The organism is Saprospiraceae bacterium, from assembly GCA_016713025.1.
Taxonomy (GTDB): domain Bacteria; phylum Bacteroidota; class Bacteroidia; order Chitinophagales; family Saprospiraceae; genus OLB9.
On record JADJPZ010000004.1, the window covers coordinates 2,018,501 to 2,076,171 of the forward strand.

Annotated in this window: 53 protein-coding genes, 3 tRNA genes, 1 other RNA gene and 1 pseudogene (2 of these 58 running past the window's edge); 20 read left to right on the forward strand and 38 right to left on the reverse strand. The window is 37.3% G+C overall.

From position 1 onward, the window contains the following. Positions 1–808, reverse strand: the 5' portion of a protein-coding gene (locus tag IPK35_14865; GenBank protein ID MBK8054503.1) for a 4Fe-4S dicluster domain-containing protein. The gene continues 557 nt to the left of window position 1, outside the view; only the first 808 of its 1,365 coding nucleotides appear in the window; it begins with the start codon at positions 806–808; its stop codon lies beyond the left edge, outside the window. 80 nt (positions 809–888) lie between these two features. Here IPK35_14865 and IPK35_14870 point away from each other — a divergent pair, with 80 nt between their 5' ends. Both IPK35_14870 and IPK35_14875 read left to right on the forward strand, forming a co-directional pair. Next, positions 889–1,383 carry a phosphoribosyltransferase gene (locus IPK35_14870; GenBank protein ID MBK8054504.1) on the forward strand — a complete coding sequence of 165 codons (495 nt, stop codon included), beginning with the start codon at positions 889–891 and terminating at the stop codon, positions 1,381–1,383. Positions 1,384–1,492: 109 nt separating this feature from the next. Continuing rightward, positions 1,493–1,939, forward strand: coding sequence for a hypothetical protein (locus IPK35_14875; protein ID MBK8054505.1), 447 nt, complete (start codon positions 1,493–1,495; stop codon positions 1,937–1,939). Positions 1,940–2,439: 500 nt separating this feature from the next. Here the strand turns inward: IPK35_14875 and IPK35_14880 are convergent, their stop codons facing one another. From IPK35_14880 to IPK35_14915, 8 genes are all read right to left on the reverse strand, one after another. Beyond that, positions 2,440–3,102, reverse strand: coding sequence for an SGNH/GDSL hydrolase family protein (locus IPK35_14880; protein ID MBK8054506.1), 663 nt, complete (start codon positions 3,100–3,102; stop codon positions 2,440–2,442). 157 nt (positions 3,103–3,259) lie between these two features. Further along, a complete protein-coding gene (locus tag IPK35_14885; GenBank protein ID MBK8054507.1) occupies positions 3,260–4,876 on the reverse strand; it encodes a sodium/solute symporter in 1,617 nt (538 codons plus the stop codon). Positions 4,877–4,897: 21 nt separating this feature from the next. After that, entirely contained in the window at positions 4,898–5,590 is a 693-nt protein-coding gene (locus IPK35_14890; GenBank protein ID MBK8054508.1) for a class I SAM-dependent methyltransferase, read from the reverse strand. Between the two features lie 25 nt (positions 5,591–5,615). Beyond that, positions 5,616–7,004 carry a D-alanyl-D-alanine carboxypeptidase/D-alanyl-D-alanine-endopeptidase gene (gene dacB / locus IPK35_14895; protein ID MBK8054509.1) on the reverse strand — a complete coding sequence of 463 codons (1,389 nt, stop codon included), beginning with the start codon at positions 7,002–7,004 and terminating at the stop codon, positions 5,616–5,618. A gap of 215 nt (positions 7,005–7,219) precedes the next feature. Further along, complete coding sequence (locus IPK35_14900; GenBank protein ID MBK8054510.1) at positions 7,220–7,426, reverse strand: hypothetical protein; 207 nt, start codon at positions 7,424–7,426, stop codon at positions 7,220–7,222. Further along, entirely contained in the window at positions 7,423–8,841 is a 1,419-nt protein-coding gene (locus IPK35_14905; protein MBK8054511.1) for a glycoside hydrolase family 92 protein, read from the reverse strand. The genes IPK35_14900 and IPK35_14905 overlap by 4 nt, the downstream gene beginning before the upstream one ends. A gap of 17 nt (positions 8,842–8,858) precedes the next feature. Then, on the reverse strand, positions 8,859–10,160 hold the full coding sequence (locus tag IPK35_14910; protein MBK8054512.1) for a GH92 family glycosyl hydrolase: 1,302 nt from the start codon (positions 10,158–10,160) through the stop codon (positions 8,859–8,861). 921 nt (positions 10,161–11,081) lie between these two features. Next, the gene (locus IPK35_14915) at positions 11,082–11,348 is read right to left on the reverse strand and encodes a hypothetical protein (protein MBK8054513.1); all 267 of its coding nucleotides are present in this window, start codon (positions 11,346–11,348) and stop codon (positions 11,082–11,084) included. 288 nt (positions 11,349–11,636) lie between these two features. Here IPK35_14915 and IPK35_14920 point away from each other — a divergent pair, with 288 nt between their 5' ends. Then, positions 11,637–12,230: a hypothetical protein gene (locus tag IPK35_14920; protein ID MBK8054514.1), complete on the forward strand. Its 594-nt coding sequence runs from the start codon at positions 11,637–11,639 to the stop codon at positions 12,228–12,230. A gap of 81 nt (positions 12,231–12,311) precedes the next feature. Here the strand turns inward: IPK35_14920 and IPK35_14925 are convergent, their stop codons facing one another. Both IPK35_14925 and IPK35_14930 read right to left on the reverse strand, forming a co-directional pair. After that, on the reverse strand, positions 12,312–13,556 hold the full coding sequence (locus IPK35_14925) for a DUF1501 domain-containing protein (protein MBK8054515.1): 1,245 nt from the start codon (positions 13,554–13,556) through the stop codon (positions 12,312–12,314). Between the two features lies 1 nt (position 13,557). Next, on the reverse strand, positions 13,558–15,360 hold the full coding sequence (locus tag IPK35_14930) for a DUF1800 domain-containing protein (GenBank protein MBK8054516.1): 1,803 nt from the start codon (positions 15,358–15,360) through the stop codon (positions 13,558–13,560). A 341-nt stretch (positions 15,361–15,701) separates the two neighbouring features. Here IPK35_14930 and IPK35_14935 point away from each other — a divergent pair, with 341 nt between their 5' ends. Then, positions 15,702–16,226 carry a GNAT family N-acetyltransferase gene (locus IPK35_14935; protein MBK8054517.1) on the forward strand — a complete coding sequence of 175 codons (525 nt, stop codon included), beginning with the start codon at positions 15,702–15,704 and terminating at the stop codon, positions 16,224–16,226. A gap of 268 nt (positions 16,227–16,494) precedes the next feature. Here IPK35_14935 and IPK35_14940 read toward each other — a convergent pair whose 3' ends face one another. From IPK35_14940 to IPK35_14980, 9 genes are all read right to left on the reverse strand, one after another. After that, a complete protein-coding gene (locus IPK35_14940) occupies positions 16,495–16,746 on the reverse strand; it encodes a GIY-YIG nuclease family protein (protein ID MBK8054518.1) in 252 nt (83 codons plus the stop codon). A gap of 50 nt (positions 16,747–16,796) precedes the next feature. After that, positions 16,797–16,871, reverse strand: a tRNA-Pro gene (locus tag IPK35_14945). Positions 16,872–16,919: 48 nt separating this feature from the next. Beyond that, positions 16,920–17,006, reverse strand: a tRNA-Ser gene (locus IPK35_14950). A 126-nt stretch (positions 17,007–17,132) separates the two neighbouring features. Then, positions 17,133–17,210 (reverse strand) — tRNA-Val (locus tag IPK35_14955). A gap of 60 nt (positions 17,211–17,270) precedes the next feature. Further along, a complete protein-coding gene (locus IPK35_14960) occupies positions 17,271–17,768 on the reverse strand; it encodes a thioredoxin family protein (GenBank protein MBK8054519.1) in 498 nt (165 codons plus the stop codon). A gap of 168 nt (positions 17,769–17,936) precedes the next feature. Continuing rightward, positions 17,937–19,343: a chromosomal replication initiator protein DnaA gene (gene dnaA, locus IPK35_14965; protein MBK8054520.1), complete on the reverse strand. Its 1,407-nt coding sequence runs from the start codon at positions 19,341–19,343 to the stop codon at positions 17,937–17,939. A gap of 306 nt (positions 19,344–19,649) precedes the next feature. Continuing rightward, entirely contained in the window at positions 19,650–20,579 is a 930-nt protein-coding gene (locus tag IPK35_14970; protein ID MBK8054521.1) for a metallophosphatase, read from the reverse strand. Beyond that, positions 20,576–21,319 carry a 5'-nucleotidase C-terminal domain-containing protein gene (locus IPK35_14975; GenBank protein MBK8054522.1) on the reverse strand — a complete coding sequence of 248 codons (744 nt, stop codon included), beginning with the start codon at positions 21,317–21,319 and terminating at the stop codon, positions 20,576–20,578. Before IPK35_14975 ends, IPK35_14970 begins: the two co-directional genes overlap by 4 nt. Before the next feature lie 23 nt (positions 21,320–21,342). Continuing rightward, on the reverse strand, positions 21,343–21,762 hold the full coding sequence (locus IPK35_14980; protein MBK8054523.1) for a hypothetical protein: 420 nt from the start codon (positions 21,760–21,762) through the stop codon (positions 21,343–21,345). 241 nt (positions 21,763–22,003) lie between these two features. On the opposite strand from IPK35_14980, the gene IPK35_14985 reads away from it, so the two are divergent. The 4 genes from IPK35_14985 to IPK35_15000 are packed head-to-tail and all read left to right on the forward strand — an operon-like array spanning position 22,004 to position 24,291. Beyond that, positions 22,004–22,351, forward strand: coding sequence for an iron-sulfur cluster assembly accessory protein (locus IPK35_14985; GenBank protein ID MBK8054524.1), 348 nt, complete (start codon positions 22,004–22,006; stop codon positions 22,349–22,351). Between the two features lie 21 nt (positions 22,352–22,372). Further along, positions 22,373–23,398, forward strand: coding sequence for a Holliday junction branch migration DNA helicase RuvB (ruvB, locus tag IPK35_14990; GenBank protein MBK8054525.1), 1,026 nt, complete (start codon positions 22,373–22,375; stop codon positions 23,396–23,398). A gap of 16 nt (positions 23,399–23,414) precedes the next feature. Continuing rightward, complete coding sequence (locus IPK35_14995) at positions 23,415–23,786, forward strand: hypothetical protein (protein ID MBK8054526.1); 372 nt, start codon at positions 23,415–23,417, stop codon at positions 23,784–23,786. 1 nt (position 23,787) lies between these two features. Beyond that, on the forward strand, positions 23,788–24,291 hold the full coding sequence (locus IPK35_15000) for a metallophosphoesterase family protein (protein MBK8054527.1): 504 nt from the start codon (positions 23,788–23,790) through the stop codon (positions 24,289–24,291). 183 nt (positions 24,292–24,474) lie between these two features. Here the strand turns inward: IPK35_15000 and IPK35_15005 are convergent, their stop codons facing one another. From IPK35_15005 to IPK35_15025, 5 genes are all read right to left on the reverse strand, one after another. After that, the gene (locus IPK35_15005; protein ID MBK8054528.1) at positions 24,475–25,896 is read right to left on the reverse strand and encodes a sugar transferase; all 1,422 of its coding nucleotides are present in this window, start codon (positions 25,894–25,896) and stop codon (positions 24,475–24,477) included. Positions 25,897–25,901: 5 nt separating this feature from the next. Next, entirely contained in the window at positions 25,902–26,759 is an 858-nt protein-coding gene (locus IPK35_15010) for a hypothetical protein (protein MBK8054529.1), read from the reverse strand. Further along, positions 26,752–27,717, reverse strand: coding sequence for a Gfo/Idh/MocA family oxidoreductase (locus IPK35_15015; GenBank protein ID MBK8054530.1), 966 nt, complete (start codon positions 27,715–27,717; stop codon positions 26,752–26,754). Before IPK35_15015 ends, IPK35_15010 begins: the two co-directional genes overlap by 8 nt. A gap of 10 nt (positions 27,718–27,727) precedes the next feature. Then, the gene (locus tag IPK35_15020; protein MBK8054531.1) at positions 27,728–28,024 is read right to left on the reverse strand and encodes a hypothetical protein; all 297 of its coding nucleotides are present in this window, start codon (positions 28,022–28,024) and stop codon (positions 27,728–27,730) included. 301 nt (positions 28,025–28,325) lie between these two features. Further along, the gene (locus IPK35_15025) at positions 28,326–28,529 is read right to left on the reverse strand and encodes a hypothetical protein (GenBank protein MBK8054532.1); all 204 of its coding nucleotides are present in this window, start codon (positions 28,527–28,529) and stop codon (positions 28,326–28,328) included. Between the two features lie 89 nt (positions 28,530–28,618). On the opposite strand from IPK35_15025, the gene IPK35_15030 reads away from it, so the two are divergent. Then, on the forward strand, positions 28,619–29,482 hold the full coding sequence (locus IPK35_15030) for a hydroxymethylglutaryl-CoA lyase (GenBank protein MBK8054533.1): 864 nt from the start codon (positions 28,619–28,621) through the stop codon (positions 29,480–29,482). 8 nt (positions 29,483–29,490) lie between these two features. On the opposite strand, the gene IPK35_15035 is transcribed toward IPK35_15030, so the two are convergent. The 6 genes from IPK35_15035 to IPK35_15060 all read right to left on the reverse strand — a co-directional run bounded on the left by IPK35_15035 (position 29,491) and on the right by IPK35_15060 (position 33,160). Further along, positions 29,491–30,375, reverse strand: coding sequence for a hypothetical protein (locus IPK35_15035; GenBank protein ID MBK8054534.1), 885 nt, complete (start codon positions 30,373–30,375; stop codon positions 29,491–29,493). A gap of 33 nt (positions 30,376–30,408) precedes the next feature. Continuing rightward, entirely contained in the window at positions 30,409–30,963 is a 555-nt protein-coding gene (locus IPK35_15040; protein ID MBK8054535.1) for a YceI family protein, read from the reverse strand. A gap of 78 nt (positions 30,964–31,041) precedes the next feature. Beyond that, entirely contained in the window at positions 31,042–31,446 is a 405-nt protein-coding gene (locus IPK35_15045; GenBank protein ID MBK8054536.1) for a hypothetical protein, read from the reverse strand. Between the two features lie 26 nt (positions 31,447–31,472). Then, positions 31,473–31,793, reverse strand: a complete 321-nt coding sequence (locus tag IPK35_15050) for a hypothetical protein (GenBank protein ID MBK8054537.1) — start codon at positions 31,791–31,793, stop codon at positions 31,473–31,475. A gap of 72 nt (positions 31,794–31,865) precedes the next feature. After that, positions 31,866–32,573, reverse strand: coding sequence for a hypothetical protein (locus tag IPK35_15055; protein ID MBK8054538.1), 708 nt, complete (start codon positions 32,571–32,573; stop codon positions 31,866–31,868). A 242-nt stretch (positions 32,574–32,815) separates the two neighbouring features. After that, positions 32,816–33,160 (reverse strand): cytochrome c, encoded by a 345-nt coding sequence (locus tag IPK35_15060; protein ID MBK8054539.1) that lies wholly within the window; start codon positions 33,158–33,160, stop codon positions 32,816–32,818. Between the two features lie 258 nt (positions 33,161–33,418). On the opposite strand from IPK35_15060, the gene IPK35_15065 reads away from it, so the two are divergent. The 8 genes and pseudogenes from IPK35_15065 (at position 33,419) to IPK35_15100 (ending at position 38,410) form a co-directional block, all read left to right on the forward strand. Then, positions 33,419–34,012 carry a DUF697 domain-containing protein gene (locus tag IPK35_15065; protein ID MBK8054540.1) on the forward strand — a complete coding sequence of 198 codons (594 nt, stop codon included), beginning with the start codon at positions 33,419–33,421 and terminating at the stop codon, positions 34,010–34,012. A 39-nt stretch (positions 34,013–34,051) separates the two neighbouring features. Next, a complete protein-coding gene (locus IPK35_15070) occupies positions 34,052–34,567 on the forward strand; it encodes a hypothetical protein (GenBank protein MBK8054541.1) in 516 nt (171 codons plus the stop codon). A 53-nt stretch (positions 34,568–34,620) separates the two neighbouring features. Continuing rightward, positions 34,621–34,716: signal recognition particle sRNA small type (gene ffs, locus IPK35_15075), an RNA gene on the forward strand. Positions 34,717–34,750: 34 nt separating this feature from the next. Beyond that, positions 34,751–35,407 (forward strand): fructose-6-phosphate aldolase, encoded by a 657-nt coding sequence (fsa, locus tag IPK35_15080; protein MBK8054542.1) that lies wholly within the window; start codon positions 34,751–34,753, stop codon positions 35,405–35,407. A gap of 98 nt (positions 35,408–35,505) precedes the next feature. Next, positions 35,506–36,893 (forward strand): annotated as a pseudogene (locus tag IPK35_15085) (PQQ-dependent sugar dehydrogenase). A gap of 416 nt (positions 36,894–37,309) precedes the next feature. Continuing rightward, a complete protein-coding gene (locus IPK35_15090) occupies positions 37,310–37,522 on the forward strand; it encodes a hypothetical protein (GenBank protein MBK8054543.1) in 213 nt (70 codons plus the stop codon). 72 nt (positions 37,523–37,594) lie between these two features. Further along, complete coding sequence (locus tag IPK35_15095; protein MBK8054544.1) at positions 37,595–37,885, forward strand: hypothetical protein; 291 nt, start codon at positions 37,595–37,597, stop codon at positions 37,883–37,885. 117 nt (positions 37,886–38,002) lie between these two features. Continuing rightward, a complete protein-coding gene (locus IPK35_15100) occupies positions 38,003–38,410 on the forward strand; it encodes a hypothetical protein (GenBank protein MBK8054545.1) in 408 nt (135 codons plus the stop codon). 98 nt (positions 38,411–38,508) lie between these two features. On the opposite strand, the gene IPK35_15105 is transcribed toward IPK35_15100, so the two are convergent. Continuing rightward, a complete protein-coding gene (locus tag IPK35_15105) occupies positions 38,509–39,720 on the reverse strand; it encodes an IS256 family transposase (protein MBK8054546.1) in 1,212 nt (403 codons plus the stop codon). 166 nt (positions 39,721–39,886) lie between these two features. Next, positions 39,887–40,840, reverse strand: a complete 954-nt coding sequence (locus IPK35_15110) for a D-2-hydroxyacid dehydrogenase (GenBank protein MBK8054547.1) — start codon at positions 40,838–40,840, stop codon at positions 39,887–39,889. Positions 40,841–41,119: 279 nt separating this feature from the next. On the opposite strand from IPK35_15110, the gene IPK35_15115 reads away from it, so the two are divergent. Continuing rightward, on the forward strand, positions 41,120–42,784 hold the full coding sequence (locus IPK35_15115; GenBank protein ID MBK8054548.1) for an aryl-sulfate sulfotransferase: 1,665 nt from the start codon (positions 41,120–41,122) through the stop codon (positions 42,782–42,784). A 3-nt stretch (positions 42,785–42,787) separates the two neighbouring features. Then, complete coding sequence (locus IPK35_15120) at positions 42,788–44,434, forward strand: aryl-sulfate sulfotransferase (GenBank protein MBK8054549.1); 1,647 nt, start codon at positions 42,788–42,790, stop codon at positions 44,432–44,434. An 838-nt stretch (positions 44,435–45,272) separates the two neighbouring features. Here the strand turns inward: IPK35_15120 and IPK35_15125 are convergent. The 4 genes from IPK35_15125 to IPK35_15140 all read right to left on the reverse strand — a co-directional run bounded on the left by IPK35_15125 (position 45,273) and on the right by IPK35_15140 (position 53,078). After that, the gene (locus tag IPK35_15125; protein ID MBK8054550.1) at positions 45,273–46,226 is read right to left on the reverse strand and encodes a hypothetical protein; all 954 of its coding nucleotides are present in this window, start codon (positions 46,224–46,226) and stop codon (positions 45,273–45,275) included. A gap of 26 nt (positions 46,227–46,252) precedes the next feature. Further along, positions 46,253–47,896: a SusD/RagB family nutrient-binding outer membrane lipoprotein gene (locus tag IPK35_15130; GenBank protein ID MBK8054551.1), complete on the reverse strand. Its 1,644-nt coding sequence runs from the start codon at positions 47,894–47,896 to the stop codon at positions 46,253–46,255. A gap of 21 nt (positions 47,897–47,917) precedes the next feature. Further along, positions 47,918–51,157, reverse strand: coding sequence for a SusC/RagA family TonB-linked outer membrane protein (locus IPK35_15135; GenBank protein MBK8054552.1), 3,240 nt, complete (start codon positions 51,155–51,157; stop codon positions 47,918–47,920). A gap of 718 nt (positions 51,158–51,875) precedes the next feature. Continuing rightward, positions 51,876–53,078, reverse strand: a complete 1,203-nt coding sequence (locus IPK35_15140) for a helix-turn-helix domain-containing protein (GenBank protein MBK8054553.1) — start codon at positions 53,076–53,078, stop codon at positions 51,876–51,878. 252 nt (positions 53,079–53,330) lie between these two features. Between IPK35_15140 and IPK35_15145 the strand changes: the two genes are divergently transcribed. Continuing rightward, a complete protein-coding gene (locus IPK35_15145; GenBank protein MBK8054554.1) occupies positions 53,331–56,786 on the forward strand; it encodes a T9SS type A sorting domain-containing protein in 3,456 nt (1,151 codons plus the stop codon). A 337-nt stretch (positions 56,787–57,123) separates the two neighbouring features. Here the strand turns inward: IPK35_15145 and IPK35_15150 are convergent, their stop codons facing one another. Further along, positions 57,124–57,671, reverse strand: the final stretch of a protein-coding gene (locus IPK35_15150) for a DEAD/DEAH box helicase (protein ID MBK8054555.1). It continues 1,384 nt past the right edge of the window; the window shows 548 of its 1,932 coding nt (coding positions 1,385–1,932); its start codon lies off the right edge, out of view; it ends in the stop codon at positions 57,124–57,126.

Consider the following 57,671-nt stretch of genomic DNA (forward strand, 5'->3'; position numbering starts at 1 on the left):
TAGATTTTACTTCATTCATGATCTCCGGCATATTTTGCATCTTACCTCTTGAATTCAAATTACTGATGTATACGTTGGGGAATGCAAGAAATATATGAAGGTGCTTGGAATATGGTAAATAAACTATAAAACCCAGTACTACCATAAGATGAAGCCACCACCCCGCTCTTTCGACCATCTGAAGAAGTACTGTATCCAGTGATCCAAATAAAAATGGTCCCAACCATGAACTTATGGCCAGATTTCCTGTAGATGGATAGTGTATACTGTCCCTCATTTGCAAGACAGAGTCAGCACCATTCATTGTAAAAATACCTGATACCAATAGCAATTCGCCGATAAGTATGAGATTGGCATCCAATTTCGGCCAGCCATTTAATTCAGATTTGACCAAACGAGGAACTTTGAGCAAATTACGTCTATATAAAAATACTACGGTGGCTATCAATGCAAGAAACGATAAAACCTCAATACAACTGATGATAAAAGTATACAATCCCCCCAGAATGGGTGCAAAAAACCTGTGAACTCCGAAAACTCCGTCGATCATAATTTCAAATAATTCTATCTGAGTAAACAAAAAGGCTACGTAAATAAATAAATGAAATATCGCAGGTATCCAGTTTTTAAACATTTTTTTTTGGCCAAAAGCCACTAATAATACATTGGACCATCTGTCAGATGCCCTTCCCGACAATGGAGCAGATTTGCCCAATAAAATATTCTGATATATTCTTTTGTATCCTTTGAAAGCAAGATATCCCGCTGAGCCTGCGAGTACAATAAAAAGTAGTTGTTGCATATTCATTCAAAAGTATTAATAAAGCCGCAAGTTACAAATTAATTCTTTTTCACTACATTTGCCATCTTAAATAATTCTATATTATTATGGTAGTTCTGGACCAGTATCGTATAAAACACAAAATAGCACGTCTTTCTTATGAAATTCTTGAAAATAATGAAAATGAAGAAATGATCGTAATGGCAGGGATTAATAATAATGGTTACAGATTTGCCGAATTGATATGTGCTTCTCTAACAACTATCACATCCAAAAAAATCATATTAACAAGGATTAAGATCAACCCAGCCAAACCATTATCTACTCCTGTTGAAATCGATCCATTGATACCTGAAGAAGTAAATAAAACCGTAATTATTGTAGATGACGTAGCCAATTCGGGGAGAACTATCTTTTATGCTTTTAAGGTGTTTTTGGACCATCTTTTGGCAAAAATTGAAGTTGCTGTGCTCGTAGACAGAAAACACAAACTATTTCCCGTTAAGGTGGATTATGTTGGGCTTTCATTAGCAACTACTGTTCATGAAAACATTAAAGCCAATCTGTGCGATGAAGAAAACATGACTGTAGTTTTGTCCTGAGTTGAAAATTTTAACGTAATATAAACAACTTTCAGGAAACAAAATCAACTTAAAAATCGTATTAGAAATCGTATTAGAAACATACTCTTAGTTTAATATTTTCTTAGTAATGAAAAAAGGTAGTTTTTTTGTTTTATTTTTATTGTTATTTTCTCTTTCTGTCCGTGGTGCACATGCAGGTAAAGATACTGTTACTTGGGCCATACTCAACAATGTGGAATATAAGGAGTCGCCTCATGACACTTATGGCACTGTATACCTTCCAACATTTCCAAAAGAAATAAAAAAACTTCATGGCAAAACTGTGATCATCAAAGGATATCTTGTTCCTGTTGACAAAACCACATGGGCGTTGAGTAAAAACACTTATGCAGCTTGTTTTTTTTGTGGGAAAGCAGGTCCTGAAACTGTATTGGGCTTGGTCTGGAAAGGGGAACCGGGAAAACTCAAAATGGATGCTAATGCGACATTGACCGGAAAGTTTGTTCTCAACGGCACCAATGTAGATGACTGGATGTATAGTTTAGTAGATGTAGAAATCCTAACCATAAAGTAATTTGGGTGTAGTCCATTTTTTCAATAAATCGCTGTAAAATTCATTTTTCCGTCCTTTGGTTGTTGTAAAACAAAAGGAATTTTTATTCCTCTAAATTTACCCATCCTAAATGTGTCCACAAGCCGACGTTTGTGGTTCCTTCATTATTGAGTGAATCCGTTCACTCAATTTGCTATGCAACCATTCAGTCATCCTTAAAATGGAAGGACTTTTGGTCTATTATGTAATGGCACCTTGTATAAAAAATGTTTAAGCCTGTTTAAACAATGGCTTTTTTACTGTACTTAATTTAATTTTACCCACCCTTACCCTCCCTTGAAATGAAGGGAACAAATTCACACTTTGAATATGAGAAGTATTGCGTAAATAAATAAAACCTAAAAATAATTTGACCCTAATTCTAATCTATCTGATTATTTATTTTTTCACGTTTTTTATGGTACTTACTTAATTTAACTTATTATCTAACCAGAGCACTGATCTCAACATTTTGTCCGCTCTTATCTAAACAATTGAACAATTTTTTCTGCCCATCTTTTATATTCTTTTCCTGAAGGATGTAATTTATCTTTGGCCAGTAAGCTGATATCACCGGAAGCTTCTCTGGTTCCTTCCGTGATACTGATAAATACTACTCCGGCTTCTTTAGTGATTTTCTCCTTGACAGCATTATACCGATCTATTTCAGTTGCAATTTTACTTCGATCTTTTCCTTCTGCAAAAGGCGTCACACCCCAATCCGGAATGCTTAGCACTAGAACTCTTTCCTTTTTACCGCCGGCAAACTTTACAGCACTATCGAGCAGCTTTTTGTATTGAATTCCATACTCATCAACATTCCGACCTCTGTATTGATTATTGACACCTATCAATAATGTTACCAAATCATATTTTTTCAGAAGTTGATAATTTTCGATGCCATTGATCAATTCGTCGGTAGTCCATCCAGTTTTGGCCACTATTTCAGGGGCATTGATTTTTATACCTTTTTGGCGCAATAGCTTTACAGCTTGGTATGGAAAATTATCAAAAACAGGCACACCTTCTCCAATGGTATACGAATCACCCAATGCCAGAAAAGTGAGGTTCTTTTGTCCTGAGAGTGAATAATTCAGGAATATCCCGGCAATAGCACCGACGATAATGATTTTTAATAAATTCATAAACCCGATATTTTTGGGTGTATCCCATTTTTGCACTAAAATTGTCTAAACTGCCCGCTACCTTCATTCCTAAACGTAACTTGGCAGGCTCTAAAGAGCTTGGCAAGCTACGTTTGAGAAAAGCCACCCAATCCAACTACGTATTAACCGTCTATCTCTACCAGAATACAATATAGATAGATGCCACTGCCAGAATAACAATTAATGAAATTATATTAAACCTAGTACTTGTTTTGAATAAGTCAGTATCAAAATATATGGCTTTAGGGTCATTATTTTTATTTTCATACAATGATATAGCCACCATGATCGCAGAAATCAACAGAAAACATAAGCCCATTCTGTCCATAAATGGAATAGCAGGAGTCAAATATTTAAATGCAAATGAAAGTGGAATGGCAATGATCACACCTGCAAAAGCTGCATTGGTCGATGTTTTTTTCCAAAATAATCCCAAAATAAAGATGGCTAAGACTCCTGGACTGATAAACCCGGTAAATTCCTGTATAAACTGGAAAGCTTGTTGCAAATTGCCTAATGATGGGGCGATGATCACTCCGATGATGAGGAAAATCAATCCTGAAATTTTACCAACATTTACCAAATGGTGCTCTTCTTTCACTGTGAGCTGACTGCTATTATTTTCAAGAGGGGTAAGGATTTGTTTTCTTTCTACATCTCTTTTCATGAATAAAGGGCGATATATATCCAAGGTAAAAATTGTACTCGCAGAATTAACAATAGCCGCAACAGAAGACCCGATTGCCGCTATTAATGCAGCGATAGCAATACCTTTAAATCCCCAACCAACATAATTGGTAATAACCCAGGGATATGCTTCATCCGGTTTTGAGATATCTGCACTAAGCACATATGCAGCAATACCTGGTATAACTACTATCATTGGTAAAATGACTTTTACCAATGCAGCAGCTGCAGTACCAGTCTGAGATTCATCCAGACTCTTGCTGGCCAAGGCTTTCTGGATGATATACTGATTGGTGCCCCAATAGTACAGATTGGCAATCCACATGCCTCCTATGAGTACACTGATACCTGGCAAATTCATATACTCCGGATTGGATTTATCAAGTATCATATCAAATTTTTCAGGTGCTTTTTCGATCAAAGCCGCCATCCCGGAAAAAACCCCACCTCCTGCTGCTTGTAAAACCATATATGTCGCTACAAGACCACCCAATATTAAAGCAAGAACCTGTATAACATCAGTCAGTGCTACTGCTCTGAGACCTCCGGTGACAGCATAAGTACCTGAATAAATTGCCAGGCCTATGATAGCATATAGAAGCGGAATGCCCATTATAGATTGCAACGCCAATGATCCAAGATACAATACTGAAGTAATATTGACAAATACAAATAACAATACCCAAAAGAAGGCCAACCCTGTTCTTACTCTTCCATCAAATCTTTTTTCAAGGAATTGTGGCATGGTATATATTTCTTTCTTGATAAATATGGGCAGGAAATATTTTGCAACTATGATCAACGTTATTGCAGCCATTAATTCATAGGAGGCGATAGCCAATCCTACTACGTAACCTGACCCTGACATACCTATAAACTGCTCCGCAGAAATATTGGCGGCTATGAGTGAACCTCCTACAGCCCACCATGGTAATGAGTTGGATGCCAGAAAATAATCTGAAGATGTTTCCTTTTTGCTCGTCACCGAAATATAAATACCGAATGCCAGCAAGCCTACTATCCAAGCGATAATGATGCTAATGTCTAATGTTGAGAGATTGGTCATAACTATTAAAATAAATGGTAATTAAACTTTTTGAACTTTTAAAATGTATTGGTAATCCAGAGATGTATCATCAGTTTTTATAATTTTATATCCTGCATCTATAAACATATCTTCGAGCTTATCGAGATAAACCCTTTCTGTTTTCGGAGGAGCGTTGATGGGTAATCTCTTCATTTTATAATCAATCACCATGATGATCCCATCCATTTTAAGCCCTTTTTTTAAAGTCATAAGATACTTTGGAATATCTTCAATATAAGCTATTGTATTGATAATCAAAATTATGTCTGCCTCTTCCGCATGCAAATTAGGGTTGTCAGCTGAGGCCAATCTGGTTTCGATTCTTTTTCTTTTGTCTTCGGGTAATTTTACTTTTGATGAATCTATATATAGCAATAGTTCCGGTTCGATTTCTACAGCAATGACCTTTTTAGCCTTGTATGCCAATTTCAAAGAAAAATATCCTGTTCCTGCTCCAATATCAGCTATAGTTTTATCTGAAATATCCCCCAGCCTGTCGATGACCATCCCGGGTTTCTGCCATATGGCCCGTCCTACATTTACACTATTTTCTTCGTTATCTGTATCATTGTCATCTATGGGCCTTGATTCACTGACTTCAGATGGCTTAAAATTAAAATTATTGTCTTTACAACCCAAAGAAAGGATTGCAAAAAAAACAATATATAGTTTTATTTTTGAAAGGTAAAACATCCTTTTTGTCAAAATTTGCCCCAAGTTAACAAAATTTGTAAATAGCCTCCAAAATTTTTTCTAATTCTCCCCTCCTCGGTTGTTTACCATGAGCATCATGAGTATTCAAAATGATAGAAAACGCTATAAATCTACCCGATTCAGTTTCACAATATCCTGTATAAGACAGTACATTATTCATTGAACCTGATTTTGCCCATATCTTCCCTTTTGCTTCAGAGTTGACCAGCAAGCGTTTTACCGTTCCACGTTCGCCGACCGAAGGGATGATTTCTTTTACAAGAGCTCTATCTTTACTCTTCAAAAATTGAACTAAAAATCTACTCAGAAGATCTGCACTCACCTGATTTTTTGTGGACAATCCACTTCCATCATCCAGCGTAAAAGAAGATTCATCAAAACCAAAAGAAAAAAGTTGCTTCTTTATAGCTGCAATACCCGCCGAATCAGATCCATCATGGAATTCCTTAAGACCAAGGGTGCGTAAAATACTCTCAGCATATAGATTTATGCTCGATTCATTAGTGTATTTCACCAGGGTTTTCAGATCAGGGGACCTATAGTTGCTGATCTCTTTCCGGGTATATTTGTATTGATCAGGTTGCAAAAGTGTAAATACTGTGTCACTTCCCATATTGTTTTTCTCCAGTTCTTTCTTCAGGCTGAAGGTAAAAAAGTGGGTGGGATCAGGCATAGAACCTCGGATTTTATACAAGGATTTTCCCTTAGGCAAAGTACCCGTGACCTTTTTTATATTGGTATAAGGGCCACCAAAGATGTACGCATTGTCACCTGTATATGCTTTACCGATTCTGACATCATTTTCAAAAGCCAGGTCAGGAATGTGGGGTTCATAATATGCAATTTTGGTTAAAGCACCGACAGGGCCGTCACATTCATACCATAAATTATAGGAGTTTTCATGAATATTCAATGCCCATGCCCCTGCTGCGTAATAATTGCCCAAATCAGACCAATGCCACGAAGGAGAAACGGGTTGGCATGCAAAAGATGAAGCATCTGCGATAATTTTACCTTCTATACATAAAATGCCGGCTTTTTTAATATCCTGAACTATATTTGATAACAATAATGATGTGGACAATACTCCAGGTATTCTCTCAGAGCCCAGTGATGGATCGCCGGAACCTTCGATATATACATTCCCTTCCAATATTCCATTGTCATGCAAGATGCCATCATAGGAAACCCTAGTTTCATACTGAAAATCATTACCCAGAATATCTAATGATGACAGGGTTGTAATTAATTTTAGCGAAGATGCCGGTATCATCATCATATCCTTGTAGACATCAGCAAGAATTTCACCTGATTCAGCATCCCTGACAGATATCCCCAACTTAACATCCTTATATATTGAATGATTTACTATTGAATCTATCTTAAATTGCAAATTATTTTGCGCAAGTCCATACAGGCTCGTAATCAAATAACATAAAAGTAAGCAAGTCCTCATTTTTCCTTTAACGATAATCGATTCCTCTAAATTTACCCACGCCAACCCTCCCTTAAAATGGAGGGAGTGCACTCGTTCTTTGATTTTTATTACCTTCATCATTATTGTCAGAAATTTTTCCACCTGTTTATTCAATCGGTTTTTTATGGTACTTATTTTATAATTATTTCATCAGCAAATAACCATGCAGGTGCTCCAAGTCCCTTATGCCCGGGAGGACAATGCCCAATATTATGCCCTATTACTTTGACAAACCTGGTGCTTACCTTTGTTTCAGGTAATTCAAACATTTGCAGCATAATCCCGTCTTTATAAGGAGAAATATTATTAACCACTTCTCCTATTTTGGTATAACTCACACCATCGTCTGAAGCAAAAAACTCAGTTTTGGTAGGATAAAAAACCCATGCATTGTTGTCCTGTATAAAACCGGCACCAAATACAGAAACTTCCTTTTTGACCTGAGATCTATGATGGCTTCAAGATTGTTTTTTTCAAAACCTAACCATCCATTGATCCTAAAATCGGCTGCACATCGTATACCATCAATGAGATTTGAAGCTCCGCCTGAAGAATACTGATTTTGTGGTAAATATTTTAAGGAAATATCTTTGTTATCAGGCATTTTTACAAACTCTGATGTAATCACATTGCTTTTCAATCCATCGGCCAAAGCATAAAAATCAACAGAGCAGGTAACATTGATTTCAAAAGGTGCGGTGTACTGAACATATTCGCCATCAGTTTTTCCATCTCCTATTCTATAAAAAATTTTTGCATTTGGTTGGGCAATAAGTTCGATGACCTTTGTCCCTCTAAATGATTTGGATGCTTCTTTGACAGAAGGAGAAGGTATTATCAAATGATCAGCTATAGTGCTCACAGGTTCATTTCCAGGGCCATTGCCCCAGTTTTTGTTAGGTGTGGAAGCTAAATAAAAAGTCAGATTCCCACCATTCATTATCTGTTGATGTTTGATGTAAGACTTATCATATCGTCTTCCATTCAACATTGCAGAACTGATATAATAATTTTGATCTGAAATATTTTTAGCATTGATGATGAATTTTTTCCCATTCTCAAGATTGATTGTGACCTTCTCAAACCATGGGGTTCCTATAATGTAGTCGTCAGTCCCTGGTGTCACAGGATAGAATCCCATAGCACTCATAATCAGCCATGCAGACATCTGCCCGCAATCTTCATTTCCCGACAGACCATCAGGCTTTGTCGTGTACATTTCTTGCATGATCTGATGTACTCTTTGTTGAGTTTTCCAAGATTGGCCCACAAAAGGATACAAATAAGCCATATGATGACTGGGTTCATTTCCGTGAGCATACTGCCCTATCAGGCCAGTGATGTCACTTTGATGGCGACCTGAAATGGCAGAATTTACTGAAAACAATTCATCCAGTTTTTTTGCCACATTCTGTTTTCCTCCATGTAGTTGTATAAACCCTGTGATGTCCTGAACTGCCGAAAAACTGTACTGCCATGAATTGGCTTCAGTATAATTGAAGTTCACTTCAAATGGATCAAACGGATTAAACCAGCCACCATTTGATCTGGCACGCATAAAACCGGTAGAAAAATCAAATAGATTTTTATAATTCTGCCCTCTCTTTAAAAAATATTCATAGTCTTTCTCCTTACCCAACGATTTGGCAAACATCGCAATCGCCCAGTCATCATAAGCATATTCCAGAGTTTTGGAAGCACTCTCCACTTCATCTTCAAGTGACACAAACCCTTTTTTATCAAGTGCTGCCAATCCTGTATGATCTGGTCTTATGGCACTTTTTTCATGGCTTCCAATGCCTTTTGTGGATCAAATCCCTTGATTCCCTTTACATATCCATCCACCATCGGGGGTATGGCATGATACCCAATCATACAATTGGTTTCATTTCCGTGAAGTTCCCATACCGGCAAAAGGCCACCATGTTCATATTGTACTAAAAAAGTTTGCATATAATCGAGGTATCTTTTCCTGTCAATAATGGACATCAAAGGAAACCAGGCCCGATAAACATCCCACAATGAGAAGATAGTATAATTATCAAATCCTTTGGCCTGATGAATTCCCAGGTCTCTGCCTCTGTATTTCCCATCAACATCCATAAAAATATTAGGATTGATCATGGCATGATATAGTGCAGTATAAAATATGACCTTTTTGTCTTCAGAGCCTCCATCCACCTGAATTCGGGACAGTTCTTTATGCCATGCCTTATCCGCATCCATTTTCACCCTTTCAAAATCCCAATGCGGTAACTCAGTTTTTAAATTTAGTGATGCACCTTCAAAACTTACGGCAGAAATGCCCACTTTTACCAAAATTTTTTCGTCATCAGAAGTTAAAAAATGAAATACTGCTTTGATGTTTTTTTCATTTTCCTTTTGAGTAACATCGGATACTTCCTGATCATTTACTGCTATTTTATAGCTGGAAAATGGTTTCGAAAATTCAGCAACAAAATATATATACTGATCTTGTGCCCATGAACTTGACCTTCTCAATCCTTGTATTCTGGTATTACTTACTACTTTAATACTTGATTCAAGTACTTCATCTCTGTGTTGGAGGTCAAATAGTATCTTTGCTTTGTCACTTTTTGGAAAAGTGTATCTATGTAATCCTACCCTCTTTGTGGCAGTCAATTCCGCTTTGATGTTATAGTCCTCCAGCATAACAGAATAAAATCCCGGACTGGATTTTTCACTTGTATGTGAAAATGAAGAACCATATCCGGGTTTTGACTTGAACCCATTATTCCATACTGGTTCGCCGCTGCCGGGCATCACCAGAATATCACAAAGATCCGGTACACCTGTTCCATTCAGGTGCGTGTGCGAAAAACCGTATATATAGTTATCGTCATAATGGTATCCTCCGCATCCATCCCATCCTTCAATTCTGGTATCAGGACTCAGTTGAACCATGCCATAAGGAACAGTTGCTCCGGGGTAAGTATGCCCATGACCACCAGTGCCTATAAAGGTATTTACATATTGTGCAGGCTTTTTCTGACTAAAGCTTTTCCCAAAATTTAACAAAATGAATACAATCAATGCGGATCTAAATATCATATGCTTTGTGGTTTGAAGGGTAAAAATAGACATTTGATTCAAAACAACCAGATAAATTTTAAGAGAATGGGTATCAAAGAGTACTTTGTATTTTTTTACGTGTTTGTCCCCGATTAAAAAGTTTTATAGTAATCCCAAAATGAAGCATAGAAGCCATAACCTTCATGGTTTAATAAAGAAAACAACCTTTCTTTGGGTTCGTCCCATTTTTGCGCTGAAATTGTTTAAACTGCCCGCTACACTCATTCCCTATAAAGGACGTCCCACCCTTAAACTCCTAACTTTTAGGATACTTCACTAAATCAAGAAATTAAAAATCAATGTCGTTTAGATAAAGTATTTTTACTTGTTTTTACCTATCCTAAATCCTTCCCTTAGAAGCTTCCTTTTGCACATAAGTATGAAAGTTCCGGCATGATAAATATTTGAAAATTTTTATGAGAAAAGTGCCACTTTTTAATTGTATTTACCCATCCCCGACCCTTCCCTAAAAATGGAAGGGTTACTCGCAACGCTTGGCATTTGAACGTAATTCATGAAAAATAGTATTTATTTTATAAAGAAGGGTTCAGAATCAAACTCCACCTAAGATATGTGCAAACGGTAGCCCTTTGAAGGGAAGGACTTCATAATATAGCCTTAACTAAACGACATTGTATTTTAATAACTTCATTTTCCAAAATGATTATTTATATGAAAAACACTATGACCAAGTTTTACTTCCACTAAAAAATATTTACATTTTATTTGATAGATTGGTTTCCTGCTATTATAAAACCCTCCTGACTTTTCAAAATCAGGTATTGTTAACTTGATGTTCATTCATACCAAACAGAAAATTGATTGCGAAAATTTACAATCATAATTATTTAATTTACAATATATTATGATTCAAATTTTTTACAGAATATTTTCTGTTCACTACATATTTTCTGATGTTGATTTTAACTCGTTTAATGCAAGAGGCCACAACCTCATAAACATGTCATAATAGTCGTCAGTTACATCCATCTCGATTTCAAATATAGTATAATTTTCTTCTGTTCGTGTCAAAGTATAATTTTCATATGATGGAGCCCAACTTTTAATTTCTTCGCTTTCAGTATCATCTACTCCATTGTATATATAGCCAAGATGCCTGATTGAAATAAACCTGGGAAAATCAGACTCTGCTATTTCCGAAACCATACCATCAAGTTTGCCATCTTTATTATAAGCAAGAAATCTGATTTTGTCACCTTTATTCTAGCCACCTTCAAAATGGGATGTAGATGTAAATACTTTAGTCCATGAATTGTAATGTTCGCGGGATACAACAGCTCTCCAGACTGTCTCAGGCGCAGCATTGATATCCATACTTTGTTTTATCTTTTTCATCAGAACACTTTGATTAAATTTTAAAATATTGAACAAATGTAATTAAATTAATCTTATCTTTGTAATAGAACATATATAGCTAATTCAATAGAATTGATCATGAAGGATTCAATATTTATATTTTTTATATTATTATTTGTCCTATTTTCATGTCGCAAACAATCAGAAGAAGTTGTAGCTGATGTCTGCTTTACCGGAAGTGGGAATTCTATTCTAAAATGTATTCCAACAGATTCAATTTATCTGGAAGGGAAAATTAATGGTAAATCCTGGAAAGCCAAAAAGTTCAGATCAGATGTTGGAACAGGTTATAAAAATTATTTTTTTGTTGGTTTCGATGCAGTATTGCCTTATGATAGTTGCAAGTCGTATGCCTATCTTAGTCTAGGATCAGATGTTTGGGGTAATTTAGGATTTAAAAATGTCTATGATACAATTTTTTTTAGAAATTCAGGACATTATAGTATTCCACACCCTGGTTTTGGGATTGTAGATACAAATGGACTTATAAGCCATAGGTTAATTTTTGAAGATACTCTTTCAAAGTCAAACTATATAACCCTTAGTGGGGTAAATCAAGACTCATCCATTCTTGAAGGAAGTTTTGCTTTGGAGTATATGCATATCAATGGCAGCTTTAAATCAGAATTTAAATACATCAGTGGAAAATTCAGATTAAATAAATGCAGGTGACTAAAAGCCCATGATTATCCTGTGAAAATATGATTTTGTTGGTTGGAAATGGCGTCAATCAGGCTAAAGCGATTATTTTACTTATGTTATAAAGGAAAGATTGCCTCCATGCCAGTCAGGGAATAAAATGTCTGGTATAGATACTTTCATATGTTTTTCAGCAACTTCATTGAACACTGATCTGAAGTCTATGGTCACCGGAAGGTCTCTGCCATCTTCAAGATTTTCAGCAGATAAATCTGACATCTTATGATAAACCTTTCCCCCTGCAATGTTTTTTCCAATCACAAAACTACAGGAAGCCCTTCCATGATCTGTTCCATTGGTACCGTTTTGTTTTACCGTGCGTCCAAACTCCGTCATCGTCATGATCACCACATCATCTTGATAAGTACCTAAATCATTCCACAAAGCCATCACAGATTTGCTGAGATCATTGGCATTTCTGGCAAAAATACCTGAATCAGTCCCCTGATTAAAATGTGTATCCCAACCGTTGCTTTCTGCAAATGCTACTTCCAGGCCTACATCAGATTTGATCAGGTGAGCTATCTGCTTCAAGGAGGTTCCCAACGGCGAAACCGGATATTTTGAGCCTGAAGAAGGTGAATAGTTTTTAAAATTGAGCTTTTCCACCATTTTTATAGCTTCAAAGGACTCTTTGGACGTTTGTTTTTGAAGTTCATCGGTCGTAAGGTCATATAACTCTTCAAAACTCTCTGCTGATTGTTTCAAACTGATTTTCCCCGCGCCTCCTTTTAGTTTGAAATCATTAAAATCCCGAACAGCAAGACATGGAAAGTCGCCATAAAACGATTTAGGCAGGCTAGATGTTAAACTTACTCCACTAAAGGTGTTATGGCTTAATTTTTTTTGATTGAGGAGTCTATTGAGCCAACCATCGCGAGTGCCCTTGTGAAATGGTGTTCCATTTTCCATATAATCCTGGGCATCAAAATGGCTGCGGGTCTTATTTGGCGAGCCCATTCCGTGTATGACAGCCAGATTTTTTGACCGAAATACTGATTCAAAATCTCTGAATCCCGGATGCAACCCAAATGTATTGTCCAGATCTATTAAGGGTTTTCCATTTCCGGCTTCCATAAAAATGCCGGGACGAGCATTTTTTAAGTGTATGTCATTAAAAGGAGTCACAGCCATCAGACCATCCATAGCACCACGTTGGAAGATACATATCAGTATCTTATTTTTTGATATTCTTTTTTGATCAAGGACGGCCGCTCTTACAAAATCCGGTATACCCGCAATACCTAAACCCAAAATGGCTACACCACCTTTTTTTAAAAATAATCTTCTGTTTTCCATTTTATTTTCTTTGAAATTCCGGTGACCCAATAAGCATTCCCAACACATGTGTAATTTTTGAATTCTCAGTAATTTCAGCCATATTTTTATGACTTACTTCATCCATTCCTTCATCAGATTTTTCCTGATCAGTACCGGCAGCCTTGTTTACTTTTTCAGAAAAAGACGGATCACTGACCAATGGTGTCAATCTTTCTACGGTAGATTGTATATTTCTTTCCGGCAACAATCGTTTTCCAATCTTAAATATGGCATCCTCAACTGATTCCGGTTCCTGATTTTGGAGTAATTTTTCAGGATCATATGAAATTCCTCTTATCTTACCATTTGCCAGATCCAATCCAAAGTTCATTCGGTTGAGCAATGATCCGGTATTGATCCAGTATTTGCCCTGATCGGGAAAACCGGTGGGTGCTTGATAATTATAGAGTTTTTGCCCCATCTTTGTTATCCAATTTGATATGGGTGCCGGGTTATGAATTTCAACTTGTAAAATTCTCATCGCACTGATTGTATACTCAAAAGGTGATTTTATTTTTTGGTGTATTGCATTTTTATTCCAGAAAGACTCGTGATACACCAATTTCGACAGAACTTCTCTTATATTTCCACCTGAATGTATAAAGACTTCAGAAAGATGTTTAATCAATGTTTCATCCGGCCGATCATTTGTAAATCTTGTAGCTAATTTTTGACATATAAACCGTGCAGTAGAAGGGTGTTTTGCCAAATTATCAAGTAATTGTAGTCCCTCATCATAACCTCCCTGATCATAAGATACTCCCAACACTATTTTTTGTCCTTTTTCATGCCTGTTGGGTACAAAAAGGAAATCTCCATGATGTACAAAACCTTGAGATACAAGCCTGTCCTCTCCTATTCTGTCTAAAAACTTAACCAATTTATTATTTGCTTCATCACCCATAGGATAAATGGTCCATCCAGTGAGAATCTTGGCAGCATTCCTGACATCATCCTGAGTGTATCCACCATCAACACCTAAAGTGTGCAGTTCCATGATTTCACGAGCATAGTTTTCATTCAATCCACTGGATTTTTTATTCATTTTTCTCTTGGCAAAACCATCTTCATTTTCTGCCATACTTAAAAAATTGTCCAGATATGTCAGCATGGCAGGTGACTGCGCGGTACTAATTAGCATATCCTTAAAATACCCAACTACATGAGGTCTTATAGCATCTCTTTCATAGGAAAGCACAAATCGTGATGTCTGATTTTTGCCCATAAAAACATTAAAATGATTGAACCAAAAATCAGTAAGGATTTCATGTATTTGATTTTGGCTATACACTGCCCTTACAATCTTCTGATGGATGGTTTGATTTTCAAGTTCTTTTGCGCTACTTACCCCATGCTTTAGTTTAAGCTCCCGGTAAATCTCTCGCAATTTTTCTTTATTTTCATCCGTTACATCTTCCTTTGAAACCAGTCCTTCATCTATCGCCCTTTTTCTCAATTGAGCCCCTAACGAATATGTATTGACAAGTTCCTTATTTGACATTTTTAATCCAGGGAAAGAACTTAGTCTTTTGTCCAAATCAGGATCTGCTATATTACCATCCAATTGTGTAAAAAACCAATTTTCAAGCCCCATTTTAATAGCAGCATCTATATCCTTATCACGCACCCCAAAAGTAAACTTGCTTAAAAGATGTTCTGCAGCCTGCCGTTCAGTCAATCCTGAAGCTGCATATGGAAACTTTTTAACAACTTGTTTCTGTGCAAAACATCCATAGTTGAAGAAAATGAACACAAAGATCAAAGGATTCAGTAAGTATCTCATTTTAAATTTTTTAGGCTGTGTTATTTTTAATATATGATTAATAGTAATAATTCTGATATTTAGATACAAATAGAGGAGATTTCCTCCATACTTCATGAAACCTGTCTAAGAAAATAAGTTTTTAGCATGTGGTTTCGGCTCCACTCCGTTGCGCTCAACCACCGTCTTCGAATTGAAACAGGTAACTGAGCGCACTTACCTACATTTTTCTTATCATATATATATTTTAACAGAGCCATTTTTTATATCAATATTGAACTTTATCCAATTGGACATATCTTATGGTAGAAAGTTTAACCCGCAATAAATTTTATTAACTTTGTACAGAAAAATGGATAATAATGCTGGTATTTCCAATACTCATAAAAAAAAGGCTCAAATTCCGACAATTAACGGTAGACGATTTTGAAGCATTGGTAGATTTGGCCAATAATAGAAATATAAGTCAACAAATAGTCAATATCCCATATCCTTTTCAAGAATTCAACGCTGTGCATAGATTGAGCTATGTAGTTGAAGGTTTTAAAACTAGGCAAAGGTTTGTCTTTGCTATTGTTTGCCGAGACAATGACAAATTCATTGGTGAAATAAGCATAAATATCAGAAATAATACTGATGAGGCAGAAATAGGATATTGGATAGGTGAACCCTATTGGAATAATGGATATGGGTCAGAAGCCATCTCCGGAATTTCAAAATTCGCATTTGAAATCCTGAAACTAAAAACATTGTTCGCCACTGTAAACAAAGATAATTTACCATCCATCAAAGCATTGACCAATAATGACTTCAAACATATAAAAACAAGTGGTATGACCGATGTTTATATAAGGTATCTCGGTCTGTCATCTGGAAAAAAGATATAGAGTTTCCCACATATAGACAAAATCTTATTATATATTTTTTAAACAGACCAACGTAAAGGCAATGTATTAACGCCGAAACCACTTGGAACAACAGTAGGATTCGAATTATTCAAAACATTTCAAATAACCTAAATTAAAAAAGGGAGTCAAATTGACTCCCTTTAAATGTCGGGGCGGCAGGATTCGAACCTGCGACCCTCCCGCCTAACGGGATGCGCTAACCGGATTAATCCAAAAATATTTTTTATCAAAATAACAATCCTTTGACTTAGTTGATAATTAATCCTTCATCTTTTAAATATTTCTTGATATTTCGTTTCTTGATGTACAATTCTTTTTTTATTGCTTCGCTTTTTTCTTGATAGTTTTCAAAATGCACAACCTTCCAGTCTTTTGCTTTTGAAGTAAATCCCCCATGTTCACAAAGATGACGACTCAATCTTTCATCTAATGGCATAGATGTATAGCCTACGTAATATTTAGCAAGAGTAGCAGAATACAGTATATAAACTATGAACATTTGAAATGACTTTAATTAAAAAGGGAGCCAAAATTGACTCCCTTTAAATGTCGGGGCGGCAGGATTCGAACCTGCGGCCCTCTGCTCCCAAAGCAGATACGCTAACCGGACTGCGCTACGCCCCGTATTTATCCTTTAAACAATAATATTTTTGATTATTGCATACTCGAAAGCGGTGGAGGGGGGATTCGAACCCCCGGTACCGTTTCCAGTACGACAGTTTAGCAAACTGTTGGTTTAAGCCACTCACCCACCCCACCTGATATATCCTAAACTGCTTTAAGAGCTATCAAAACTTACTTTTCTTCAAAAGCGATGCAAAGATAAGACTATGTGATTTAAAACAAAATAAATTCAGATATATTTCTTTAAATCTATCTTTAGTTTGGTGAGACATACTGGACTCGAACCAGTGACCCCTACCCTGTCAAGGTAGTGCTCTAAACCAACTGAGCTAATATCTCAATAATAAAATATAAATCAGAACCGAAACTACTAAACCAATCGTCTATCCTAAGGCTTTCTTATAAAGTTTGTAATTCAGCCATTAGTTCTTCAGGTTTTTTATACCCCGGAGAAATTGTTATAGGTTCTAATTTTTCATTAAGGTATACCAATGTAGGATAAGACAATCTGCCTTGTAATAATTCTATTCCAAGACCGTTTATGCCATTTCTGCCCATTGGTTCCCAATTATATGCTTTTCCTTTGTAGCTGACGGGCTCCTTTTGCTCCGCATTAAATTTCACTACATGGAAGTTTTTATTCAAATATTCAATAAGTGCAGGATCAGTAAAAGTCTTTTTATCCATCACTTTGCACCACCCACACCAATCCGTATATACATCGACCAAAAATTTTTTATTATTTCCACCTGTAGTTCCAATCTCACTTGCTTGTTCAACAGTAAGCCAGTTGAGTTTTCCTTCGAGTGTCGCATCTGACTGTGAAGTGGTTTCACCTTTGTTTTTACAACCAACTGCTGCGAAAGAAATTAAAACTATAAAATGTATAAATTTCATTTTAAAAATTTCAGGCCGCAAAGATATAATATATTTGCAAAACTAACTATGCGAATGAATAATTTTTTAATATTCAAAATTCAATTTAGGATGAAATGGATATGAGTTTACCCTTATAGATGGATGAATAGTATACCACTTCAACCACTATTATATAAATTTCAACAATTATACGCTCACCAGATTTGTCTTAACTTTTTTAACCAATTGGTATACTTTATCTTTGAATAAAGTGTCTGTGTCCATCAAATCCTGTATCGTTTTTAATGAATGTATCACTGTACTATGATCCCTCCCACCAAATGAATCTCCAATTACTTTTAGTGAGTTATTGGTATAGTTTTTTGCCAGATACATAGATAGTTGTCTTGCCATTACCACTTCCCTTAACCTAGTCTTTGAACCTAATTTGTCAACAGATATATCAAAATGTTTTGCTACCAGAATTTTAATATTCTCAACAGAAATCTCCTGATCTACATGTGAAACAAACTGTCTGATAACTTCTTTAACTAATTTTATGTCAATAGATCTTCGGTTTAGAGATGATTGTGCCAACAAAGATATAACCACTCCTTCTATTTCCCTGATATTGTTTTTGATATGAGTACAGATATACTCTTTAATTTCATCTGAAAGTACCAGATTTTCATTTTCTATCTTCTTATTGAGAATCTTTATTCTGGTTTCAAAGTCTGGTGTTCTTAGATCTGCCACCAAACCCCACTTAAATCTGGATATCAGGCGGGCTTCTACATCCTGCAAATCTTTGGGAGGTCTGTCAGAACTTAGTATTATTTGTTTTCCTGCCTGGTGCAATTGATTAAATATGTTAAAAAATATTTCCTGAGTTTTGGGCCTGTTTGCCAAAAACTGTATATCATCAATGATTAAGATATCTATCATTTGATAGAAATTCATAAAATCATTAACACTATTGGATTTTATAGCCTGAATGACTTGATTTGTAAATTTTTCAGTAGTCACATACATCACTTGTTTATCAGCGTGATCACTCAATATTTTGTTGCCTATAGCTTGGATAAGATGAGTTTTCCCTAATCCTACATCACCATAAACAATCAGGGGATTGAAAGCAGTACCACCTGGTTTTTTTGCTATAGCAACACCTGCAGATACAGGAAACCTGTTACATTCTCCTTGTACAAACTGATCAAAAGTATAGTTGGGGTTTAAATGTGCATCAATCCGGACTTTTTTAATACCAGGTATAACAAAAGGATTAGGAATGGAAGTACTAACCGTTTCTTCATCATTAATTTTTCTTGGCAGACTATTACCTACACCAATTTTTTTATGGTTATCTACCATGATTTGATACTCTAATCTGCCATTATGCCCAATTTCCTGCCTTATTGCCTTTTTTAACAAACTCACATAATGCTCTTCAAGCCATTCGTAGAAAAATTTATTTGGGACTTGGATAGTTAAGACTTCATTTTCAAACTTAACTGGTTTTATTGGCTCAAACCAAGTTTTATAGGGTTGATTATCAATGCTCTTTCTTACAATATTGAGACACTCTTTCCAGATTATTGTATGATCCTTTACCATTTATAATAAAAATAAAAACTATTTAAAAAAATATCACTCAGTTACCAGCAAATCGGTAAAACCTATATCAACAATCACCATCCAATCACACATAGAGGATCATTTTATTTTGGGAGATGCGCAAAAGTGAGCAATTTTTTCAATATAAAAAATTAGTTAGACCTATTTTTTCAAGTATTTTTTCATACACCCATTCTGTTCATAATCAATAAGATATATTACATTATATTAACTTCACTAATGTTTGTAAATCAGATTATTAAATCTTAAATATTACCATAATTGATATCTCATTGAAAAAATGTTTTATTGAGACTGACCGACAAAAAGGTTTTTACAAGTTACGCAAGTACCTTTTTTATTCTTTTCAAAAAAGACATCAATTCTACCCAATTGAATTCCTGCCCATCCGGCCTGATTCACTAATACCGGCATCCCTCTTTTGTTTTTGTATCTGTCAGGTTCTTTCATAAATGTATGCGTATGACCACCAATAATCAGATCAATATAAGAAGTATTTTGAGCCAACAGTATATCAGAAATCTTATTTTCCTGATATTTGTACCCCAGATGTGAAAGGCAGATGATATAATCACATTTTTTTTCCAATTTAAGGAATTCACCCCATTTTTCGGCACTTTCTACAGGATCATTATATACAACTCCTTTGCAAAGACTTGAAGGAACCAGTCCAAACAACTCAATGCCCAGACCAAATACCCCTATCTTAAGTCCATCCTTTTTAAATATTTTATAAGGTATTGTTTTCTGATCTAGAACTGTGTCTGAAAAGTTATAGTTTGAATTGATAAAAGGAAAACTGGCATGTGGGAGTTGTTTCACTAAACCATCCATACCTCCATCAAAATCATGATTTCCAATAGTGGCGGCATCATATTGCATTTCTGACATTAGCTTGATCTCGAGTTCACCACCAAAAAAATTAAAGTATGGTGTGCCCTGAAATATATCACCGGCATCAAGCAACAAAACATTATTGCTTTCCTTGCGGATCTGGTTGATAAGCGTAGATCTCTTTGCAACGCCTCCCAAGCCCTGATTCCTGCTACCATCCATCGGAAAAGGTTCGATGCGGCTATGAACATCATTTGTGTGTAATATGGTCAACTTTGATATATTAGGTTCATCAACAAATGCATTTAAAGGAAAATTGCCTAATGATAGAATAATACCCGAACCAATACTTGACTTTATAAAACTTCTTCTGTTGATCATAATTCTACTATTCTTTTTTCATTATTGGGTTTTATTGTCATTCCTTTTTTGTGATTTGCCTTGAGATTTTTCATAATTAAATCGCGGATGAACATTCCCGTATTGGTGATTTCTGCATCTTTAAACATATCCATATTGTCACCACCATTGGCAATGTAATCAGGTACAGCAACTGTATATGATTTTGTTAAATCAATAGGTTGGTCATTTATTTTAATATTTTTGGCTTTACCATAGGCAATTTCAAAATAAATCCCCTTGCTCACAGGCCAGCCACCTGATTCTGCCAATTTATCACACATCAACTGAATTTTATCACCTTTCATAACCACTATATAAATAATATTATCAAATGGCATCAACTCATATACTTTACCTACTGTCACATGTCCTTTTGCCAGAAAAGGTATTCTGATTCCCCCATAATTCTGAATGGCGAAATGGATTAGACCGTTGTAATAATTTTGTGTCTCGGCCAACAAAATATCTGTAAACCAATTGGTCAATGTGGAAGATGGTTTTCCCTTTACTAATTCTTCTTCATTGATACTGATGATTTCATTCATTGTCTTATCTAGCTGAATTTTATAGGGTTCAATTAAGGCAGCTGCCTCAACATCAACAGGGAAAGAAGCTTTTTCAATTCTGTATGTCCTGGTAGAAATATCAGCCAAATGAAATTGCCTGGAACAGGATATAAAAGTCAAAATGAAAACAACAAAAAAATATTTATTCTTCATGATAGGAAATTAAAATTTGATGATCATTTGGGTAGTAAAACATCAACTTCACTTTTTACAGCTTGCTTAGCATAATTAATCGGATCAATTTTCATTGATGTGGAACTCTTTTTTAAATCATTGAAAAAATCAGCCGGTGTATGACCTTCACTCCTCGAAATGATATCCTGTGTTTGATCTTTTGCAATTTTAACAATACTCCAAAGGTTTTCGCTGATATAGATTTGTTGAGTCACATTGTGCTCATACTCTTGCTGTACAGCTATAAGCATGGCGTTGCGCAATTCGGGTACTCCCATATCAGCATGGTAAAGTCTGTAATATAAATGATCCAGTGATATACGTTCACAAAACATTGCAATTCTTTCGTATGCCTGCAATTTGAGATATAGGGATTCTTTGTTACTTTCTCTGCGGTGTTTTTGTACTTCCAGTTGAAGCATGTGAGACAAATAAGTCTTCAAAAGAAAATAGACCGTAATAAATACAATTACAGAAGGCAGAGTGTATTTGAATATTTCTAAAAAGTCGGTTGACATTAATACAATTACAATTATATTTGAACTCCCAAAGATATTATTTTATTCTGAACTATTTGTTTTAAAAAAGTGTTTACTTCCAAATTTGAAATTTAAATTAGAATTAATTCCAACTGAATATTATTTTGTTTAAAACATAAAAAGTATGGAGAGTACAATTGTAAAAAAGCCTGTACATTTGACAGAAGGTGCTGTAAACCAATTAAAAAGGATATATAGTGAGCAAAATTTAGGAGGCGAACACGGATTACGTATTGGAGTAAAAGGTGGTGGTTGTTCAGGATTTAGTTATGTTCTGGGATTTGATGTGCAAAAAGAAAAGGACGATGTATATGAAATAGATGGTATGAAAGTTTTTATGGAAAAAGCACATTCGATATATCTGCTGGGTATGGAAATAGATTGGGTGGATGGTTTGAACAACCGAGGATTTACTTTTAAAAACCCGAATGCGACCGACACATGTGGTTGCGGGACATCATTTTCAGCTTAACAGGCATATGGAACAGTGCTCATGAACCAAAATCTAGATCCTTCTCAAGCCCACTTCAAGCCTGAAGACAAGCAGGCCGAAAAAGCACTCCGACCCAAGGATCTCTTTGATTTCAACGGTCAGCCGAAAATTGTAGAAAACCTTAGCATATTCATCAAAGCGGCCAAACTGCGAAGTGAAGCTCTTGATCATGTATTATTGCACGGGCCACCGGGTCTCGGCAAAACGACATTATCCTATATTATTGCCAATGAGCTGGAAACCAATATGAAACTTACTTCAGGCCCAGTGCTTGAAAAACCAGGAGATCTGGCTGGCCTACTGACAGGCCTTGAGGAAGGAGACGTACTGTTTATTGATGAAATCCATAGACTCAACAATGTTGTGGAGGAATATTTGTATTCGGCTATGGAAGATTATCGCATAGATATTATGATAGATAGTGGCCCGAATGCAAGAAGTATTCAGATAAATCTTAATCCATTTACTCTGGTAGGTGCGACCACCAGAATGGGTTTACTCACGGCACCTATGCGGGCAAGATTCGGTATATCATTTTTACTTGACTACTATGATGTGGCAACATTGGAAAAGATATTGTACCGAAGTGCTGATATCCTCGGTGTCAAAATAGACAAGGAAGGTGCTCATGAGATAGCAAGGAGAAGCAGAGGAACACCAAGGATAGCAAATGCTTTGTTACGAAGAATCCGGGATTTCGCTCAAATAAAAGGAAGTGGTGCCGTTGATAAAGAAATTGCGAGATTTGGGCTCAGTGCACTGAATGTTGATGAAAGTGGACTTGATGAAATGGACAATAGAATATTGAGTACTATCATTGAAAAATTCAAGGGTGGTCCAGTAGGCATCTCTACTATTGCAACTGCTGTTGGCGAAGAAGCCGGAACTATAGAAGAAGTTCATGAACCTTTCCTGATCATGGAAGGCTACATTCATAGGACACCAAGAGGAAGGGAAGCTACAGCTAAAGCATATAAACATGTAGGTAAAGTTCCGCCGTCTCTCACAGGAACATTTAATTTCTAAGAATAATAGGTTTTGTATGCAAGGATTAAGGCAAATTGTGATTTTTATTTTATTTTTGTATAATATACTAAGTAGTGAAAACACATTTAGTCAAGAAATAAGGAATACTCCGGACACTGTGACGGTGTACACATACAAACTGAAAGGGAAAACTGCTACAGGCCAACTGACAAGTAAGATAAAAGAGCCTTTTCTGGCTATATCCAGAGATCTGATCAAAAATTACCCTTTAAGCTCTAAGGTCATTCTGTATGATTGTAGCTGGGAAGGTACTTACAAAATAATGGATATTATGGGCGGAGGACATATAAAATCTGTTGACATTTATTATACAGGTAAAAAGAAAACCACCAAAAAAAAGTGCCTTTGTACATTAGCTTTTGAATGAAATGAAAAAAATCACACTCCTTTCTGACAATCACTCTTACTTTGATACAGAACTCATCCCTCATATAGATGATGCCGATGAAATCTGGCATGCCGGAGATATCGGAGATTTGGATTCCATTCAGGAATTCAAAAATAAGGCAACATTCAGAGCTGTTTATGGCAATATTGATGATGCATCAGTGAAAGAAATATATCCTCTTAATTCCATATTTGAGTGTGAAGGTCTGAAAGTATTTATGACACACATAGGAGGCTATCCTTCTACGTATACTAAAAGAGTGAGTGATATCATCCTAAGTGAAAAACCCAATCTCTACATTTGTGGTCATTCGCATATTTGTAAAGTCATGCCTGATAAAAAAAATAATCTCATTCATATGAACCCTGGCGCTTATGGTCATCATGGATTTCATAAAATCAGGACTTTTCTGAAATTTGAAATCAATAACGCTAAGATTCAAAACCTACGAGTTATTGAATTGGGTCTTAGAGGACATATTTGAACATGAAATCAATATATTAATTTTTGTCCTTATCCAAGATTTATATTTCTATTTTAAAATGCCTTAAAACTGGCAAGGTATTTGCAATTTCAATAATCAACCTGTAATTGTTAAACCAACTAAGCGAGGAGGATATTATATCTATCAGAATATATCTTCCTCTTTTTTTTGACCTTACTGATATTACTTTCCTTTTCCTTTTAGTAAAACAAAAACGGTGTAAAAAAGGATCTTTATGTCCAAAGATAGTGACATATTTTCAATGTATAAGATATCAAACTTAAGTCTTTGTAACATTTGATCAATACTGGATGCATAGCCATACTTTACCTGCCCCCATGATGTGATACCGGGTCGTACCTTTAACAAATGGCGGTAATGTGGTGCATGTTTTGATATTTTTTCGATATAATATTTTCTTTCAGGCCTAGGACCTACGATAGACATATCTCCCTTGATCACATTGATGAACTGAGGTATCTCATCCAATCGCCATTTGCGCATGGCCCTACCCCAGACTGTCACCCGAGGGTCATCATCACTTGACAATTGTGGTCCGTTTACTTCTGCACCATCATACATTGATCTGAATTTTATGATGTTAAAAGGTGTTCCATTCAGTCCTATTCTTTCCTGCAAATAAAAAATTGATCCCGGCGATGACAATTTGACTTTAATGATCGTATAAATGATCAAAGGAAATAAGATAACCAATGCCAATATACTTATAAAATAGTCTATCATCCGTTTCACCACCTTTTGCCAGTTTGGCATCAATTCCTGATCAATTTCTATAAGTACAGCACCATAAATGTGATTCATCTGTACTGTTCCTATCATAATATCATAGGTATCAGGAATTACTTTTATCAGGATATTGTCAGAAAAATCAAATAGCTCGTCCAATATGAGTTTAAGTTTGCTATGTTCTGAAGTTTCAATTGCAATAATGACTTCTTCAATATGATTTTCTACTAGTATCTCTTTTAGCTGACTTTTGTTTCCAAGCTTGGGTAGGTATTTTTCAAGATAATTGGTACTCTCTCCATTACTATCAATAAATCCCATAAAATTATGCCCCAGACTGTAAGGCCTTGAAGTGATCTCTACATAGAGATCAACACCATTTTTATCTCCGCCTATGATGAGGGTGTTGTATTTAACTTTTCCAGATTTGAGACGTTTACTTGCTTTTGTCAGAATGAGCATTCGGACTATCGCAGTTATAGAGAAATGGATAAAAAACAATGCTAAAAACAAATAGGAATGTGAGATGTAAGACAGTACGTAGTCATCCATCAAAACTACAAAAAACAAAATCAAACTTCCCAGGAATGAAGTAAAAAATGTAGTTTTTAATGTCTCTAATCTGGAGTACCTGTATATATCCCTGTATTTATCAAAAATAGAATAGATAGTAATCCATATCATAGGAATCAGTAACAGTCCATACCAAAGATTGGTGTCTGAGATGATTAAATCAAATGAAATATCAGGTGTCTCGATAGATTTCCTAAATACGAAGAATAAAAACCAGGCTAACAAAGCAGAAATGTAGTCCCCCAATCGATAAATGATTAATTCTGTTTTCCTGTTTTCCCTCATTGCAATCAAAAATGAATATGTTTGATATTATCGAGATATACTTTTGATTCGGGATTGTTGCCTGTTTTACGGATGGACATAACAACTCCATACTCTGAGTAATCATTAGCTGATGTCTGATCTGTCAACTCTACATAGATTTTATTCCAATTATCATTTGCAGGTATAAATAGATGATAAGTAATCTTGGGTAAACCTGAATTTATCTTCAGCAATCCGACAGCAATTTCTCCCTGACCTTTATAGTCAAGTTCAAGGTAACTTTTACCTTTTGCATTTTCACCTTTTCTGATAAGATTAGTGCAGGCCATTTCAAATATATTATCAGTTGGTGTTAAGGTTACCATCCCTGACCTGCTTCCTGTTGTAGCAGTCGATGAAGTAATCGCCCACTCAGGTTTTGTCTTTCCATCAAGGTCTGTAGTAAAACAGTGGTTGGTTTCAAAACTCTCATTGACCGGAAACTTTGCGGTTTCGACATAACTGAAATCCAACGGAATATTGATAATCTGTCCAATCTCGCCCTTCACAATTTTATTGATTGACTTGTAAAAAGGGTAAAATGCCGGTTGGTCAAGCATGCCGTTGTTTCTGATACCTGCAAGGATAGTGATTTCCGTCTCTTTTCCTGTAAAAATCATAGGAACCTTTGCAGGAAGTGGAAAGATACCAACAATCTGTCCGTCAGCAAATGCCCAAATTTCTCTTATTTTGTGGGTGTCATCTCCGTGACTAAATGGTAGTTTCACTTTAGTATCTGATAGGCTGATATAGAAAACCCCAGGTTTTTCATTGTCTACCAAGGTACATGAACCTATCATCATGACCAAAATTAATAAAATATAAAATCGAAGTCTAATCATGAACAACTTTGATTTTTGCTTCTATTTGTTGAGCAAGGTGAAGAGCTCTAAAACCATCTTCAATGGTTACTGATAATGGTTTATCATTTACGACAGCCTCATAAAAATCATTTAACTCATCTTCGATAGCATTATTCTGCATTATTGTTGGGCTCTCCAAGGTAATATTTTTTATTCCCTGATTAGTGGTGATAGTCATCGTCGCATCATCAGCATCGCTTTCCTGATCTTTGATTCTGAGTATCTGTGCATCTTTCTGAAGAAAGTCAAGGCTGATATAAGCATCTGATTGAAACAATCTGATTTTACGCATATTTTTCATGCTGATACGGCTTGCTGTAAGATTGGCTACCGAGCCATCTTTGAATTCAATACGTGCATTACATATATCAGGTGTCGGACTCACTATACATATTCCATTGGCTCTGACGTCTGTGATCTCAGATTTTATAAGGCTCAGGACTATATCTATATCATGTATCATAAGGTCGAGGACAACGGACACATCTGTACCACGTGGGTTGAAAATAGCAAGTCGATGTGCTTCAATAAACCCTGGTTTGAGCTCAATTCCTTTCAAAGACCTGATGGCCGGATTGTATCTTTCGACATGTCCTACCTGCACCTTGACATCAGACGTCTTTGCCAATTGTACCAGTTCACGTGCTTGTTGCAGTGACTCTGTGAGAGGTTTTTCTATAAATACATGTTTACCTTTTTGTATCGCCTTTTTTGCAATATCATAATGAAATGAAGTAGGACTGACGATATCTACACAATCTGACGATAAAATCAAATCCTCTATTGTCTCAAAACTTCGGATTCCAAAATTCTTTTCAACTTCCAATCTGGCGTTAATATCGGGATCATAAAATCCTGAAATTTTAAATTTAGTTTTCAATAAACACTTCAAATGTATTTTACCTAAATGCCCAACACCAGCAAGTCCAATTTTCAATGTATACGAGTTATAATTTTTTTAAAATAAATCCCATAAGAGTAATTAATAATACCAATACAATGGCAATACTAACAGATTTTCTAATATGTCCAATAAATGATAGTATTTCTTTGGAAAAGTCAGGATACTTAGGCAGGATTTCAGCATTTAGTTTTTTAGCATTAAAGATATGGGAAGAATCAAATTCTACCCTGTTTTGTACAAGCACTTTGTACATTTTTAACACTTTCACCCTAAAGTAAATATTTAAAAACAGCAGAGCTATAAAAATGCCTATAATCAAAAAAATCAATATATCAGCCATAAAAGCATACATTCGCTAACGCGCAAAGTTAAAAAATAAAACGCCCGTATATAGCATTTTTAAAAAAATAGACACAAAATAATTTAAAGTCAAAATAATTAGGTCCCAAAAAAAGCTGAATTAAACTCTATTGAAAATCTAAAATGAAATATAGTGAACAGAAAATAATTTGCAAAAAATTAAAATCATAATTTATTGTAAATCAACCATTATGATTTTAATTTTACCTTTCAACTTTCAGTTTAGTATAATTAAAAATAGGTAAAAAAACCGAAAAAATTCTTAATGCTACTAAAATTCACTAATCCTCTGTTGAAGTACGCGCCATGTATAATATGATCATACCTCCAAATAACATCGCCAATTGAATAATCACAGTGATAAGTCCGTGATTGTAAATAAAACCCATGAAAGTAAATTTTAATCCTACCATTGACATGATTACTGACAAGGTGCCCATTGCAAAGAGAACGAACCCTAAAACTGACCAGAAAGGTTTATTCATGATAAAAGTTTGAAAATTAGATGTATAGTAAATCAAAATTGCGATATATTTGTTTAGCAAATGTACAATTGATTAAATAATAAAGGAAAATGAGTACTGATATGCCGGTAAAAATCATAGAGTGTCCTCGGGATGCTATGCAAGGCATTGCTCACTTTATAGATACTGATACCAAAGCCGCATACATCAACCAATTGCTCAAAGTGGGATATGATACTATAGATTTCGGAAGTTTTGTATCGCCAAAAGCTATACCACAAATGAGGGATACTGCTGAAGTGCTTTCAAAATTGGAACTGCACGAAAACTCACCACAACTTTTGGCTATCATCGCCAATGCCAGAGGTGCAACAGATGCTGTTCAGTTTGATGAAATCACTTACTTGGGCTACCCTTTTTCAATTTCAGAAACCTTCCAACTTCGCAATACAAATGCAACCATTGAAGAATCATTGGTACGTGTAGAGGAAATCCAAACTATTGCAGCAAAATATAATAAGAAGACAGTCATCTATCTTTCCATGGGTTTTGGAAATCCTTATGGTGATATCTGGAGTGTGGAGATATGCCAGCAATGGGTTGACAAACTTGCAGATATGGATGTACGTATCATGGCACTTTCTGATACCATAGGCATAGCTACACCAGAAAGCATTTCCTATCTTTTCAAACATCTCATTCCTCCCTACCCTGATGTGGAGTTCGGTGCACACCTGCATACACAGCCTCATAATTGGTTACCAAAAATTGATGCAGCTTATCAGAGTGGTTGCCGAAGGTTTGATACGGCAATAAAGGGATACGGTGGGTGCCCAATGGCCAAAGACGATCTTACAGGAAATATGGCAACTGAAAATCTGATTCAATATTTTGAAGACAGAAATGCACCTCTTGACCTGAACAAAAAAGAATTTAAAAAAGCGTTGAAGATGTCGTCCTCAGTTTTTATCTAAAACCAAAATTACTCTGATTTCTTTCTTTTCAGAGTAAAAACTCTGGAAATATTGAAGCCAAAATGGATACCACCATCACTCCAGCTGTTGGCTGTTTCAGCTATAAAACCTTTCTCAATCATAGACGTACTATTGGAACAGTGTAGCTGAAAAACATGACCACCTGTCTCTATATCAAATCCAATGGATAAAGAATTTTTGATATCACTTGCCACCTGGTCAGGCAAAAGATAGATATATTCTGCATTAAGTGCTACTCTTTTACTCAACTTAATTCTACCTCCTGCACCCAAAGCATACACATCATTTTTTTCTGTATTGGTTTTAAAAAGATTACGGTGTACCATGGTAGGGCTCAATTGAAATGTAAAAGACTCAGAAAACTTTCTCCCCAATATAAGTTGCGTAGTATAGTACAGTCTGCTGGAAAAATAATTTTCTCTTTCTGGATCAGCCCATTTGAGTGTCTGAATGGATGAAGTCAGTAATAACGCTGCTGTGATGGGCATATTTTTTTCACCCGTACTTTGACGCAAAAATTTGTATTTGACAAATCCATCATAAGCCTTCTCAAAACTGCTTCTACCTACTCCTACTGTGATCAAATCAGATAGACCATACTCAAATCCTAATCTGATAGATGAATTGTCCAGTCCGAATAACTCATAAAAGCCACCATTAAGCGTTCCGAATCTGTGGCTTATTTTAAAATCAAGTACACCGCCGGCTGTATTTTCCAATGAGTGAAGATTAATCACTCTGTTGGTTTTAAAACTGGCGTTGACATAGTCGGTGGTTTTGTCTTCACCCAAAAGTGATAACATATCTTCCTGACTGTAAAGACTTAAAAAACTACATATTGAAAAGATCGCAGTGAATAAGTTGGCTTTCATAAAAAATGTTATTTTATTATTTTTGGGTCATGGTTATTGCTTCAATAAGTCCAGAGTAGCATCTACCATTACTTTAACCGATTTTGCAATCTGGCCTTTGACCAATGCCGGGATAACAATCCCATAGTCTACTACAAGTATACTGAATTGGGCATCGGCATCAATTTTACCGTTGACTACAGTAATGACAGCATCAGTTGTCATTTTTTTGGTCACTCCATGTATGGTGAGGTCTCCAGAGACTTTTACTGTTGTTTTTCCATTTTTTGCAGGATCTATTTTTGAGTAATTATCGATCTGCCCTTTGAAAGTAGCTTTTGGAAATTTATTGCTCTCCATATAATTTTCATTGAAGTGCTCCTGCATCAAAGCCTTTTCAAATTGAAATCCTTTTATGAGCACTGCAAACTCTAATTTACCTGATGCAATATCCAAAACACAGTTGGATGATTTGTTTTGTGCTTCAATTTTTTCTATCGGAGTATCAGAATGAAATGATATTACTCCGGTTTTGGTAAAGTATTTTTGTGCATCTGACTGGTTCAATAAAGCCATGCTTAAAACAAAGATGAATATTACATTTTTCATATTATATATTATTTATGATTTTTTTTTAAAAGACGAATGACTTACTAGAAAAGTTAAAAATTGCCGGTTAAATAAATGCTAATTTACTAAGGAGCATCGCACCAAAACAACATCCATCAACTTTCCTGTACAAAATCCTTTGATTCTCACTTTTTGCCCAACAGCGATATTTTTAATTGCTGCTGCTGATTCAAATTCACAAATGATGGCTGACATTTCGCTTCCTGCCTCCAAAGTAAGGCTGGAACCGGAATCTGTGCTGTCAAAGGCTTTTATTACACCTTCGACCTCAATGATTTTGTCCAGATATTTCTTATTGGCACTGGTTTCATCATTATCAAATGCTGATAGCAAATCCTTTGGAGCAATAACAAAGTCGGCTGTAGTACCTAAGGTTTCTTTATGTCCTTTGTTGTACTGCATATAAGCATAACCACCCCCCAATATCGCTAAAATAATGATGTATGGAAGAAATTTTTTCATTTTGCAAAGTTAAAGGTTTAAAAAAATCAATTGTTAGGACTACCCGCTTTTACCCAGGATTCAATTTTGCTGATTTTACAGTCATCAAGTTTAGGCTGACCTTTGGGCATAGGCGAAAAACCAGAATGTTTTACTGAACCAACCAATGAATTGTTTTTTGCATACGTTTCTACGGCTACATATCCATCCAGATTAATCCCACCTCCGATATTTGACCCCTTAAAATGACAACTCACACAATGATTTACAATAATAGGGTTCACGTCAGAAGCAAAACTTACATTGGTAGTGTTGCAATTTGCAGAACCATACAGATCTTCTTCAGAATCATAGTAACATGCTGACAAACAGACCCCTATTACTAATATTAAAACCGACCATTTTCTCATGTTCTTTCTTATCTTTATTTTTTAAGAATATCAATTATTCAGCCCTCCGGCATCAATCCAGCTTTTCACTTTACTTATATTGCAATCGCTCATTTTAGATCCTCCCGGTGGCATGGTTTTAAAACTATTGGCCCAGGAAATAGAACCAAGAAGTTTCCCACCTGATATTGATGATTTCACACCCTGATATGTATCAAGCGACACACCACCTGATGCATTGCCACTTTTGTGACATGATGTACAGGATGAAAGTATAGGTTTAATATTGTTGGTATAACTCATATTGGTAATCGAACAGTTATTTGCGGTCTCCATACACTTTTCATTTTTTGCTCCCTGATTTATCCAGTCAGATATTACTTTCAGCTGGACCGAACTCAAGGGCGTCGCCGGAGGTGGAGGCATGACATCTTTGGGGTCTTTATCTACCATAACTTCATAAAGTTTACTTCCTGAAGCATTACCAGGTTTAATTTTTCCTGTCTTAATAACATTATTATAATTATCCAGTATAATTCCATCCTTTTTGCTCGCTGCATTATGACAACCTGAATAAGCACAGTTTGCAGTGAGGATAGGTAATACATCCTTTTCAAAATATATTACTGAAGGGTTGCACGTTGATGTGGTATCAGAAGGTTGAACCATAGGATCATGCTGACATGAAAATAAGCCAATGAACAAAAACAAAAATGGAAATTTTGTCTTTAATCTATTTTGATACCATCCACTTTTCATCACATCAATTTTTTAGTCAAATACAAATTATCAAAAAAAATCAAAATTAACCACTTTTAGAAACTCTATGATCATCTAATAAAACAGCCCTTATTTTATTTTTTCAAAATGAATAAAAATGACATTTAGCAGATGAAATAATCAATAATGAGTTTTTTGAGATCGACCGATCTTTCACAATAATTATACTCGACAATATATTAATATCTTTCTGCTAAATGTCATTCTAAACGCGTACTAAATTAGTTTTCCAACAAACCGTCAGCTTTCCACTTTGCAATTAGCGCCAATTCAGCTGCAGGTAATTTTGCTCCGTTACGAGGCATAAACCCGGTAGCTGTTGCTTCTCTGTTGATTCTTTCAATAATTACATCAATTTTGCCTTTTGCTGAGGTAAAATCATCCCATTTATTAGGATTGGCTCCACCAGCAAGGTGACAAGGTGTACATTTAGCCAGCAAAATGGGTTTAATGTCCTTATTGTAGGTTGTCTTTACTACAACCGGAGTAGGCTCATCTTCCTTCGAACATGATGCCAGAAATAGTACAGCTACTATAGCTGTCAAAAATAAAAATTTTGTTTTCATGATTGTTGATTTAAATGGTGAATTATTAAATTAAAGAACGTAAAGAAACAAATATTTGTTGCAACAAAGATAATTTTTTATATTTATATTATCTTGTGACTTATGTCACCACCGCACAAAATAGTATAGATTTTCTGATATTCTGTCTGCCCATCGAGCACATACATCGACAAAAACTTAAAACGGTGAACTATTTGCATCATTTTCTTTGTTTACTTGTATATCATCATTTGTTTATCAGCATCAAAAAAACTTAACATGTCAGAATATCAAAAAAGTAACAGAACCGATCATGCAGATTCTATCATCAAAAATCACATGATCTGGTCTATGGGAGCAGGGTTTATTCCTGTCCCGATAGCAGATTTATTTGCTGTGAGTGCTATCCAGCTGGATATGATCCGGCAAATGTGCAAACTGTATGAGGTCGATTTCAAACAAACTGAAGGGAAGGCTTTAATTACGGCTCTGACAGGGTCTGGTCTTGCAAGATTAGGAGCCAGGGCAGTCAAATTCATACCCGGTGTCGGATCCATCCTTGGTGGAGTTACGATGGCTGCACTTTCAGGAGCGTCCACCTTTGCTTTGGGAGAAGTCTTTAAAAAACATTTTGAAACAGGAGGGACTTTTCTTGATTTCGATCCACAGCGATTAAAAAATTATTACAATGAGAAGTTTGAAAAAGGTAAGGAAGTAGCTGAAGAGCTGCGCAAAAAACAGGAAAATGTCAGCAAATCAGCTGATGCATCTGAGGCAGTAGATAAGTTGAAAGAGCTCGCAGATATGAAAGCAGCAGGCATCCTTACAGATGATGAGTTTGAAACCATGAAGAAGAAAATTATTCAGGGGTGATAGTCGGAAGATAGGAGGAAGGAACGTGGAGGAAGGAACGTGGAGGAAGGAACGTGGAGGAAGGAACGTGGAGGAAGGAACGTGGAGGAAGGAACGTGGAGGAAGGAACGTGGAGGAAGGAACGTGGAGGAAGGAACGTGGAGGAAGGAACGTGGAGGAAGGAACGTGGAGGAAGGAACGTGGAGGAAGGAACGTGGAGGAAGGAACGTGGAGGAAGGAACGTGGAGGAAGGAACGTGGAGGAAGGAACGTGGAGGAAGGAACGTGGAGGAAGGAACGTGGAGGAAGGAACGTGGAGGAAGGAACGTGGAGGAAGGAACGTGGAGGAAGGAACGTGGAGGAAGGAACGTGGAGGAAGGAACGTGGAGGAAGGAACGTGGAGGAAGGAACGTGGAGGAAGGAACGTGGAGGAAGGAACGTGGAGGAAGGAACGTGGAGGAAGGAACGTGGAGGAAGGAACGTGGAGGAAGGAACGTGGAGGAAGGAACTTGGAGAAGGGAGAAGGGAGAAGGGAGAAGGTCTTGTGTCACTTTTAGAATCTCAAATAATTTATTAAAAATTTAAATCGTTTAAAATTTATTTTCTGGCAATTTAAACCTACCTTTGCGGCGTGAGGGGCATACGGTCTGCTCCTTCCGAACTCCCCCAGGGTAGAAATGCAGCAAGGGTAGGAAGTTGAGCGACGCGGTGTGTTTCCTCACATTTTATTTTACATACATCCATTCTACAAAACAATTCCATGAAGTTTTTTATTGATACAGCCAATCTTGACCAGATCAAAGAAGCCAGAGACCTTGGTATTCTTGATGGGGTGACGACCAATCCTTCATTGATGGCGAAAGAAGGTATCTCAGGTGAAAAAAACATCATCAACCATTATAAAAAGATTTGTAAAATAGTGGAAGGAGATGTCAGTGCTGAAGTGATCGCCACTGATTTCAAAGGTATGATCTCTGAAGGCGAAAAACTGGCAGGTCTGGCAGAAAACATCGTTGTGAAAATACCGATGATCAAAGACGGCATTAAAGCCATATCCTATTTCTCTGAAAAAGGAATCAATACCAATTGCACACTTGTGTTTTCGGCGGGTCAGGCGATTCTCGCTGCGAAGGCCGGAGCTACTTATCTTTCTCCTTTCGTAGGCAGAGTGGATGATATTTCCTGGGATGGTATCAAACTTATCGAAGAAATAGTATCAATATATTCTATCCAAGGCTACTCTACTGAAGTGTTAGCAGCATCCATCCGCACACCACTGCACATCGTACAGGCAGCAAAAGCGGGTGCTGATGTGGTAACATGTCCATTAAGCAGTATTTTGGGTTTGCTACATCATCCCCTCACCGACATAGGATTGGCAAAGTTTCTTGAAGACCACGCCAAAGCAAATAAATAGTTTTATGCAGGATTTGGAAATGGCTTTTGTTATTCAATTAAAGGTGCGAATAACTGCCATTGATGTATAAATAGCATTAGTCTACAACATGTTTATATATGAATGCAGCCAAACTAATTACCGTCTTCGCAATTTTCCTTGGCATCGGCTGCCAGTCAAAATCCGTAGAAATACCCAACTCTGACACTGACAATGGTGGTTTGATCCTTCCAGATGGTTTTGGAGCCATAGTAGTGATCGATTCGGTTGGTGGGTGCAGACATATAGCTGTCAATGACAATGGAGACATATATGCCAAGCTTAAACTGATCACCGGAGATAAAGGAAATGTTGCACTCAGGGATACCAATAATGATGGTAAAGCCGATATTATAATGAGATTTGGCAACTACCCAAATGACGGCAATTTTGCCACTGAGATGAGAATTCATAATGGTTATCTCTACTTTAGTTCCGAACTGAGAGTCTACAGACAAAAGTTGACACCTCCCGACTTAGTTCCAAAGAGCAAAACAGAAGTCATTATGATAGACAGATACCCTATCAGATGGCACAATGCAAAGTCACTTGCTTTTGATGGCAAAGGAGGTTTGTATGTCACATTCAGTGCCCCGACCAATGTGTGTGAAGATTGGTCAACTGTACCCGAAAATACAGTTGTCAATGTAAGAGGAGAATATCCTTGCTCACAATTGGTTGAATTTGGTGGTATTTGGAGATTTGATGAAAACAAACAAAACCAATATCAATCTGATGGTATCAGGTATGCTACAGGATTGCGAAGCGTAGTGGGTCTGGCGTGGAATAGAGACGATAATAAGCTTTATGCACTGCAGCATGGCAGAGATTATCTCTATGGTCATGCCCTCAGTATTATACGCCATGGCAAAACGCTGTACTGCCGGCAGAAGAATTTGTTGATATAGAAAAAGATGATGATTTCGGATGGCCTTACACTTATTATGATCCGATCAAAAACCAAAAAATATTGGCCCCTGAATATGGAGGTGATGGACTACAGCAAGCAACAGGTTACAAAAATCCTTTAATGGGTCTTCCTGCACACTGGGCACCAAATGATATGCTATTCTACAAAGGTGACCAATTTCCTGAAAGGTACAAAAACGGAGCATTTGTTGCTTTCCATGGTTCGACCAATAGAAACCCTTATCCTCAGGCCGGATATATAGTGGCATTTATCCCTTTTGAAAATGGAAAACCGACAGGCAAATATGAAGTTTTTGCAGATGGTTTTACTGTAAGAGATACATTGTATGAAATGGCGGATGCAACTTATCGACCATGCGGACTGGCAGAAGGCCCTGATGGCTCACTATATATCTCAGAATCCAAAGTAGGTAAAATCTGGCGAATTGCTTTTCATGGTGACAAACATTCATTCGGAGAAAAAGAACTCCATGCTATGGATCAGAAATGCGGGTCAAAAACATATATAAAAACCCCAAGTGAAAATGCAGATGTGTTACGGGCAAATAAAATAGTCAATGCAGCCAAACTCTATGAAAGCCATTGCTCCGGATGCCACAATGTACAAGGCCAGGGATTTGAAGGTGTATTCCCTCCATTAGCCGGATCTGAGTGGGTCAATGGAGATCATGAAAAAATGATCAGGGTATTACTGCATGGACAAAAGGGAGAAATTACTGTCAAAGGCAAACCTTACAACCAAATCATGCCCGCATTTGGTTTTTTGAATGATCAGGAAATAGCAGCAGTAGCAACTTACATTAAATCAGAATTTGGAAATAAAGGTGGGAAAATTCCACCTGAGACGGTAGCTAAATACAGAAATAAATAATAAGAAGATGCTCCGTTCAAATATATATAGTGTTGATCACATATTCCCAATAAGTTTATTAATTTTGTAAAAAAATATTCTGCGTGGAAATCGCCAATCCTATATATGATGTTGTATTTAAATACCTTATGGAAGACCATAAGGCAGCCAGAATAATACTGACAGCACTAACCGGACTCAACATCACTAATCTTGAGTTTTTACCACAAGAACTTGCTGTGGATAAATCAAAAAATGAGCACTCCATTCTTACCGGCTTGACTTTATCTATTTACAGATTGGATTTTACAGCCTGAATACGACAATCTGATAGTTCTGAAAAAATCATCATCATCGAAATACAAAAGTCCAAATTTGCCCATGAAAATATGAGGTTCAGAAAGTACCTTGGCAAACAATACATGAACGAATCATTTTTTCAATGGGTAAATGAAACAAAAGGAAGAAAGTATAAGATGGGGTTGCCGATTTTACCTATTTATTTTCTTGGCGAACGTATCGAAGGTTTTGATGATATTCCTGTCATCACCGTAAACAGGACCATCAGAGACAGATATACTGACACAATACTGGATGTAAACCACAATTTTATAGATTCTTTATTTCATCTGTTTATTTTTATTTGTTTTTTTAATGGTCAGATGGAATTGATAAGCTAATCTCCATCTTTGGTGTTATCGAACTTGCGTTTCGCATGAAAATAATCATCGCGGTTATTGCACCACAAAGTTGGTTCATGCTCATTTCATGAGGGAATTATTGTTAATATTCCTGCGTTGAAAAAGAAGCGCAGAGACGAATTAGAAACGCCCCTAAGCATATTTGATCAGGATAACAGAAATGAAAATCATCATATCATGAACGTAAAAGAAATAGATTTCCCCGAAAAGTTCAGACCTATCATCAGGAGACTGAAGGAAGCAACGCAAGTTAAAGAAGTGAGAGATATCATGATCGTAGAAGACGATTTTTTGGCAGAACTCAATGATTATGAACATCAGATAGCTGAAAGCGAAAAGCAAAAAGAAGAAGAACGAAGGCTAAAAGAAGAAGAACGAAGGCTAAAAGAAGACGCCATCAGAAAACAAGAAGATGCTATCAGACTTTTATTGAAGATGGGTATGTCAAAGCATGAAATATCTAAATCACTTGGTATCTCTTTGGATGAGCTGAACAAGTTTTAGTTGCATTTTTATTTTAAGTTGAAGAAGAAAACTTATTGAATCCAAACATTCAAAACCTGAGGCTGTAAAATATTTTGTGTAAACAAAACTTCAAAGAATTATGGCTGAATCAAATTATCCTCAAAGATAATTAAAATTTCATTATGAGTAATATGCCAGTTATGAATTGGCATTGTCCATTTAACTTGAATTTGCTGAATAGCAAGATATACAGATTTCAAGGCTGCCTGATCATTTGGAAAAAGTGTTTTGGTTTTGGTAAATTTTCTGATGGCTCTGTTGAGGCCTTCAATGGTATTAGTGGTATACATAATTTTACGAATGTTAGTAGGATACTGAAACATGGGAGATAGATTTGACCAGTTTGCTTCCCAACTTTTAATGGCATAGGCATATTTAGACCCCCATTTTGCTTTAAAAGCTTCAAAAGCAATGAGAGCAGTTTCCATATTTAAAGCGGCATAAACAGTTTTTAAATCAGCCAGGAAGGCCCTTCTATCTTTCCATGGGACAAACTTCATAGAGTTTCTGATTTGATGAACGATACAAAGCTGGGATACGGTATCGGGGAAAGCAGTTTGAATGGCCTGAGTGAATCCTGTAAGATTGTCAGTGCATGCAATGAGCATCTTTTTAACGCCCCTGTCTTTGAGCTCATTTAAGACAGAAAGCCAAAACGCGGCAGACTCGTTGGCGCTCATCCAGATGCCCAAAACTTCTTTGATCCCATTGGTTTTCAGTCCTATAACGATATAAATACTCTTGTTGATGATTTTATTATCCTGCCGGATTTTAAAACAAATACAATCCATCCAAACGATGTAATAAGTATTATCCAAAGGTCTGTTTTGCCATTCCTGGATAGCCGGAATCATTTTGTTTGTAATATCTGAAACAAAGGTTTTAGAAACGTCTAAGCCATAAATTTCCTGAATTTGAGCTGTTATGTCATCAGTGCTCATACCTCTACTGTAAAGAGATGTAATGACAGATTCTACTTTCTCAGTGGTAGTTTGGCCCTTGGGAACAATGATAGGCTCAAATTCACCGTTACGATCCCGTGGAATATCCAACTCTACCTGTCCTTGTGTAGTGCGTATCTTTTTCTTATAAGACCCATTCCGGGAATTACCTGAATTAATCCCATCGGGCGAGTGTTTTGAATAGCCTAAATGATGACTTAGTTCAGCTTTTAAAAGTTCTTGAATGCCATCTTTGTAAAGACCATTCATAACATTGTCAAAATCATTAAGAGACTTGACATCCTGAAGAAATTCAGAGAGATTAAGATTAAATTTGTTACTTTGCATAACTATTAAATTTGTTAGGTTAAAAAATGTGTCTGTACTTGGTCGCACAAACATATTAAAAATTTTCCATCTGTGGGGGTACCCCACAGATGGAAGCCTAACTCCTTGATACTAGTTTACACAATCTTTCTTACACTCCCCAAAACCTATTTCTTTTCACACGATACTACTCTACCCTATTGATCCATACTCCGTTTAACCAGGATCGGATATTGCCTGCCACACCATCGATAAGTCGTTGCCTTGACTCCTTACTTGCCCAGGCAATGTGTGGTGTGACGAGGCATTTTGGGTGATTGATTAATTCCTGATTGACAGATGGAGGTTCAACCTGAAGCACATCCAAAATCGCACAACCTAACAGTTCTTCATTCAAGGCTGTTAGCAAATCGTCTTCATTAATCAGACCACCGCGACCGATATTGATCAGGATGGCATCGGGTTTCATCAATTTTAGTGTGTTCTTGTTGATGATCTCTTTTGTATCTGATGTCAATGGACAATGCAACGATATAACGTCAGATTCTTTCCACAACGTATCCAAATCCACAAAGTTAATACCAGAATGCTTTTCCTCAGGTATTGTACGTGTATGTACAAGCGCGTGCATACCCATAGCCATAGCTATGCCGGTTACTTTTTTGCCTATATCTCCATACCCTATGATCCCAAATGTTTTACCACTCAATTCAGAAATACTATGGTCATAAAAACAAAAATCAGCTGTCGTTGACCACCTGCCCTTTTTTACTTCAGAAATGTAATAATCAGGTTTGTTGATATACGATAGGAGAACAGCAAAAAGGTGCTGTGCTACTCCATGTACACTGTAACCCTTGACATTGCTGACCTGAATTTGCCTATTATTTGTTTCAAATATGTCTATATTATTGAATCCTGTGGCCGCTACACAGATGTACCGCACCATTGGCATCATTGACAAAATATCATGATTGATCGAAAACTTATTGACAATAACAATTTCAGCATCTGCAGCTCTTTCATATACCTGTGATAACGATGTCCGATCGTAAGACACGAATTCACCCAAAAGACGGAATGCTTCAAAACTCAGATCACCTGGGTTATTGGTATATGCGTCGAGAAAAACAATTTTCATGCTAGTTTTTAAGGATAAATTGGAGGATGTTTATGTAATTTTGGAGTTTATTAAAAATCATTATACTTGCAAAAATATTAAAATTAGATAACATCCTACTAAAAAAATAGATAAAACCATAACTTTGCATTAATTTGAAAACCAATTCATAAGACAAAAAAGGATACCAATATACTAGTTTAAAGTTAATAAATAAAATATCACCTATTGCTGATAATAATTTCGATGTAATATTATGGTTTTAAAGATGTTTCCCAATTCCAAATTAAACATAAGAGTATGATACCTGTTTTACGAAAATACAGATTAGTGGTGTATCTCTTATTTATATTAAATTGTAGTGCAATATCTCAGAGAACTGTGGGATTACTGAAATCCTCAACTTTTAATCCAGAAGGTTTTATTTTATTCAGTCCCACCAATTCAAGAGAAACATTTCTTATTGATAATTGTGGATTTTTAATCAAAAAATGGGTGTCTGCGCATGTTCCTGGTCAAACAGCTTATTTACTTCCAAATGGTGATTTATTACGAGCTGCCCGTGTTCCAGGTTTTTTTACGGGTGGAGGGACAGGTGGCAAAATAGAAATTTTTGATTGGGGTGGTGCTCTGAAATGGAGCTATCTTTTGGCCAATGAAAAATATCATCAACACCATATAGCTCACCCTATGCCAAATGGTAATATACTAACTACTGTCTGGTATAAATACAGCAAAGAAGAAGCAGTACAAAAAGGATTCAAGCCTGAAAAATTAACATCTGAGGGGATCTGGTCAGACAGGATTCTCGAAATTAAACCGCTTCCGGAAAATAAAGCTGAAATAGTTTGGGAATGGGATTTTTGGGATCATACAATTCAAAATTTTGATTCCACAAAAAGTAATTATGGCATTATTGCAAATCGTCCTGAATTGTTAGATGTAAATTTTTACGAAGATCCGGGTGCTAATGTTGCTGAGTGGATTCACTTAAATGCTCTGGACTATAATCCAAAACTTGATCAAATTATTGTAAGTTCAAAATTTCATAATGAAATTTATATCATAGATCACTCTACAACTACTGCTGAAGCAAAAGGAAGCAAAGGCGGAAAATATGGAAAGGGAGGGGATTTTCTATATCGATGGGGAAATCCAAGGTCATTTGGTAGAGGTACACAGACTTCCCATAGGCTATATGGCCAGCATGATGTCCAGTGGATTGATGAAGGCCTTCCGGGTGCCGGCAATGTTTTGCTTTTTAATAACGGGTCAAACCGAATTGGGCTTTTGTATTCCACTATTGAAGAGGTAGTATTACCTATTGATCCTTTCGGTCTTTACAAGTTGGTCGAAGGCAGCCCTTATGGTCCGGATTTACCTTTTTGGATTTATCAAGGAATCCCAAATACAAGCTTTTATTCATCTAGAATTTCCGGAACACAAAGACTATTAAATGGTAACACCTTGATATGTGAAGGTAATAAAGGCAATTTTATTGAAGTAGATAAAAACAATACAATAGTTTGGCAATATAGAAACCCGATCTCCAATTTCGGAACTATTAACCAGGGAGATATACCAATCAATAACGATGTTTTCAAAGTAACAAAATACAGTCCTAATTATCCTGCTTTTCAAGGCAAAAATATGACTTCAACATCTACCATTGAGCTCAACTCTCAGGAATATAAATGTGAAACAGCTTCATCTGTGAATGATTTAAAAGTTATCAAGCCTTCTATTTACCCAAATCCAACTACAGAATATATTTTTATAAAAAATGACAACTATCAAGGTGCAAAATACAGCATTTCAGATATTCTAGGGAAACAGTTGACTGCGGGACAGATCAACAATACACACATAGATGTAAGTCATTTGGAAGAAGGCATTTATAGATTGAATATCAATTATACCATCACAAATTATAATTACAATTTCATCTTTGTAAAAAATAAATAAAATATGAATAAATTATTTTTATTAATTCTGCTTTTAGTAGTGTGGAATTTTTCACATAGTCAAAATACAGTGGGTCTGATTTCTTACAATAAAGACAAGACTTTCGACGGTTATACACTTATATATCCTCACAATCAACCCCATGTATACCTACTCAACAACTGCGGAGAAATCGTACATACCTGGCAAGATTCTAGCATATGGAGGCCAGGAAATACTGCATATATCACTAAAGAAGCCAAATTAGTTAAAGCAAAAAGACTTAACACAGTTGTCGGAAACCCTATATGGTTTGGAGGTGGCGGTGCCATTGTGGAGATTAGTGATTGGAACAATAAACTTGAATGGTCCTATGAAGTGAATGACACACTACGTAGGTTGCATCATGACATATGCGTCATGCCGAATGGAAATATTCTCATGATGGTATGGGTGAAAAAAACTAAAAATGAACTCATAGCAGCAGGTAGAGATACATCCAGATATAAAAATGATGTATTACATTCGGAACAAATAATAGAAGTAAATCCCAAAACAAATCAGGTAGTCTGGAAGTGGGATATGTGGGATCACATCATTCAGGATTATGATGCCACTAAGCCAAATTTTGGTGTCGTCAGTGCCCGTCCTGAAAAAATCGATATCAATTATGCTCAAATTCAGGATGGCAGTTGGTTTCATATGAATGCTATTGATTATAACGAAGAACTAGACCAAATCATGGTTTCTGTCCCTACTCACAACGAAATATGGATAATCGACCACTCTACTACCACACAGCAGGCCGCCACAAGTAACGGAGGCTTATCAGGAGCAGGAGGCGACTTAATATATAGATGGGGAAACCCGGCTGTTTATAAAAAAGGAGGAATACAGGATCAGTTATCATTTTATCAGCATGGAGTAAATTGGGCAAGAAACTTCCTACTACCTACAAATCCCGACTATGGGAAAATATTATTTTTCAATAATAGATTCAACACTTCTTTTTCACAAGTCAATTTTATAGTTCCACCATGGGACATGTACGAATGGAAATATAAAAAGACAAACGGTATTTGGGGGCCTACCTCTTACAACAAATCAATAAGACACCCCCAACCTACTAAACTTTTTTCAGATATACTCTCAAATGCTCAGTTATTACCCAATGGGAACATACTGATACTCTCAGGGCGACATGGATATATATTTGAATTATCAAAGGAAAATCAAGTAGTCTGGGAATATATAGTCCCTTTAAAAAACGGAAATTCTGTTCCCCAGAAATCCATGCTTTCCATCAATGACAACACCAATTTCAGAGCTAACAAATATCCGGTGAATTTCACAGCATTTCAAGGGAAAGACCTCTCAGCAAAAGGATATATGGAACAATTGCCAGACCAGGGATACTGCAATAGACTTGTACCAGTCAAGGAGCAAAATATAGAGTCATTCCGTTTATATCCCAATCCTGCTTCCAACTACATAAGTGTAACTGTTCCTAATACTGTTAAGGCTCGTTTATATTCTTACAATGGTGCATTGATAAATGATTTGAATCTTTCAGAAGGGGTAAATGACATTAATGTTCAACATCTAGATGAAGGTTTGTACTTTTTATTATTGGAAAATGGTAGTCTGAGAGCATTTTCTATTGTGAAATAGAAGTACACCATCCTAGACAACCAAACAAATATATTTATTTGCCGATCCACTTTATCTAATGATAATATATGGATCAATGTTAGCATCAGCTAAGATTATGTATAAACTTTTATCATTTGCTTCCAAATGGCTAATTACATTTTCTGTTGCAACATCAACTTCGTTTGTCAAAGTCTTACCTGACTTTGACGGAATCTATCTTACGGTCTTTGACCGGTTGTGGACAGTTTAGAGTATGTTTAAACTTATATCATTTGGCTCCAAGTGGCAAATTTTATTTTTGCCTGCCTTGCCGACAGGTAGGCCAGCGTTATATTTTTCGGCGTACCGTGTCAAGCTATGCTTGAGCTTTTCGGGACGTTTCTGTCCCTGTCAAGATATTTTTTTTTAAAATCGTGACCGGCTATATTTAGTATTCGGTGCGATCCTGACTGAATGATGCGAAGCAAAATCGTGATACGAAATCACGATTTAATGAGAGGAACCAATCAAACCCGCTACCCCTGCCTGGACTAATTAAACAGGCAGGCTCATTCTCTAAAGATGCTGTCAAGCTATGGTGGAGACGACCCACTTTATTCACATTTGATTGGATGGGCGGCTTTCGCAGTTCCTTCGTTGTCGAGTAAAATTTTTTACTCGATTCTCGTCCTTAACGAGACCATTCTGTCATCTTGTCCAAAACTAAATTTCCTCGCTTTCACTTAAACATAAAAATTTAAACATACTCTTAAGGACATTGGACATATTCAACTTATAAAACGTAAAAAGGGGCAGAAATATAAATACTTCTGCCCCTTTGGTATAATTCAACAATTAATTGAGAAATAACTAATTATTACTTAACTAATGGAGGCCAGTTTTTAGCGTCAGTCCTGGTAATAGTAGTGACAGCCGCTTCTGGTGGATAATCATTGTCCCAATCTATAGTGATTGTTTTAGCTGTTACAGTAAGATTTTTAATTCTGTAAGTTTCCCCCCACTGGCTAGTACCTTTGAAACCGAGTTTGTTACAAGCGTCAGTAAGTCTCAATGAGCCTTTAGGTATTTGTGAAGTAGGTCCATAACATACAAAATAAGCACCAAATGAAAAGTCCACAGCACCACCAATAGTGACTTCATATTCACCAGTCACACTAGTAGCTACTATTTTCAATTTACCTGTACTTTCTTTGTTGCACCATCCTACAGTTTTAAAGTCGTATTCACCTGCTAATTCAGAAGGACAAACCAATGCAATCCTGTAGAAAAATGGTGATGCATAGAAAGCACCGGTTGCTACATCTGATGAAATATTGTCATTGGAAAACCTTTTACCATCCGTGGTATTCAGAACCAATCTGTACTCTATGAAGTCACCACCTGTTACTGTGGTAGGAGACAATCCTAAAGCCGTCAATGTAGCAGGCAATGGCAGAGAAATTTCCTTTGCAGGATAATTTCTGTTGGGAGCAGCGGGAAAATTTCTGGAAGGGTTAGGTCCAAATTCGCTACCTGCTATAGTGGCTATTTTGACTTCATTTGTCAAGACAGCGCCTCTCCTTCTTCTGGCAAATACTTCTACGTCTTTGACAAGTCCTTGTCCGTCATTTTTTCCAACAGCTTCAACTACAATATTAAACTTTTGATTTGGAATATCAAAGAAGTTGAACGTAGGAGATTTGTTTTCTAACGTACGCAGATATACACCTGTCTCAAAGTCACTGTAAGGGATCGCAGGCTCCACAAAATCTGTACAAGCCGATACCCACATCAGAGCTATGAACCCAAATAATATTTTTAACTTATTCATATTATTTCTTATTTAAAATTTTAAAATTAATCTAATTTATCGGGATTTGTGTCCCAAAATACTTTCACGTCGTGACTCGCTTTTTGCTGTGCCTGATTATTTCTTTCGATATGGTCTGCCGGATAGAAAAATGATCTCGGGAATTTCCCGGCATTGGCTACCTGACCCAGTTGCATTCTATCAGGTTGACTAGTCCTTCTATAGAGATTGTATGCTTCCTGTCCACTTCCGAAGAGAGATATCCAGTACTCCAGTGCGATAACTCTTCTTTTTGCTTTAAGATCCGCTCCGGCATCGAATGCAGCAGCCACTTTATCGGTGTACAATTTTACATCTCTGTTAAATATAGTATCTACTTTGTGAGCAGTGATTCTGCTTGTCTGATTGGTGCTCAATGACCAGGACCTCACATAGGCAACATGTTTTGTCACTCCACTTATCAGCAATGCCTTGGCTGTACCTGTGGTACCCAGCTCATTGGCAGCTTCTGCAAGCATAAAATCTACATATGCAGGAAGCATGATGACTTCAAGACCTGCACCAATACTGCCTTGGTTGGTTGCACCCATCGCTCCACCTGTACCATTGTCATATGTACCACCTGCAGGGTATACACCATACATCGTCCTTTTCAATCCATCCGGAGGTGTTCCCTGAGGATCTAAATGATCTCTTCCCCAGTAGCCTACTTTACCCGGTAGACAGAATGTCATGCCCACAGGATAGTGAGGTGGTGGAAATTCTCCTCCTACACAACGGACATCAGACGCATTTGTAGGGTTGGTAATAACCTGTCTGTAAAAATAATATGCAGCTCTTGGATCCGGTGTACCTTTGCTCTCTGTAAGGTGCCACATATAGTCATTGGACATATAATCGCCACCTCCGTTAGGTTGATATTTAGGTGCTCTTGTATTAGGGTCTGTCAAGGATGTTCCGTATCTCCATACGAATTCATCACCTGCTGCTATAAATGCGTTTTTAGCTATCAATGCATTGATGGCCGTTGTGGCACCGGCTTTATCTATCAACCTTCTATTGAGCCAATACTTCAGTTGTAAAGTATTACTCAATTTGTCCCATTTGGTGTAAACAGGAGTAGTCAAAGTGTGTGTGTTATAATAAAAATCATTTGGTGTACCTACACTCACTGGATCTTTCAAGTCAGCTTGAGCAGATACAAGGAGAGCCAATGCAGCTTTATACACATCATCCCCGCTGTCTTTAGTAGGATTAAAGTCATTTGGGTCAAATGCTTTTGAGTACGGAACATCACCATAGGTATCGACCAATGACATAAGGACATATGCTTCTAAAATTTTAGCTATTCCGCCATGTCTTTTGAACTTACCTTCGTCAGCAAGTTTTTTGATAACTTTGATGTCCTGCAGTATTCCACTATATGCGCTCCACGGACCATTCATATTGACTGCAGAATAACCAATCTCATATGTATCGCCACTTTGGTGATACATTCTCGTGACAGCTCCTCCTCTGAACTCTACATCACTATGGAAGCTGGCAAAACTTCTTTGTGCCTGATTTAAAAGCAGGGTTACATCAGAACTCTTCAGAGTGACCGCATTGGGATTTTCCAATTGTTCAAACTCACAAGAGCTCAACATAAAAAACCCTGCCAGTATTATTAAATTAAAAATTATATTCTTCATTTTCAACGTTTTATGTGTTAATTAAAATGTAAGACTAAGTGTTCCGCCAAATCTTCTTGCACTTGGGCCGGTGATATAGTCAAAACCTAGGGTGTTGCCTACTCCTGTGCTCAATACGTCAGTATCAAAATTGACAAACTTAGGCATGTTCAGAGCTCTGAACCAAAGATTTGAACCGCTCAATGTCAAAGCTGCTCTTTTGAAAGGTGATTTGCTCACAATAGATGCTGGCACTGCGTATGAAAGTGAAATTTCCCTTAGTCTCAATGTACTTCCATCAAATGTAATCGCTTCATCTGTAAAGAAATAATTGTCAAAGAAATAGTTAGCTGCTGAAATTTGCACATTGTTAGGTGTACCATCTGCCAGCACACCTGGAAGAACCAAAGACAACTCTCTGTCCAACTGGTCAGTATCTTTTGAAAGACCTCTTGCCAGTACTCCTTTTACAGTGTTGCTTACGATGACACCTTTGTGTCTGTACTCCAGCATACCTCCGATGGAAAATCCTTTGAAGCTAAATGTATTCAACAACGATGTAGTAAATCTTGGGTTTGGATCTCCTAATTCAGCATTTCCAACTGTAGGTAAATATCTACCTGTAGGCTGTACAATTTTATTGCCATTGGCGTCTCTCTGAATACCTACACCTTCTATAAGTCCATAAGGCTTATCCACAATGGCGTAGTTACCCAGGTTAGTAAATCCACCAATCAAGACTTTTGTAAGACCTGCAGCAAGTTCTGTAATGACTGATCTGTAAAAGCCATAATTCCATGTAGCATCCCATCTGAAGCCTGATTTTGTTGAGACAGGTGTAAAGTTTACATTCAGATCCATACCACTTGTTTTCATACCACCCAGATTAAGGAACGTCTGCGTGTAACCTGTAGACGGGTCTATAGGTGCTCTGGTGATCAGATTGGAAGTGGTTCTGCTGTATAATGACAAGTCAAATTTTACTTTATTACTAAACAGGTTACCTTCGACTCCAAATTCCAATTCTTTTTGTAATTCAGGTTTTAGATTGGGGTTACCCAAATTGTTTGAAATAGACTGAGACGCAATAGGAGTTGCACCGTTTAACCATAGTCTGGTACTTTGGTCCAATATGTCTCTGGTATTATAAGGTGAAGGAAAACCTGCAGATGTTCCATAACCCAGTCTTAATTTCAGATAGTTCAATGTTTTGGAGTCTATACCAAAAGCTGTAGTAGGAATAAACGACACACTCGCTCCCGGATACAGAATCCTGGCATTATCAGGTTCAACAGTAGAAGTCCAGTCATTTCTTGCAAGTACATTGACAAATAAATAATCAGAATAATCTAAAGTAAAGCTACCATAGACTCCCGCCCGGGATTCTTCCTGCAAATAATTCATACCAAATCCACCGATAGCACTGGTTGAGGATGTGGTAGTAAAGTTGCTATGGTTGAACAAGCCAAAGGCCAACTGACCTGTACTGGAAAGTCCAAACTGCTCATAATCATCGGTACGATAATTGCCGCCGATTACTCCTGTGAAAAGAAGTTTTTCAGAAATATTTGTTTTGTAATTTACGTTGATATCGTGATTCCATATTGTATTTTTTATAGTGGTGCTATTATATACGCCATTCTGAACCAACAAACTTTCACCGTTACTTGCACCTTTGTTATATTTGATTTCCTGATCTTCTGTATACGTATCCAAACCTACACGGTATAGTACGCCCATCTTATCATTGACCGCATATGTCAGTGTAGTGGCATTAAAGAATCGATTTACCTTACTTGTATTTAAATGGTTATTTGCCAACCATCTCGGGTTAGTAATATCATTTCCACCTCTATAGTACACAGCACTTCTGTCAACTGGATTTTCAAATGGAAGTCCACCCAAGTCTACATTCCTAGGGGTATAAAGTACGTTGGCAAAAACAGATGGAACACCACCATTTGGACCGGATCCAAAACCCGCATTCAATGGTGGAGTCTGAACTGCTGTATTGGCAAAATTAAATGAAGACCTCAAACTCAGTTTTGAACTCAAAGCAGCAGAATATCCTAATCCGAAATTAAGTTTTTTCAACTCATTATTGGGTGTAAATCCTGACTCATCCTGATATCCGAAACTGGCACTGTAAGATGATTTATCAGACGATCCTCCTATCTGCAGCGATGTTGTGTACACATTTCCTTTTCTGAAGAAAGATTCTCCGATTGACGGATATGCAATATTTGGATAATACACGGTATTCGCTTTAGTTGTAGCATTTGCTGGCCCCCAAGCCTTTGAAGGGTCAATGGCATACTCAGGAAAAGCATTTCTGATATTGGCAACTCCGGAAAGACCGATAGGATGTCTTACTTGATTAAGATCTTTGAAGTTAGCTCCCCAGTTACTGAAAAACCAAGCGTCTTCAGGAGATAACTGCTGAAATCCTCCACCATAGTTGTTTTGATACTCGGGTAGAGAAGCTATCGTGTTCTGAAAGTAAGACTGAGAAAAATCAATCTGAGCATTTTTTTGGGAAGTGGATCCTGACTTGGTAGTTACAAGAATAACCCCATTTCTACCTTGGTCTCCATAAAGCACTGTAGCTGAAAGTCCTTTCAATACACTCACTGACTCAATGTTGTTAGGATCAAGGTCAAGCATTCTGGAAGAAGCCGTAACACCGCCTGATCCGAATCCCGCCTGCTGGTTAGTACCTGAGTTAAATGGAACACCGTCCACCACAAATAGTGGCTGGTTACTGCCTGTAACAGAAGAATAACCTCTGATGATGATATTGGTACCGGTACCGGACACACCACCTGTAGAAGTAATGTTCACACCTGGTACTTTACCTTGAAGTATACGACCCACATCACCTTCAGGTCTGTTGACTATCAGGTCTTTGTTGATGGTAGAGACTGCATAACCCAATGCTCTCTTCTCTTTTTTGATAGCAAGACCGGTTACCACTACTTCTTCAAGTAATTTACCCTCGGCCATTGTAATATCAATGGTAGAAGAACTGCCAATAGCAACCTCCTGCGATTCAAACCCTGTATAACTAAATACAAGCGTCGAACCACCTGATGGTACATTGACAGAATACATACCATCAATGTCCGTAATAGTACCAACGCCAGGGGCTTCTTTTACTATTACGTTTGCACCGATTACAGCTTCGCCTGAAGAGTCAGTGACTTTTCCGGAAACCGTCCTCTGTCCAAAAGTCATGCCTACACATCCGAAGAGTATAAACAACGAAAATAAGACTTGTTTCATACTAAAAATTGTTTTGTTAGAAAATAAATGATTAAATGAATATCTTTTTAAATGATAATTCCGCGCAAATATAATGGCTTATATCACTTAAAAAAACATTTTGTTACGAAATATTTAACGGATATTTAACATTAAACGCTGCTTTGATGCCAAAAAATTAACACATATAAGTATTTGTTATTTGTTACTATTTAATAGACAATGTGATTGATGTCATAGTATTGATTTTTATTTTTTTAGATTGACTATTTAATTTTGGATATATCAAGATAAAGATTAAGCCTGAAAAGCAATTGAAATTAACAATTCCGACAATTTTCTCATGTTGTTTCGGCTCTCAAGTGACTTTGGTTCTCAAGTGGTTTCGGCTCCACCTTATTGCGCTCAATCACCGTCTCTGAATGAATCGGAAGTGGAAATAATTTAGTCACCAATTTGTCCATTTTTGAAGCATGCTATGCACTTCATTATAAATAGTTTATTCTTAATTCTACTTTGTCAATCATTTTTTTGCCTGCATTAAGCTTGGTGGATTAGTAAAAACAAAGAGCGGCAACTTGTAGAGGTTGCCGCTCTTTTTATTACTTAATTACTCATAAAAAGATGAAAGTCCATTATTTCGTACAATCCAAAAATTCTGGTCTGAATAATTGGGGCTGAACCACTGTAAATCAGATTCTAATGAATAAAAGTGCAACGATGTAATTGAATTTTAAGATTATTTCTCTTTGCAATCCAGCATTATTTGATTCTTATACTCACTTGGACTCATACCTACAAACTTCTTAAAGGAATCATAAAAAGCAGTCTTAGAGTTAAACCCAGTTTCATAAGCCAATGCAAGGATAGTATAATGTTTTTTATTGGGGTCAGCTAATTTTTCCTTAATATCATTAATCCTATATTGATTTATGAAATCATTAAAATTTAAATTTAGCTTTTCATTAATAATTTGAGAAATAATGTGAGATGGTAAACCAAGCCCCGAAGACAAGTCTTTTAAAGTCAACTCAGAATTAACATAAGGTTTATGGGTTTTCATATACGATAATATCTTATTTAGATATGTGTCTTTTTGATCATCTTGAATGTAGGAATTTTGATATTTTACTTGTTGTTTATTTGGAACATTAGATTCTATTAATTTACCTATTTCAATATGGAAAAAATTTGGTCTCAATATATAAGTTATATATATAATAAAGATTATCGAAACTAAACTAATCAAAGGGACTATAACAGTAAAATATGCTATTCCTGCAAACGAAAATATACTTACGAACAATAGAGGTATAATGGTCGAAAAATTGTAAAAGTGTAACCAATAGTAAAATTGTAAATTTGTATTAAGATTACTACCATTCAACATATAATTTTGACGAATGTAATTTTGAATAATCTTAAATGATAAAAACATATAATATGAAATTAACAGAATTTTTATTATGAAGGTAGAAGGCAATTCAGATACAATACCGTTTGTAATCAAATTTTGATAAGCTATAATTTTTTCTTCACCAGATTTAAAAAGAAAAGGCAAAAAGTAAAAGATTGAAATTACAAAAGGAATAAAATGCACATAACATTCTTTTAAATTTAAAGGCTCTTTGTTAGTAGATAATTTTACATAGAAATAAGATAGTGGTCCTATTAAGAATCCTGCAAAAAAATTAAGCCTTATAATATGGGGTAAATCATTTAGGATATTTAATGCGTCAAACAAACCTGGAAGCAACCAGAGGGCATACGCCAATAATTTCAAACCCAAAAAAATATTCTGTTGACTAACTTTTGATTTTAATAAAATCAAATTAATCCCCAAAGTGATGGCTAAAAAACTACCAAGACTGCTTAATATGTGGTATAATGACATAATACTTTTCTCTAAGATTTTATTAGCAAAATCTAAACCTGAATGCAATGATAATCATTTTATCGAGGATAAAATTACACTTAATTTTGAATTTTTGGTCAATTTTTAATCTTTTCAATCCTTCGGAACGCAATTTTTTTAAAGAAATATGTCCTTTTATTTATAATAGGATATCCTGAATTATAAAAACGGATACTATACATATTGTTTTATTTTAATTTTGTAACTTCTTTTACTATCTTAATATTAAGATGGAAAAATATTTTATTCAATTTTTAACTTTTTAAAATCAAAATTTATATGATACTTAATTACGATGCACTATTTGATATCTATCCAAAACTAGTTAGGCGATACTTGGGCATGGCCTGCTTGTTCCTACTGGGCTTTTTGCAGCCCTACCTTTCCTTTGCCCAACTTACCTGCCCGGTCAATGCCACGGCATCCAGTCCCTGCTTAACACAGGCCCAATTGACTGCGCAATACAACGCATGGCTGGCAACGGCCTCCGGCTCAGGCGGCTGCGGCGGCGTGCTGACCAACAACAGCCCCGGCGCACCTTCTATTTGCTCCGCAACGGCTATCAGCCAAACGGTCGAGTTCACCTACACGAGCACTTGTGAGCCGTTTACCACCACTTGCCAGAGTACCTTCACGGTGCCTGCGTACCCTGATTTCAACGGACCACCCAATTCAGGCGCTACAAGGGTTTGCCTTGCGCAAACAGAGCAACCGATTCCGCCAGTGATAAGTGATGCCTGTGGAAAACCTATCACTCCGACTGGGCCTGTTGTGGTTGACGCCCCGAACCCACTGACCTGCGAGGGCACCAGAACCTATACTTATACCTACACTGATTGCGCTGGTCACAGCAAGGATTGGTCGTTTGTCTGGACACTTAATGTACCAACACTCTCCGTAGATTTACCTGGCACTTTTACAGTACCATGCCCATCGTTTACGCCACCAACATATCCGAATACGATTACGGATGCCTGTGGCAGGCCAGTGACCGCTACCGGTCCTACTGTTACCAGTAGTCCCGACCCAATCACCTGCGAGGGCACCAAGACTTTTACTTGGAATTTGACGGACTGCGCTGGCAATACGAATACTTGGAGTTGGATAGTCACTATCGAGCGCAACGACTTCACCCTTCCAGCAAACGGCGGTTCAACGGTCGCTTGCCCAGCTGCAGCCAATGTGGTGCCAACGCCGCCCTCTAAAATGAGCGAATGTGGTGAACCCATCATACCAACTGGCCCTGTCGTCAGTGCCACGCCCGCTTGCGAAGGCACGAAGACCTATACCTGGACTTATACCGATTGCGAGGGCAATAGCCACGATTGGGTATATACTTACACGATTGAAAGAAATGATTTTACCGTTCCGGCAAATGGCTCGGCAACAGTGTCCTGCCCAGCTGACATCACCACGCCCACGCCGCCCACGGTGACGAGCAATTGCGGTGAAACACTGACGCCTACTGGCCCGGTTGTCGTAAACACCCCTGACCCCTTAACATGTGCAGGGACACGGGTGTACACCTATACCTACACCGACTGCGAGGGCAACACACGTACATGGTCGTTCACCTACATGGTGTCCCCAACGCTGCCCGTGACCATCACCTGCCCAACCAACACGACCACTACGGCTTGCCAGACACCGGTTCAACTGAATACGGCCTATTCCAACTGGCTCAATACCGCCAGCTTCAGCGGCGGCTGTAATGGTTCATTGACCAGTACCCAAGGAGTACCTTTGGTTTGTGGAAGTAGCACAACACTTACTTTTACCCATATCAACGCCTGCGGCAACCAGTCTTGTCAGGCAACATTTACGGTGCCAGCCCCACCTCCTGTGGTGCTGAACTGCCCCTCCAGCCAAAACGAGGCCTTTGGACAAACACAGGCTGCCATCAATGCCAAGTTCGCCACATGGTTGGCAACAGCAACTGGCAGCGGCGGCTGCAACGGCGTCTTGACCAACAACAACACTGGCGCACCTCCAGCCTCGGGAGGCACAACCACTGTGACCTTTACCTATACCAGCAGCTGTACCCCACTGACGACCACTTGTCAGGCAACTTTTACAGTTTCTTCGGTGCCACCAGTGGTGCTTACCTGCCCGACCAATACTACGACCACAGCCTGCCAGACACAAGCGGCGGTGAACGCTGCTTTTGCTTCTTGGTTGGCCACGGCTTCAGCCAGCGGCGGTTGCAACGGTGTTTTGATGAACAACAACACGGGCGCACCTTCTGCATGTGGAGGCTCTACCACTGTCACATTTACTTATACTAGTACTTGTGTTCCTACTACAACGACATGTCAGGCTACATTCATAGTTGCAAGTGCACCACCTGTAGTACTTTCTTGTCCGACCAATACAACCTCTGCTGCCTGTCGGACACAAGCGGCAGTGAACACAGCCTTCGCCACCTGGTTAGCATCGGCATCAGCAAGTGGTGGATGTAATGGCGTTTTGACGAACAACAACACGGGCGCACCTTCTGCATGTGGAGGCTCTACCACTGTCACATTTACTTATACTAGTACTTGTGTTCCTACTACAACGACATGTCAGGCTACATTCATAGTTGCAAGTGCACCACCTGTGGTACTTACTTGTCCGTACAATACAACCTATGCTGCCTGTCAGACTCAAGCGGCAGTGAACACAGCCTTCGCCACCTGGTTAGCATCGGCATCAGCAAGTGGTGGATGTAATGGCGTTTTGACCAATAATAATACTGGTGCTCCTTCTGCTGCTGGTGGCTCGACAACGGTGACATTCACATATACAAGTACTTGTGTTCCATTTACGACAACATGTCAAGCAACTTTTGCAGTGGCATCTCCGACGCTTGTCTGCGGATGGAGCGCAGAGCCCAATGGAGTCGGATGCAATAATGGTAACAGTGTATCATACAATAATTCTACTCAAACTTTTTCAGTAAACAGTAACAACTGTCAGATCAACTTCCCATATACTAGTGATGCGCACGCATTTGCACAGACGACACTCTGCGGCGACGGTAGTATCACCACACTGGTCAATCAGGCATCGATGTCATCCAATGCACTGGCAGGTCTCATCATGCGCGAAACCACTATGGCAGGAGCTAAAAAGGCTCAGTTGACCATCAATAAAGCAGGCATGTCATCCAGCAGTTTCAGAGATGTAAACAATGCGAGCGCTACATTTCTAGCCAATGCGCATATCAATCACTTTTGGTTGCGTATCACTCGTACCGGAAATGTATTTAGTACTTTTGTATCTCTGGATGGCACCACATGGAAGCCGGTAGGTACCAAGACCATCCCTATGGCATCATGTATCAATATGGGTCTGATCGTCCATACATCCAATGTACAGATGATGATTCCGCCATCAACACAGGGGACAGCATCTTTTTCTAATACAAGTACTACCGGATCAGGTTCAGCACCAGTAAGACCTAATAATATTGGAACCAATTTTGATCAGCTTGCCATAGCTGACTTTAAGATATCTCCAAACCCGACATACGGGCTGACAGATATAGACCTGAGTGCATACAGCAAAACACAGGTGCAACTGGACATCATGAGCCTGCAGGGCACACTGCTCAGGACGACAGTCATCGAAGCAGGTGCAGAGAGAGAACAGATGGACTTATCAGGATTCAGCAGCGGTATGTACCTGATCAGAGCTAGAGCTGAGGGACTACCGGATGTGACCAAAAGACTGGTGGTAGGGACAACTCCATGATGATCTGACACAACTTAACTTCAAAAAAATAAAAAGCAGCCGGGACTAAATGTTTCGGCTGCTTTTTTTATAATTGGGAATAAATCTTGGTTTTCTTAAAAATATCGGTGCCGAGATCAGTAATTATCTGCCCGATGAGAACAGGATTTTGATGGAAGTGCCTGAGTAACGACGGGATAAAGCCATGAGGCAACGGAAGTTCAACATATATTCCTGTGCCAAATCTGTATAGAAACAGAAAAACATACCCAAACCCACTAGTGTTTTGTTAAGTGTTGAATTACGAATTAATTATAAGTAGATTTTTCTTTAGGTTGAGGCGAGGGTTCCCGACTTTCTACATCAAATCCAGTAACTCATCTGCTGTCATTTCGGGAAAATCATTGATTTCCAAAACATCGTCGGAAATGGCTTTTTTATAGGACTGGAGCTCCAGAATTTTTTCTTCAATACTGTTTTTGGATATAAATCTCTTCACCATGACGTTTTGGCTACGCCCTATTCTATGTGCTCTGGCAATTGCTTGTTTTTCTGCAAATGGATTCCACCATGGGTCGAGGATAAAAACATAATCAGCTGCTGTCAGATTCAGTCCGGTTCCACCTGCTTTGACTGAAAGCAAAAAAACATGAATTTCATGATTTTGCTGAAAAGTTTCCACAGCCTTTTTCCTGTCTTCTGATGCTGTGGAGCCGGTAATCTTTACAAAACTTATTTTTTCCTTTTCCATCCAGTCAGCATAAAGGTTGAGATGACCGACAAATGATGAAAATACCAGTACTTTGTGTCCCGCGCGTACCACTGTTTGTATCTGATCTCTTACGTCATCGTACTTACCCGAGTCACCATCAAATTGCTGATCAGTGAGCAATGGGTGGTTGGCCA

Coding starts and splice junctions, on each gene's coding strand:
- IPK35_15005 (MBK8054528.1), bottom strand. CDS start 25,896: ATGAGGGAAAACAGGAAAACAGAATTAATCATTTATCGATTGGGGGAC.
- IPK35_14920 (MBK8054514.1), top strand. CDS start 11,637: ATGAAGGATTCAATATTTATATTTTTTATATTATTATTTGTCCTATTT.
- IPK35_15035 (MBK8054534.1), bottom strand. CDS start 30,375: ATGAAAGCCAACTTATTCACTGCGATCTTTTCAATATGTAGTTTTTTA.
- IPK35_14925 (MBK8054515.1), bottom strand. CDS start 13,556: ATGGAAAACAGAAGATTATTTTTAAAAAAAGGTGGTGTAGCCATTTTG.
- IPK35_15000 (MBK8054527.1), top strand. CDS start 23,788: ATGAAAAAAATCACACTCCTTTCTGACAATCACTCTTACTTTGATACA.
- IPK35_14985 (MBK8054524.1), top strand. CDS start 22,004: ATGGAGAGTACAATTGTAAAAAAGCCTGTACATTTGACAGAAGGTGCT.
- IPK35_14910 (MBK8054512.1), bottom strand. CDS start 10,160: ATGATATTTAGATCCGCATTGATTGTATTCATTTTGTTAAATTTTGGG.
- IPK35_15130 (MBK8054551.1), bottom strand. CDS start 47,896: ATGAAGAATATAATTTTTAATTTAATAATACTGGCAGGGTTTTTTATG.
- IPK35_14960 (MBK8054519.1), bottom strand. CDS start 17,768: ATGAAATTTATACATTTTATAGTTTTAATTTCTTTCGCAGCAGTTGGT.
- IPK35_15105 (MBK8054546.1), bottom strand. CDS start 39,720: ATGCAAAGTAACAAATTTAATCTTAATCTCTCTGAATTTCTTCAGGAT.
- IPK35_14915 (MBK8054513.1), bottom strand. CDS start 11,348: ATGGTTTCGGAAATAGCAGAGTCTGATTTTCCCAGGTTTATTTCAATC.
- IPK35_15030 (MBK8054533.1), top strand. CDS start 28,619: ATGAGTACTGATATGCCGGTAAAAATCATAGAGTGTCCTCGGGATGCT.
- IPK35_15045 (MBK8054536.1), bottom strand. CDS start 31,446: ATGAAAAAATTTCTTCCATACATCATTATTTTAGCGATATTGGGGGGT.
- IPK35_14980 (MBK8054523.1), bottom strand. CDS start 21,762: ATGCTTCAACTGGAAGTACAAAAACACCGCAGAGAAAGTAACAAAGAA.
- IPK35_15115 (MBK8054548.1), top strand. CDS start 41,120: ATGATACCTGTTTTACGAAAATACAGATTAGTGGTGTATCTCTTATTT.
- IPK35_14995 (MBK8054526.1), top strand. CDS start 23,415: ATGCAAGGATTAAGGCAAATTGTGATTTTTATTTTATTTTTGTATAAT.
- IPK35_15025 (MBK8054532.1), bottom strand. CDS start 28,529: ATGAATAAACCTTTCTGGTCAGTTTTAGGGTTCGTTCTCTTTGCAATG.
- IPK35_15120 (MBK8054549.1), top strand. CDS start 42,788: ATGAATAAATTATTTTTATTAATTCTGCTTTTAGTAGTGTGGAATTTT.
- IPK35_15125 (MBK8054550.1), bottom strand. CDS start 46,226: ATGAATAAGTTAAAAATATTATTTGGGTTCATAGCTCTGATGTGGGTA.
- IPK35_14890 (MBK8054508.1), bottom strand. CDS start 5,590: ATGTTTTACCTTTCAAAAATAAAACTATATATTGTTTTTTTTGCAATC.
- IPK35_14975 (MBK8054522.1), bottom strand. CDS start 21,319: ATGAAGAATAAATATTTTTTTGTTGTTTTCATTTTGACTTTTATATCC.
- IPK35_14935 (MBK8054517.1), top strand. CDS start 15,702: ATGCTGGTATTTCCAATACTCATAAAAAAAAGGCTCAAATTCCGACAA.
- IPK35_15040 (MBK8054535.1), bottom strand. CDS start 30,963: ATGAAAAATGTAATATTCATCTTTGTTTTAAGCATGGCTTTATTGAAC.
- fsa (MBK8054542.1), top strand. CDS start 34,751: ATGAAGTTTTTTATTGATACAGCCAATCTTGACCAGATCAAAGAAGCC.
- IPK35_14930 (MBK8054516.1), bottom strand. CDS start 15,360: ATGAGATACTTACTGAATCCTTTGATCTTTGTGTTCATTTTCTTCAAC.
- IPK35_15095 (MBK8054544.1), top strand. CDS start 37,595: ATGAGGTTCAGAAAGTACCTTGGCAAACAATACATGAACGAATCATTT.
- IPK35_15020 (MBK8054531.1), bottom strand. CDS start 28,024: ATGGCTGATATATTGATTTTTTTGATTATAGGCATTTTTATAGCTCTG.
- IPK35_14880 (MBK8054506.1), bottom strand. CDS start 3,102: ATGAATTTATTAAAAATCATTATCGTCGGTGCTATTGCCGGGATATTC.
- ruvB (MBK8054525.1), top strand. CDS start 22,373: ATGAACCAAAATCTAGATCCTTCTCAAGCCCACTTCAAGCCTGAAGAC.
- IPK35_15065 (MBK8054540.1), top strand. CDS start 33,419: ATGTCAGAATATCAAAAAAGTAACAGAACCGATCATGCAGATTCTATC.
- IPK35_14870 (MBK8054504.1), top strand. CDS start 889: ATGGTAGTTCTGGACCAGTATCGTATAAAACACAAAATAGCACGTCTT.
- IPK35_14970 (MBK8054521.1), bottom strand. CDS start 20,579: ATGATCAACAGAAGAAGTTTTATAAAGTCAAGTATTGGTTCGGGTATT.
- IPK35_15110 (MBK8054547.1), bottom strand. CDS start 40,840: ATGAAAATTGTTTTTCTCGACGCATATACCAATAACCCAGGTGATCTG.
- IPK35_14885 (MBK8054507.1), bottom strand. CDS start 4,876: ATGACCAATCTCTCAACATTAGACATTAGCATCATTATCGCTTGGATA.
- IPK35_15055 (MBK8054538.1), bottom strand. CDS start 32,573: ATGAAAAGTGGATGGTATCAAAATAGATTAAAGACAAAATTTCCATTT.
- IPK35_14940 (MBK8054518.1), bottom strand. CDS start 16,746: ATGTTCATAGTTTATATACTGTATTCTGCTACTCTTGCTAAATATTAC.
- IPK35_15135 (MBK8054552.1), bottom strand. CDS start 51,157: ATGAAACAAGTCTTATTTTCGTTGTTTATACTCTTCGGATGTGTAGGC.
- IPK35_14875 (MBK8054505.1), top strand. CDS start 1,493: ATGAAAAAAGGTAGTTTTTTTGTTTTATTTTTATTGTTATTTTCTCTT.
- IPK35_15060 (MBK8054539.1), bottom strand. CDS start 33,160: ATGAAAACAAAATTTTTATTTTTGACAGCTATAGTAGCTGTACTATTT.
- IPK35_15145 (MBK8054554.1), top strand. CDS start 53,331: ATGATACTTAATTACGATGCACTATTTGATATCTATCCAAAACTAGTT.
- IPK35_15010 (MBK8054529.1), bottom strand. CDS start 26,759: ATGATTAGACTTCGATTTTATATTTTATTAATTTTGGTCATGATGATA.
- dnaA (MBK8054520.1), bottom strand. CDS start 19,343: ATGGTAAAGGATCATACAATAATCTGGAAAGAGTGTCTCAATATTGTA.